Source organism: uncultured Psychrobacter sp. (genome assembly GCF_947500265.1).
Lineage (GTDB): Bacteria > Pseudomonadota > Gammaproteobacteria > Pseudomonadales > Moraxellaceae > Psychrobacter.
Genome location: NZ_CANMRN010000005.1, coordinates 115,343 through 173,013 on the forward strand (window position 1 = coordinate 115,343; position 57,671 = coordinate 173,013).

Consider the following 57,671-nt stretch of genomic DNA (forward strand, 5'->3'; position numbering starts at 1 on the left):
ATAGTACTAACCATTTACCTTTGTAGTCAGCTAATGACTTCATACCATCAGTGGTTAACGCATTGAAGTCTGGTGAGGGTTGGTTGAGTTGAGGGAATTGAATGACGTTAGTTGGTTCCATGTCATCTTGGCATGAACAGTTTTCGCGTGAATGTTGACGGTTTCTCATTTGTTTATCCTTAGTTAGATAGTTATTAAATCATTGCAACGATGCAATAGATTAAATATAGCATAGTAATATACTAAAAAATATTATATAGTTTAATATAACTATTAGTTTTTCTAAATGTACCTTGTAACTTATTATCTAATAGCATGTCTTAAACTTATATGATTAAAATTACTATCCAGCGGCTGTTCGCCATATAAACAAATATAGCAGCCGATAACTTCGTGAGAAACTGAGAGATATTATGAAACGAATCTTTATTCCTATCCTTACTGCAGTTGCCACTTTTTTAGCAGTTAGTTCTGCTTCTGCTGAAGAAACTCGTCATATCAAGATAGCAAAACCATCGTTATTGGTTATTGTCACATCGGACGATGCTCAGGTACAGCTAATGTCCATGGTGCTCACCATGCAATCAGCGAAGCAAGGAGCAGAAACCAACGTATTGCTCTGCGGTGCAGCTGGTGACATGGCAATACGTGATGCGCCTAGCAGTGTAACTACAGGGCAACCTCCAATGAATATGAGTGCACAAGGGTTAATGAAGACAGTGATGGAAAAAACCGAGACTACAGTCGAAGTTTGCGCCATTTATCTTCCGGGTAAAGGGCTTGATAAGTCTGCGCTAATTGATGGTGTTACCGTAGCAGACCCTGCCGCCATTGCTAAATTGATGGTTGATAAAGATACAAAAATAGCCAGTTTTTAATGCTGCTTTTAATGAAAAATCAGTAGCTTAACAGCTGATTAACTTAAGAGTTTCATAGAAAGGACAAAAAACTCACTCTTATGTCCTTGGTTTATATCAATAACTTTAATTAACTATTCTTAATGGTATAGAAGGACATAGGAGATCATTATGAAACGACATTCAAGTAATCAAACCCGTATATCGAATCAAGACGCTTTGGCAGCGTATCCCAATCGCGCTGACGATAACAAACAACCAATAGTTTCAAGATTATTCAATCGTCGTCAATTTATTGGTGCAGGCATTGCAACTGGAGCGGTTATAGGTAGCATGTCACTAAATGGCTGTGTGTCATCACCCACGGCTCAAGAAAAAGTTAATATCGTTATTGTCGGGGCTGGTATTGCAGGGTTAGCGGTTGCCAACAGGTTGAGTCGTCAACTTCCCAATGCCACCTTGACTATACTAGATAGTCGGCAATCTCACTATTATCAACCTGGCTACACCTTGTTAGCCACAGGCGTTTGGAATACTACTGATAAGGTTATAGATAGTAACGCCAACCTTCTTCCTTCAGGAATAAATTGGATACAAGAAAATGCTCGTGAATTTTTACCAGATAACAATCAGGTAATCACTGAGAGCGGCAAAAAAATTGGCTATGACTATCTAGTGGTAGCCACTGGCTTAAGATTGGGTTTTGAGAAAATAGAAGGTCTTAACATTCAAGACTTAGGCACTGAGGGCATTGGTAGTGTTTATCATAGTCCAGACATTGCTATAAAAACATGGCAACAAATAGACGCCTTTCGTCAAAAAGGGGGGCGCGCCGTAATGACGCTAGCACATACGGACATGAAGTGTGCAGGTGCGCCATTGAAAATGACTTTTATGCTGCATGACAGACTCATACAAACAGGTACACGACAAAACAGTGATATTCAATTTTTTAGTCCACATCAGACGGTATTTAGCGTGCCTGTTGTAAACGAAAATATATTATCACGCTGGGCATCTTATGACCCACCAATTGGCGCAAACTTTGAGCAACGATTAACTGGCATCGATAAATCAGCAAAAGCTGCCTATTTCACGGATTCAGAGGGCAATCAAAATCGACAAGACTATGATTTCATTCATGTTGTACCACCCATGTTTGCAGTAGACAGTATACTAAACAGCCCCTTAGCCAATAAAAATGGTTGGCTTGACGTCGATAAATATACGCTACAACACAAGCGCTATGAAAATATTTTTGGGGTCGGTGATATCAATGGAACGCCAAAAGGTAAAACAGCCGCAACCGTTAAACTGTCTGCACCTATAGTGACGAATAATCTTATTGAGGTGATACAAGGCAAGACACCTAGTCAAAAATTTGATGGATACACCTCGTGTCCGTTGTTAATCAAAAAAGGTGAGGCGATGCTTGTTGAGTTCGATTATGAAAATAATTTAACCCCAAGTGTGCCTTTTGTTAACCCGTTAAAAGAAAGCTATTTTGCATGGTTTCTAGAAGAAATGATGCTAAAACCTGCTTATATGGCTGTTGCCAAAGGTCGAGTTTAACCTCGTATAGTACAGATAGTCGGTATCTTTGTGGATTTCAATGATCTGGCTACCATTTATATAAGTGGGGACTTTTACTAAGTTTCGCGAACATTTGTAAGGGAGCTGTCATGTTACTTTTAAATCAAGCATTTATGATGTTGTGGGAAGCTATATTAGAAAATGCGATGCTGGTCAGTGCATTATTTCTATTATTATTGATCACATGGAGTTATTGGGGCATTGCAGGTAGGCATCAAAAGCTAGCATATCGTTTTACCACTGTACTAGCGGCTATTACGGCAGGAATTGGCTTTTTTACTTTGCCATTATTTTTTAATTCTAGTCTAGGAAGTCTCAATTATTGGGTAGATTGGGTCTTCCATCTGGCAATGGTGGCAGCATTGTTTGTTTATGCTTATGTGGTTATATTGCCACTGATAACCGGACTGTCGGGGTTAACCAAGCATAGCGCCTCATATCCATAAGAAAAAATGCTAAATAATCTAAATTGGATCGTTTAACAATACAAATTACTGAAATACCTGTAGCACAGGCTCAAGTTGCTTGTCATAAAGCAGTGGACGCGCGGCGCTAGCAGCTCAGTCACTAGCAGAACTTGGCTATACGCAAGTGGCCTCAATTGCTGGAGTTTATGAGACATGTCTTGAAGCGGACATACCAATAACTATGGCAAATGAAGGTATTGATTTCTATTAATTCATTTGGACAGATACCGCATGGCTGACTATAGGTTAAGAAGTTTTTAACTAATTGACTTATCCCTAAAATTAGACACAATACTATCAGTATGTTCGGCAATTTAACATATAGATATAAAATCGGATATTATATTTTATAATAAGGATATTCCAGTGAAGAAATTATTTAAAATTAATCATACTTCTTATTTGATGGCTACCGCTTTAACTATTAGTGCAGTAAGCATAACAGCATGTAGTGAAACAGAGGTTAAAGCGGTTGACAGAGTGGAAGAAGCTGAAGCTTTAGCACGAGTTAAATCACTTGAGTCACAAGCTGCAGCAATTAAGGAAGATATGGCCTCAAATCCAAGCGCTAAATTGACTGTTAGTATGCCTGACGAGTCTACTATTCCAGATGACGAGTTTGGCGCAGCTGTGCGTCGCGGCTTGCAAATTGCTAATCATACTTATAAAGAGTTGCCCGACAATGTTGGCAACCAATTAAATTGTACTAGCTGTCATTTAGGTAATGGCTCAGAAGCTTACGCTGCTCCTTGGAATGGTATGCCAGGTATCTATCCTATTTACCGTAGTCGTGGTGGTCGTGTCAACTCAATTCAAGAGCGTATTAACGGATGTTTTGAACGCTCAATGAACGGCAAAGCGCTTGATCTAGGTTCAGATGATATGAATGCAATGGTGTCTTATATGAGCTGGCTATCACAAGACTTGCCATACGGTGTCTCACCCGAAGGTCGCGGCTTTGTAAAAATAGATAAAAATTTGGAGCCTGACACAGATAATGGCAAAAAATTATTCGCTGAAAAATGTAGTGTTTGTCATGGTGAGAATGGTGAAGGTCAATATAATGACGATGGTTCTTACGTTTATCCAGCGGTAGCTGGAGAAAAGTCTTTTAACGATGGCGCAGGTATGGCACGAACATACACAGCAGCTGCTTTTATCAAAGGTAAGATGCCTTTTGGACAAGGTAACTCTCTTAGCGATCAAGAAGCAGTCGATATTGCTAGTTACTTTACTCACTTACCACGCCCTGTAAAAGCTAATAAAGATAAAGACTGGCCCAATGGAGATGCGCCTAAAGACGTACGTCGATAATAAGGTTTGAGCTATGCTGAAGAAACCGTAGAGATAAACTTGAGAGACTTCAATTACATATTTCAATGATCAAGGCCAAGCCATCTCTATTACAGTCTTTTCAATATAGCTCATTTTTTACACGTCTATAATTTCACAGTAATCATTAGGCTATCTAAGAATCCTACGCTTACATACTATAAAGATGCTGGGCTCTACTATAGCTTTGCATTAATACTCTCTCTGTCATAGCAAGTCAGGTAAATCTCCCATTAGCATCATCGAATCAATAGATCTCACGAGTAGTCGTTGGCATACTGGCCTTATCTAACCATAAGTGCCGCACAACTGAGGAACGAACCTGCTCATCATTTAGAGTCTCACCTTCTATCTCAGATAGTTTTAATAATCTCTAAAGTCACCGCATCTAATTGTGCCTCAACATTCAGATCGAATCCTAGTGTTAGCAGCTTTCCTAGTAAACGACCTTGTAATATCCGTACTCGACTGAAGATTGGCAATAGCTTTTTGTCCGACCATTGCCATTCAGTCCAATTTGAATGCTCATGAATATAGGCAATATGCTTTATATTTTCCTCAAAGATATGCAGAGATAAAGCTATTAACCTCCTTATATTATGCAGAGAATAAGCAATAGAAACAGCACCCGCGAACTTTAAAACTAGAGAAGTGATATTAATAATAGACGCAATAAAGAGAAATTTTCAATAAGAATACGCGGCTTTTTATTATAAGCAATGATTGAGTAGAGGTAAAAATACTATAAAAGTATAGTGCCTAAATACGAGTTAAATTTTATTGTATAATAATTTACATCTTAATTATTTATCTCTATAGTATCTTAAAGTCAATGAAATCAGTGTATACAAGATAATGTAATTTCTTACAGGTTCGTTGACCTACCTTGACATGGTAGAGGTTATACCACCAATGCTATTGAATCATTGAACAGTGTGATTCGGACAGCGGTGAATAAGAGTAAGGTGTTCCCCTCTGATCAAGCCGCCTTCAAGGTAGTCTATCTAGCCACCCAGCAAGCATCCAAAAAATGGTCGATGCCCATTCGTAACTGGACGTCTGCTTTAAATCGCTTTATGATTATGTTTGATGATCGTATCAGCAAGCATTTAATCTAAATGGCAGTTACACAGAATCTGGGATGGGCTCAACTACTTATAACAAACTGCTGAACTAGCTTATCTGTTGCGTTACGCATCATGGAACTATGTGATCTTTATTACAAAGCTAACTAATAGCTTGTACTACATTCCTAAAATAATTATGGGATTTTTTATAAGTAATTGAATCTATTGAAATTAATATATGTAACATGTAAGAATAGCGGACTCATTCGATTTAATATGTAATGTATATGGATGCTTTACATATTGTAGAATCCAAGACTTGAAAAGTATAGGAGCCCTACAATCAATCATGTATAGAGTCTAAACCTTCTCATTAGTGGTTCAGTTCATCCTATATTTGGCTCAATATAGCTTGAATACAAGAAAACTGAATGAAGTCCCTATGAATATTAGGGTAAAAAAGTTTTAGTCCAGACCTTATTTACAGAATATCGACTATATCAAAGGTGCTGACTATCGTTCATATCTCTAATATGTAAAAATATCGGACTAATTATGAATATGCGCCATAGCACTGACTCGTCTCATCATGAGCTACTCTAATCATTAATCAAATCTAATTACGATGGGACTACTGCTCACTAATGTGACGATTTGTCCAGTCGTAGTAGCTTGATGATTTTACTTTTAATACTAAAACCTATAGGTGTCTCAGTTAAGAATCCCAACAGTTTAAATGAAGGTTGTTGCACTTAGGATATGTTACACATTAAGGTTCATGAACCATTTGTTTTTCTCTGAACTACAGGGTATTGTTTTTACTACACAATTACCTATTCTAACTCGTGAACCTAACTTTAGGTACGCATAAGTTAAATGAAGGCTATTAGGTTGTAGGTTTAAGCCTTACTAACTATAGAATTATGACGATCATGGATTTCTGATACTGCTAGGTATAAACATTCTATTAAACTGTTTAGCTCTCACCGACTAACTCTGTCCTGTTAATTAAACCGAATCTTTTGGGTGATATTTTACGCTTGATCAGTTTTACTTCTAAGCATCTCTCACAGGCATATTATTACATCGGTCACCTAACGATTTATTAGCCATTAATGTTCTATGCTTCGCTAAAATACTAATGGCTATGTCCAAATGCGTCATTAGTTTTTTATTCGATATGATCATGGCTATTCGTCTGCGATAGCTTATCTATTATCTATGCCCGCTGGTTAAATCCTTAATATAGATATGCTAATCGCCTATTTCTGATAACCATCATTTGTATGGTTAGATACCCTCTAATATCACCAACCCAGATTTAATTGCAAAAACTCAGCCAAACGGTATAACTCCTTCGAATATTTCTAATCTTATCTAGCCTTCAAACGCTATACCCAAGTCATCACGTATAACCTTTTAAATTTAGATTGATAGTAAAATTGTCTATGTATTAAAGCTGACGCTATTTTCTTTTGCGCCGCGATAAATTTTATCTACCCACAAACAGCAGTCCTCTGTTTATTGTTACCAAGCCATTTTTAAGATGAATAAGCTATCTATTGATATTTTTTAATATATTCAGCCTTTCGTTATATATTTTCTATATCTCCCTCAAAATTAGTGCATTCTAAATTTGCACAGAACAGTACTATGACCCTGATTTTTATATTCTGTGCGAGTACAGGAGCATGTATTTGGTGGAAAACATGCTTAACTCCTTGCCGAATCACTCATGGACACCATAATCGCATTTAATTATGTATCGAAATAACTGGTAAAAATGCCGTGTAACCCTCTCTGCGTATGGCCTACTCAATATTTGGTCACTATGCTATAATTATCCCCAAGTGAACCTTGGGGATAATTAAGTGTTAAAACTATTACTCTATAAGGTTTTACTAAAAACACTAATGAATACCAGTGTCCATGACAGTGTCCAATACTTCTATGTTTTTCTACAGAATAGACTTTTTATAAGTCATCAATCATAAACCTATCATTAACCTTAATTATCATATGACGGATATACATTATGGCTATCGACACTGCAAACGATATCAATAAGCTCGAATGCCGAGACAAAGATTATTTTGTCAGTATCTCAGGTGTGGCTGGCCTAAGTCTGCGTATTTATCCAAATGGCAAAAAGGAATACTACTTACGTTATTCCCATCCGCATATCGAGGGCAAACGCCCTAGGATGATGTTGGGTAAGATTGAGGATATCAGTCTCCATGAGGTTAAGTATAAAGCAGACACCATTCTTGATATGGTTGCCAAAGGCTCTGACCCAAAAGCTATCCAGCAAAAAGAACAAACCAATAAATATACTCATCTAAAAAATGCACCATTTTCTGAGATTGCTCAAGCATGGCGAGAACACAAAACAGCAGGTCGCAATCAAAGTAAATCTAAAAAACCGTCATACAGTGAGTCAACCCTCAAGTTTTGGGATTTATGTCTAGGATATATGTGCCAAGAAATTGGTGATTTAAGAATGGACGATATCACCAGCGAGATGATACTGAGTGTGTGTGAGTCGATTCAGAATAATGATAATCAAGCGACTTTCGTTGGTGCGAGCACTCGTTTATATACTGAAAAAGTGTTTTCATTCGCTGTTGCTCGAGGGTTGTGCGATAGAAATGTGGCAATTGATACCCGTGGTGAGCTTGCACCTGCCAATTCAGGCAATCACTTGCCAGCCATCACCAAACCAGATCAATTTGCGACCCTCTTAAAGGATATGTCTGATTTTAGAGGTGCAAGTAAGATCACATTAGAGGCAATGAACTTATTACCTTACGTGTTTGTACGTAGCATCGATCTGCGCTCAATGCGTTGGAATGACATCGATTGGGACAATAATACATGGGCATTCTCCCCGACCAAAGGCGAAGGTCGTGACGATATGGTCTCGCACTTAGTTGTTCCTTTAGCCACGCAAGTAATTTCGCGATTACGAAACATCCAGTCAATTACTGGGCATAAGGAATATGTATTTGCCTCGATACGCGGTTCAAGCAATGCTTATATTAGTAAAGCGACGTTGGTACAGATATTCCACCGGCTTGGATACAAAGATGTGCAGTGTGCGCATGGATTTCGAGCATCCGCTAAAACTTTGCTCATGGAGCAGCCTGAGCTACGCTATTCTGACATCGTCACAGAGTTACAGCTAGGTCATCGAATCAAAGACACACATGGCGGGGCTTACAACAGACTCGATGAAATCGATACTAGGGTACAGATGATGCAAGATTGGGCAGATCATATAGATAATCTTCGGAGTCGTTAGAGAAATAATCTATATAAGTTTTGTCTAATAACTGCTGAAAAACAGAATAAGCCAAACATAAGCAATAGCGTCATAAAGGTTAATTAGCAAAAAAAGTTGCTATCAACATCAAGCAGGCCTCACCTATTTATGTTAAATTGCAAAAAACCATAAGGATATTACGTATAAGATAACCATAGTATTGTATCCACTCATTTGATAGGAAGGTTGAAGATGACACTAGATAACAACGTACTACGTAAACGCACCAGCTTGTTGGGTTCATTATTAGGTGATGCTATTTCTCGCCAATCTGGTGAGCAGACGCTAGATACGATTGAGAAGCTGCGTAAAGGCTTTATTCAACAGCGCCGTGAGCCGAATGAGGTACATAAACAGCAGCTTATCGATTTTATTGCTTCTTTGGATAATCAAACCTTAAAAAACGTCATACGCGGCTTTTCTATCTATTTTTTCCTAGCCAATCTAAGCGAAGAGAATTACTTGCGTGAGCAGCGTCATGAGCTGCGTATGCAGTCTGAGCAAAGCTGGGAAGGATCATTTCGTCGTACCTTACTTGAATGCCGCGAGCGCAATATTGAACCTGCCCAAATGCAAGAGCTGATTGATCAGCTAAAGTTTACACCTGTATTTACGGCGCATCCTACCGAAGCGCGTCGCCGTACTACGATGAATATCTTACAAAGTCTATTCACACATAGTGATGCTTTAAATAACGTGTCTGAAAACAGCTTCGCCTACGAGCAAGCTAAAGAACAAACTGCGCAAACGATTGATCTATTATGGTCGTCTGACGAAGTGCGCACCCGTAAGCCGTTGGTATATGATGAGATTAACAATGGCTTGCATTACTTTAATGCCAGTTTGTTCAATGCCATTCCTAAAGTGTATCGTAATATCAAAAAAGCCATTGTCGACATCTATCCAGAGCTCACAGACTATCCACTGCCTGCGTTTATGAGCTTTGGGTCATGGATTGGTGGTGATAGAGATGGCAATCCTTTTGTGACTTTTGAGACCACAGAACTTGCCGTATTGATGCATGCTGATACCGTGCTGCGTCACTATCAAGTGCTACTCAAAAAACTGCGCCGCCAGCTGATTCATAGTGACACTATTGTCACCGTTTCACCTGACGTATATGCCAAAATCAAAAGTTATGATGAGCTCGATCAGCGTGTGTTTGACTATAACCTCGATGACTATGGCAATGAGCCATATCGTCGCCTGCTCTCTATCATCCTGACTAAAGTCAAAGCCACCAATCGCCGCATCCAAAGTAAAGGTACGGATATCGAAGCTGAAAAAGATGCCTATGCCAATCCAGAAGAATTACTAGAAGACCTGCGCATTATCCGTCAAAGTGTCAATACACACGATACGGCACACAGCGATGGGTTACTACTCGATGTGATTCGTTTGGTCAAAACTTGCGGCTTTCATTTGGCAGCGCTCGATATCCGTCAAGAGTCGTCATACCATGGCGAAGTGATTGCCGATATCTTTGCTAGTGCCTCCAACCTGCCTGATTATCAGACGCTAAGCGAAACCGAACGTCAAGAGTGGTTGACGCGCTTGCTAGAAAAACCAGGCACGCCGCTTATCTATACTGATAACCTGACAGACAAAACGCGTGAGCAATTGTCACTGATGAATTCGGTCGCTACTCTACGCAAACTGGTGGGTCAGGCTACTTTTGGTAGCTATGTGATCTCGATGACCAATAATGCTAGCCAGCTACTAGAAGTATTGCTGCTTATGCGGTTTGCAGGCTTATGCAGAATTGATGACGAAGGTCAGTTGTCTGCTGACTTACCTGTCGCACCGTTATTTGAGACCATCGAAGATCTCAAAAATATCGATAAAATCTTGCCTGCTGTATTGGACAATCCGCTGTATCGTGGACTGCTACAGAATACTGATAATACGCAAGAGATCATGCTGGGTTATTCGGACTCATCGAAAGATGGCGGTATCATCACCTCGGCGTGGCAGCTTTATAGTGCACAGCAAACCATCAACCATATCGCTGAGCAATATGGCATTAAGACACGACTGTTCCATGGTCGCGGTGGATCTGTGAGCCGTGGTGGTGGATCAACGCACAAAGCCATTGCGGCACAGCCAGCAGGCACGCTGCATGGGCAGATTAAGGTAACTGAGCAAGGAGAAGTGCTCTATGCCAAGTATGCCAATACAGATACCGCTGTGTTTGAGCTGACCATGGCGATCACGGGTACGCTAAAAGCCTGCTCTACAAGGTTTGTGGTACAACCGACTGAGTTGCCAGAGTATGAAGCGCTGTTTGCACGCTTAGCAGACGCGGGTGAACAACGTTATCGCGAGCTGACCGATCATACCGAAGGGTTTTATAAATTCTACTCCGAGGTCACCCCAGTACAAGAAATATCTCTGTTAAACATTGGCTCACGTCCAGCCCATCGCAAAAAAGGCCTACCAAGTAAGACCACCTTGCGAGCGATTCCTTGGGTATTTGGCTGGTCACTGGCACGCTTTACCTTACCTGCTTGGTATGGCGTCGGTAGTGCGCTAGATAGCGTCAAAAAAAACGAAGCATTAATGAAAGAGATGAATAAGCACTGGCCTTTCTTTAGCGTATTTATCAGTAATATCGAGATGGCTTTTACCAAAGCCAATATGAATATTGCCGAGGCCTATAGCCAACTATGTGACGATGAGGCTCTGCGTGAGCAGATCATGACAGCGGTCACCGATGAATACACGCTGACCAATTCGGGTCTCAACTCTCTGCTTGAGCAAGACTCTTTATTATCCAATCAGCAAAACCTTGCCTCATCCCTGCAGTGGCGAGACGCTTATCTAGATCCTATTAACTATATCCAGATTGAACTGTTAAAGCGTGCCAGACAACAGGACACCCCGAACGATTCGGCACATGGCGACCTTAATGTAGAAGATCCATTGATCCGTAGTATCAATGCGCTGGCTGCAGGGTTACGAAATACTGGTTAGGGTAGATTTTCGATAATTAGCTTTCGGATAAATAAAAAGCTTATACCAATTGTCGCAAATATTAGGGCTTCGTTCGCGAAGCCTTAATATTATTCAAAACCCTTAAAAAAATATCTCGCCAGATATCAATCGCAGTTTAGTACTGCGTTGATTGATATTGCCTATTAGGTGATTCGTAATTCATTGTTTGAATAACCGATCCGAACAAGATACCGTAAAATATATTTTTACTTCATGTATATGTAGGGTCTGCTCCAATGGAAACGCCTCAATCAACACCATCTCTAGACATCGCAGTAGCAACTGACTATCAAATAGAATCCGTTGCGCTCATTGATCGCGCCATTCAAATATGCTGGAATGATGGTATCGACAGTACGTATCACTATATCTGGCTGCGTGATAACTGCCCATCGGCTTTTCATCCGCACACTGGCGAGCGTAGCTTTGATTTGCTGAGTGTCTCAAAAGATATCCATCCACTCTCTGTCTCTTTTGATGAGACAACGCTAACGATTGAATGGTCAGAACAGGCGCATATCAGCCACTTTGATCAGAGTTGGTTACGTGAGTTTGGGTATTCTAGTGCATTGGCCAAGGATCATAGCAGTCCTTATGAAAGCTGGGATAGCACGTTTATTGTCCACATTCCCATGTATGACCAGCAGAGCATCATGACCAGTGACAGCGCTTTATATGAGTGGATGAGTGCGCTAGATAAATATGGGCTTACCATCATTGATAATATGCCAGACGACTCTGATGCTGGCATACAGACCGCCATGCGAGTTGATTATCTGCGGCAGACTAATTTCGGTATGACCTTTGATGTGATATCAGAGAAGTCGCCGATCAATTTAGCTTATACCTCGCTCTCATTACCGTTGCATACCGACTTGCCCAATCAGGAACTGCCTCCAGGCTATCAATTTTTGCATTTTTTGAGTAATGAAAGCATAGGTGGCGAATCTACTTTCGTGGATGGATTAAAGGTGTTAGAAGGTTTACGAGAAGAGCAGCCGGAGTATTTTCGCTTGCTGGCCGAATATGCCATCCCCTTTCGTTTTCATGACAGCGCCCATGATATCCGTGAGCACCACCCTGTCATCAATCTAGACAACTTTGGCAATATTGTGGAAATCAAATACAACGCGCATCTTGCAGATGTTTTTGATTTGCCAAGTGACGTTATGTACGACTACTACCTTGCTTATCGAGAGCTGATGGCTCGACTAAAAGACGCTCGCTATAAGATTGAGTTAAAACTAGCAGCGGGTCAAATGGTCGTTTTTGATAACCGCCGAGTCCTGCATGGGCGTAACGCATTTGATGAAAACGTCGGTGAGCGTCGTCTCAAAGGCTGTTATGTTGACCGCTCAGAGTTCAAAAGCCGTTTGCAAACGCTCAAAAAGCAACTGGCTTAACACGACCCACAGTACTTGGCCTCGGTGTCTGTTGATGACTCTAAGCTGCTTCCCTTCATGTTCCCTTATGAAAAATACAAGCGCTCTATCAAGCAGCTTTACGACCTTTCACAAATAACACCAAGCTGATGATGACGCTGAACACGCTACACATAATAAACACGTTGTGCGCGCCGCCTGGCATGTACTCCATAAATGATGTGAAGAACTGACCCGAAAACACTGCCATCGTAAAGTAGGATAAGTTACGGCCACGTACGTTAGCAGCACTTAGCTCGACGGTCATATGGTTCAACAGCGGAATACTAAAACCAAAGCCAATGCCGATCAATAGCGCGCCTAATGCTAATAGCAAGGCACTGGTTTGCGTAAAGCAAATATACGACAACGCAAACGCTAAAAATGCCAGTGCTAATACTTTGGGTTCATTTAACCATTTGATGATTTTTGGCATAAAGCCTGCGGTAACGACCGCCACCAAAGAGATAAAGGCCAGCAGTTGACCAATTTGCGATTCGTTATAGCTCAACTCATGCATAGTAATAGGCAATAATACAGTTGAGGTGAAAAATATGGTCATCGCTAAAGTTGAGATAAGATACACATTTTTTAGAGATAGACCACTAATAATAGTTTTACTATCGTCCTCATTAATCTGCTCATGGCTTACAGCAGTTGCATGATGCCGTGGTACAAACAGTAGTAGCATGGCTAAGAATACCCACGCAATCAAATAAATCGATAGCGGTAATGCCCAAAACTGTGAGGCCAGCAAGCCACCTAAAAATAAGAATATAACCCCGCCCAGCTCAATGGACATGCCTTGCTTGGCAATCATCTTCAAGCGAGCCTCCCCTTGATACCATGTAGAGATTAGTACCGTACAGCTCGCCATGACGACTGCCGTTATACCGCCCAATAGAAACCGATTGCTAAACACCTGTGCGGGCCCATGTAAAAGATAAGCACTGGCACCTGCAAGTCCGTATAAAAACAAACCAATCATCAAGAGTTTATACGCACCATATTTATCAATTAACTTGCCAGCCAGTGGCGCAAATACCACCGCGCCTAGTGACGGCAAAGTGATTAATAACACGCTGTTGTCGGTAATGCCCAAGCCTGCTGAAATACTGACCAAACCGGGTGCCAGTAACGTGCCGACCATAATGGTCAAACTGGCAATACACAGTAAGGTAAAACTACCTGCGGTTTTTAATTGGTTCATATGTGTCCCTAGTCGATTCGATATCTATTACGGATATAACTGTTCGGCTTAGTAAATCATGCCGCAAGTATAGAATCTATTAAACCATAACAAAAATGATAGTATATGATTGAATCCATACAAATAACGTATAGATTAAAAATCAAGACTGAGCAAGATTTTGATGAAAGACATTAATAAAAGGAATTAATGATATGGATATAAAAACACTCAAAAGCTTTATGGCAGTGGCCAAGCACCAGAGCTTTTCGGAAGCGGCGCGTGAACTGTATACCGTACAACCTGCCATCAGTCGCCATATCTCATCGTTAGAGACAGAGTTAGGCGTTGTGCTGTTTAACCGTACTTCTCGTGAGGTGACTATTACACCCGCTGGCGAGCAACTATTGAAAGACGCTGCTGTTATTTTGAGCTTAGCAGAACAAGCAAAAACACAAGTTAAACGGGCACATGACGGACAAGTAGGCACGCTCAATATTGCGCATCTAAGCTCAGCTTGTTTGACCTTTATGGCCACGTTGGTACGCAGTTATAAAGCCCAATTTCCGCACGTACATGTGTCATTGTTTGAGATGACGGTGACCGAACAGATAGAAGCGTTTAACAATGATCGCATCGATATTGCTTTCTCAAGACCGTTGCCGAGCGCTATTGCTAATGACTTTGTTAGCCACAGTATTTATATCGACAAATTGGTGGCGATTGTGAACCAGAGCCATGCATTAGCCAATCAGACAACCATTGATTTGGCGCAGATGAAAGATGATAAGTTTATTATTTTTAACCGTGATGAAGCGGTTGGTCTATTTGATGAAACCATCATGCTATGCAGACAAGCTGGGTTTTCGCCCAATATCATCAGTCAACCCAAGCACATGCAGACCTTGGTGACCGAAGTGGCAACAGGATTGGGCGTGGCGATTGCGCCTTACTGCGTACGCAAGCTATATAGCGAGGGCTGTCACTTTATGATGCTAAACAACGTTAGCACACACATACCCGTGCATATTCAATACAAGCAAACCAATCACAGTGCAACGGTTGCCGCTTTCGTGGATGTAGCGTTAAGCGCAACAGATGACATACAACAAAGCATGGAGCACTGAGCCCACAAAAAAAGCCCTATTTCTCCTCTCTAAACATGAGAGAAGAGAAATGGGGCTTAATATTATTCACTTACTGACTTATAGTTATCATAATCTTATAGTACTAATAGCAGCCCTAATAACTGGATTCACGATATAAGGTTTTATGTGCTTCTATTCTAAAGTCTTCAGCGCTGACAGCAGGCGTTATACCATGTGCACTGTACTTGGCTTGTATGATCTTTTCTTCCTCACGAAATAGCACATTTTGCGCTTCTTGCTTGAAGTCATGATAGCTAATGGCGGTGTCATCTTCATGACCGTCAATAACTATAGGTTCGCTAGGTTGATTTTGGCTATTCGAATGCTGTTGTACAGTCTGATTAGCATTAGCCTCTTTAGTCATGTTGCTGACTTTTAAACCGTTATTAGTCGTCGACGCTTGAGAGAGCGTGGAAGAAATACGGTTAGACATATAGAAGGCAGATAGTAGAACAATACAAATGACACTGATAATAGCAAAAACAAGACTACGGGGTCTGATGCTTTTTGGCTCGATATCATTATTCACGTTTTCTGATTCATTCATAGTTACGTACCATCTAATTTATATCATCAACGGCAAACAACCATGCCTTTTACATAATGATACGAATTTTATATTGTGTTGCAATAATTTCTAGTACGAACGTCTCGAATAAATTGATAGACGGTTATCTAACTGTTAAAAATGGTATAAAACGTAGCCCCTTTAGTCATTGGTTTCGCGGTACAAGGTAGTCTGTGACTCTTGTCTAAAGTCCTCATAAGTTATAGCAGCTTTCTCAGTAGCTATAACAGTGGCATCATTTTCTGGTGTAGGAGCTTCAGAAGTTGACTCTGATTCACTAACAGCTGGCAGGTCTTGTTTATTGTTGTCCAAAGTATCTTGCTGAGTAGTGGCTGGTTGTGTACTTACAGGGTCAACGCCATCTGTAGTTGTTTGATTATCAGTAGACAGTACTGGATCAGCACTAACAGCTGGTGTACTTTCTGTCTCTACATGACTATCAGTACTATTGTCTATACTATCAACCGCAGAAGTAGATAAGACTCCTGAAAACACGAGCATTAATATAATAGCAATCAATACTACTGAACCAATCGCCATAGCCATCATGATTGGTTTCTTGCTTTTGATCCCTTTATTGTCTATGACTGGCCCTTCGATAGCTGATTCAGACACATTCTCAATTTTTAAAGGGATGTTTAAAGAATCATCATCCGATATATCATTTATGTTAGATTCACTATGGTCAATCGTAGAGGGTGACTCTGTTTGATTGCTACTATCTATATTGTTGCGTTCTATATACTCTGAGGCTTCTGTATTTGAACTGACATCATTGACATCAATACTAATACTGTTGCTATCATTAGTGATATTCAGCACATGATTTTCAGATATATTTTCAAATACTACATTTGTATTTGATACTTTAGAAGTGGTGTTTTCTGCTGTAGCATCTTCTGTTTCTAGCAATAACTCTTGCTCACTGCTTTGATCTTCAAACAGTTGCAACTCTTCTGTGCTCAAGGGTTCGAAAGCGGCAAGGTTTTTTGCACTTTCTAGTGTTTCAAATTCAGCCTGATCGTTCTCTTCTGAGCCATGGACTCGATTAATAAAGCGTTCATAGATATCATTGTTATTACGCTTACGCGACTTTTGGTCAATAATTCTAGCCAATTTTTCTTCAAAATCGGTGCCAGCGTCTTCTTTTTCGTCGCTCATAGAACAATACCAAACCAGTTTTTCTACTGGTGTTAAATGATTGCTAGAATGAATTTTCTTACTATAGTGTAACAGTGTTATTAGCCAACAATATAGTTGCTCGACCTATTATCTTCAAGCACAATTTATGGGATAACGCTAATATTGATAAGAACTATTCTAAATAATATGATAAACCAACCCTAAGAACTGATCTATGTAGAGATAGCATAGACTATGACAGGCTCGATAGTATGGATTTAAAACAGCTTAATGCGTTTATCGCGGTTGCCGACTTGCGCAGCTTTAGCGCGGCCGCCACCAAAACAGGACTGTCACAGCCAAGCCTGAGTCGATTGCTAAAACAGTTAGAGACTGACATGGGCGTGGTGCTTATTGATCGCTACCACAGGCCACTACATCTGACTGAAGCTGGCAGTTTTTTCTACGATAAAATAAGCACTATCCTGACCGAGATTGATACGGTGACCAGTATGACTCAGCGTCTATCAGCACCAAGCAGCGTTTTAAATATAGGTTTTGTGCCCTCAGTGCTATATGGCCTACTGCCTGAAATCATTGCCACGCTTAAACAGTTCAGCCCTGATATCGATGTTAATTTAAAAGACATTAGCTCATATCAACAAATGGATGCCCTCAAGTCCGGTGAGATTGATATTGGTTTTGGCCGATTTGCCCATCAAGACCCATGGATTCAGCAGATTCTGCTACGTCATGAACGCTACGTGGTGGCATTGCCAAAATCACACCCGCTTGCCAATGTACGTAAGCAGCGCTTGATAGACCTAGCGAACAATCGCTTAATTTTATACCATCAAACACATTTGCCAGTCTCGTCCACGGTGACGACAGAGGCAGTGACCCAAGCGAACGACAAGCTGTCTACAAGTAGAGTCAACCGTGCTGCTACTCATGAAGCAGCATCTAGCGAGCCTATTACTGAGCCTTTACTACATCTTTTTGCCCAGTATGGTATCTCGCCTTTTATGACCACGACAGTCAGCGATTTGCAGGTCGCATTGGGACTGGTCGCGGCAGGCGAAGGCATTACATTGGTGCCTGCCAGCTTGCAAACTGTACGTACGGAACAGATCAGCTACCAACGTTTGGTTCATGAAAATGTCACCTCCCCTATTTATTTACACACCCTCAAAGACTTTGTACATCCCAAAATACCTGACTTGCTCACAGCCATTTATCACGTCTACGAGCAGCGCGGCATCACTTATCGGCAGCAAAATTTTGTGTCACAGGCCTAAATGGGCAGATATCCGTTGAATATTGTGTTATAAAGAACCGCCAAAAATAATTCATTTTAAATATTGATATTATTTTATAAGTATGCTAACTAACAAGAATAGCAATGCAAACAAATAGTAATAATAACTAGAATAATCATTCTCCTAGACAGTGTTGGTGTGATAAAGTCGATACGATGTAAATCGTTTTATATTTAGACGATTTATAGGACGTTCTTTTCTGATCATTGGCAAGCTGACACAGGTAAGTGATAATTTGCTGTTTTAACCATTTCGAGGTATTCATGTCCACACAACAACTCAACAACCCAAGTGCCCCTAACGATAGCGTTGCCTCGCAACAAGAGGGCTTTAGCTGGCGCATCTTTGGCCCAGGAATTTTGATGGCGACTGCTGCCATTGGTGGTTCGCATTTGATTTCGTCAACACAGGCGGGTGCTATCTATGGCTGGCAATTGGCTATTATGATTGTATTGGCCAACGTGTTTAAGTACCCGTTTTTTCGCTTTGCAACTGACTACGTCTACGATACTGGCGAGAGTTTGATTGCAGGCTATGCCAAACGCTCAAAGGTATATCTTTGGGTATATTTTATTCTTTCTATCTTGTCAGCGGTTATTAGTACGGGTGCGGTTTCACTCATCGCCGCCGTGATCTTGGGCTTTATGTTGCCAGCCTCACTTGGTCTGTCGACAATGGCGTTATCTCTCATTATCGTCGCGGTCTCTTGGTTCTTTTTGATTGCAGGGCATTATAAATTGCTCGATGGTGTGACTAAGTGGATTATGATTGCGCTTACCACGGCCACCGTCGCTGCAGTTATCATTGCAGCTGGCAAGCCAACCGTTATGGCAGTAGATTTTGTGGCGGCCTCTCCTTGGAACCTGGCCACGTTGGGCTTCATCGTAGCACTCATGGGCTGGATGCCAGCACCGCTTGAGTTTGCTGCGATTACCTCTATGTGGACCTCTGCCAAAGTCAAAGCAGATCACACCACGCATAGTCAAGGCTTGTTAGATTTTAATGTTGGCTATGCAGTTTCAGCGATATTAGCATTGTTCTTCTTATCGTTAGGTGTGTTTGTCCAGTACGGATCAGGACAAGAGATTGAATTGGTTGGCGGTGCTTATATCAACCAGTTGATCAATATGTATACCGCAACCATTGGTGAATGGTCGAGATTGCTGGTCGCTTTCGTCGCCTTTATGTGTATGTTCGGCACGACCATCACCTGTGCTGATGGCTACGGACGTGCTAATGCTGAATGCTGGCGCCTGCTAAAAGGTGAAAACGAAATCAATAAAAAGCAGATCGCTTTTTGGACGACCTATGCCATCGGTGGTGGGCTAGTAATTATCACTTTCTTCACAGGACAATTAGGCGCTATGCTTAAGTTTGCCATGATATCGGCGTTCGTCTCTGCACCTATTTTTGGTTGGTTAAACTACTCATTGGTTAAAAAGCATAAGAAACTGTCAGCAGGTATGAATGCTCTGTCTATCGCAGGCTTGATATTCTTGGCAGGCTTCGCGTTATTGTTCTTGGCCAATATGGCAGGTTTATTTGCTTAAGCTTTTTGCTTAATTTAAGACTCAGCACTTAACAATCTTATTCAAGCGAAACATAAGCCCTAATAGCCTAGCTGTTGGGGCTTTTTAATGAGTGTAATTATACTAATAAGACAATACACTTTTAGTAATTGTAACTAAATGTAAAAAATAGAAGATTCTAAAAGCTGTGATTTTAAGCAATATGAATACTTATTGTGAGAAATTACCAATAATTGCATAATGCTATTTGAATTATGAATACTGTTAAAAATACTACATTTAGTTATTATTATTTTTAACTACTGATTAAGAACCCAAACTTTTCAGGCATGAATAATTGAGTATAATCAGCTACAACAATTAGAATATTTTCCCTCCATGTAAGGACAATCATATGACTTCATCTTCAGCAGGCGCGCGCTTTCGCAGTGCCCTCACTCAAAAAAATGATAACAACCAACCATTACAGATTGCAGGCGCTATCAATGCCTACACAGCGATGATGGCGACCCAAGTTGGTCATCAAGCGTTGTATCTCTCTGGTGCTGGCGTGGCCAATGCGTCATTTGGCTTGCCTGATCTCGGTATGACCAGCCTTGATAACGTACTAGAAGATGCTCGCCGTATCACCGATGCCGTTGATACCCCGCTGCTTGTCGATATCGATACGGGCTTTGGTGGCGCGTTTAACATCGCCCAAACCATCAGAAAAATGGAAAAAGCAGGCGTCGCGGCAGTACATATTGAAGATCAAGTGGCACAAAAACGTTGTGGTCATCGCCCTAACAAAGAAATTGTTAGTATATCAGAGATGGTAGATCGTCTAAAAGCGGCATTGGACGCAAAAACTGACCCTGACTTTGTAGTGATGGCTCGTACAGATGCCCTATCAGTAGAAGGTTTGGACGCTGCTGTTGAACGTGCCGTCGCATTCCAAGAAGCTGGCGCAGATATGATCTTTGCAGAAGCGCTAACCGATATCGAGATGTATCGTAAGTTCACTGATGTACTCGATATTCCAGTACTGGCAAACATGACAGAGTTTGGTCAGACAGATCTATATACCACTGACCAGTTGTATAGTGTGGGTGTCGAGATGGTGCTATATCCACTATCTGCTTTCCGCGCTATGAACAAAGCGGCATTGAACGTTTATCAGCATTTATTAGATGATGGCACTCAAGACAAAGTCGTCGATACTATGCAGACCCGTATGGAGCTCTACGATTTCTTGAATTATCATGAGTTTGAGCAGACACTAGACAAGCTATTTGCTGATAATAAGTAGTTAACAACTAATAATTGCCAATTAGCAACGCCGAAACGATAAACCACCTCTGTGGACTTTATCGTTTCAAAACCCGTCTTTATTTACCTTTAGGTTATTTATGCCATTTTTTACTGCTCATACGGTTGTCAAATCCTCACTACTTAGTAGCACGCTTGCGGCGCTGTTATTCATGACGGGCTGTGATAAAACACCAGAAACCGTTGACGATACTGCCAGTGATACGAGCGAAACTGTGGTTAGCGAAAGCGAAGCTGCACCATCAGAGACTGATGCTCAAAACGACTTGATCATGACGACGATTACGTTAGATACCGTCAACAGCTTATTGTTTGCACCAATTATCAATAGCGGTGCGCTCAGCGAAGAGCAAGTCAGCTGCCTTGAGTCACGCGACAAAGACTTGGGCAAAGCGGAAGTCGATCGTTTCTATAAAAGTCAGTTTACTGATGCAGAGTTAAAAGAATTAGATGACTTTTATACGTCAGATGTGGGTAAAAAATTACTTGCTTTTGGCAATGAGCAATTGCGCGTTATGAATGGTGAAGAAATTGCAACGCCAATGGCTGACCCTACCCCAGAAGAAATGACTGAAATTCAGACATTTATGGAGTCACCACTGGGTGCCAAATATATGAAGATCAACAATGCAGAAGGCGAAGGCAGCGCGATGGAAGTCTTAAATGGCCCTATCGAAGCTGAATTTGAGCGCTGTAAGGTCGATTTAGATGGCCCACAGCCTGAACAGCCTGCATAACGCTAAACTGGCGCTATAGTCAGTCATCAACCAATAAATTTATTATCAGAAACACCGTTTTCACTCAAAAAAGCTACCAACAAAAGGAATGTAAACATGGCAGCACAAAAAGAACTTTCAGGCGCAGGTCTACGTGGACAAGTCGCTGGTAAAACCTCTCTATCTACCGTTGGCAAATCAGGCTCTGGTCTGACCTATCGCGGTTATGATGTATCAGAGCTGGCAGATAAATGTATTTTTGAAGAAGTGGCGTATTTGCTGTTATACGGCAATTTGCCTACTCAAAGCGAGCTTGATGCCTATCAAGCCAAGCTCAAAAGCTTACGTGGCCTACCACAAGCGTTAAAAGACGTGCTTGAACGTATCCCAGCTGATGCGCATCCAATGGATGTGCTACGTACTGGCTGCTCTATGCTTGGTAACCTTGAGACCGAAACTGATTTTGCTCAGCAAAACGATCAAACTGACCGTATGCTGGCGGCCTTCCCATCGATTATCAACTATTGGTATCGCTTTACCCACGACAATGTACGTATCGAGACCGATACAGATGATGCCACTATCGGCGGTCATTTCTTACACTTGCTCAAAGGCGAAAAACCAAACGAGCTACATGAAAAAGTGATGAACGTCTCGCTTATCCTTTATGCAGAGCATGAGTTTAACGCGTCGACCTTTACCGCTCGTGTGTGTGCATCTACCTTATCTGACATTCATTCTTGTATCACTGGTGCAATCGGTTCACTACGCGGTCCATTGCATGGCGGAGCGAATGAAGCAGCGATGGATATGATTGAAGGCTTTAGCTCACCTGATGAAGCTGAAGAAGAGATGATGGGTATGTTGGCTCGCAAAGACAAAATCATGGGCTTTGGTCATGCGATCTATAGCGAGTCAGATCCACGTAACGTCGTGATTAAAGGCTGGGCTGAGAAGCTAGCTGCGGACGTTGGTGATGAAGTGCTATATCCAGTATCAGTACGCTGTGAAGAAGTGATGTGGCGCGAGAAGAAACTGTTCTGTAATGCTGACTTTTTCCATGCTTCTGCCTATCACTTCATGGGTATCCCAACCAAACTATTCACTCCTATCTTTGTCTGTTCACGTTTGACTGGCTGGGCCGCTCACGTATTTGAGCAACGTGCCAATAACCGTATCATTCGTCCAAGTGCGGAATACACTGGTGAAGATCTACGCCCTGTACCAGATATGAGTGCGCGTTAAGTTGATTCCTTTTAAATAGCTATTGTTACGTACTTACTATCAGCTAGCGGCAGTGCTAGCTGATACAGGTATGATGATTGAGCCTTGCTATGAGTTTTTCAGGTTTAATCGTCATACACTATCTTTTTTATAGACCACGCCCTTTAAACTTCCAATATCGCTTCTTTAGCAAAGCCTATGAGAACGAACGATGATTTTGCTAAAGGAATGAATTTTTACCCAGTATCAACGCTTAACTACTTATTATAATTAGCCAACAGCCAAAGGTGACTTATGGACAACGCCCTAGTACAACCAATGAACGATGAATTTAAAAAGCCACTTCCCGGTACTGACCTTTATTACTTTGACACCCGCGAGGCTGTCGAGAGTATCGAAGCTGGCGCTTATGACAAACTACCATTTTGCTCAAAAGTATTGTGTGAAAACCTAGTACGCCGTTGCCCACCAGAAGAGTTAACCGATGCGCTGAAGCAGCATATCGAAGGCAAGCAAGATCTAGACTTTCCTTGGTACCCTGCCCGCGTCGTTTGTCATGATATCTTGGGTCAGACAGCCTTTGTTGATTTGGCAGGTTTGCGTGATGCTATCGCTGAGCAAGGCGGTGATCCGTCTAAGGTAAACCCTATCGTGCCAACTCAGCTCATCGTAGATCATTCATTGGCCGTTGAGCACGCAGGCTTTGAAGATGACGCGTTTGAGAAGAACCGCGCGATTGAAGAGCGTCGCAACGATGACCGTTTTCACTTCATCAACTGGTGCCAGTATGCCTTTGACAATGTGAATGTCGTACCGCCTGGTAACGGCATCATGCATCAGATTAACCTAGAGAAAATGTCACCTGTCGTACAGGTCGTGCACAATAAAGCGGGTGAAGAAGTCGCGTTTGCCGATACGCTAGTTGGTACTGATAGCCACACGCCGATGGTCGATGCACTAGGTGTAATCTCGATCGGTGTGGGCGGATTAGAAGCTGAAAGCGTCATGCTGGGCAATCCATCCTATATGCGTCTGCCAGATTACGTCGGTGTCAAGCTCACTGGCAAATTGCAAAAAGGCATCACTGGTACGGATCTCGTACTGGCGATGACTGAGTTCTTACGTGACGCAGGTGTGGTCTCTACCTATATCGAATTCTTTGGTGACGGTGCACGCCAGCTAAGTGTCGGTGACCGCGCTTCTATCTCCAATATGACGCCTGAATATGGTGCCACTGCCGCGATGTTCTATATCGATGAGCAAACGACTGACTATCTACGTTTGACTGGTCGCTCCGAGGAACAGATTAAACTGGTTGAGCAATACGCTAAGCAAACGGGCCTATGGGCTGACGGCATGGAAAAAGCCGAATACGCACGCGTCCTTGAGTTTGATTTGTCATCAGTTGGTCGTAATATGGCAGGCCCATCGCGTCCACATGCCCGTGTATCGACTACTGACTTGGTTGCCAAAGGTATCGCTCATGGCGCTGACGAAAAATTGCCTGAACCAAAAGACGGTCTCATGCCAGATGGCGCGGTTATTATCGCTGCTATCACCAGCTGTACCAATACTTCAAACCCACGCAACATGGTAGCCGCAGGCCTTGTTGCTCGTAATGCGAATGCCAAAGGCCTATTACGTAAACCTTGGGTGAAGTCATCCTTAGCACCTGGCTCAAAAACGGTCAAGATGTACCTAGAAGAAGCAGGGCTGATGCCAGAGTTGCAAGAAATTGGCTTTGATGTAGTCGGCTTCGCTTGTACGACGTGTAACGGTATGAGCGGTGCGCTAGACCCTGATATCGAAAAAGAAATCATCGATAATGATTTATTTACCACGGCAGTGCTGTCTGGTAACCGTAACTTCGACGGTCGTATCCATCCGTATGCCAAGCAAGCATTTTTGGCATCACCGCCATTGGTTATTGCTTATGCCATCGCTGGTAACATCCGTTTTGATATCGAAAAAGACTCATTGGGTAAAGACCAAGGCGGTAATGACGTCTATCTAAAAGACATCTGGTTTGATGATGAAGAAGTAGATGCCATTGTTGCTGCGGCTGTTAAGCCTGAGCAATTCAATGCCGTATATATCCCAATGTTTGATGAAGCCAAAAAAGACACAGGTAAGGCATTAAGCCCATTATATGACTGGCGTGAAATGACTACTTATATCCGCCGTCCGCCGTATTGGGAAGGTAAAATGGCCAAGAAAAATAAACTGACAGGCCTACGCCCGCTCGCAGTCCTTGGTGATAACATCACAACCGACCATATGTCACCATCAAACGCTATTCTTGGCTCATCAGCAGCTGGCGAGTATCTTGATACTATGGGCTTGCCTGCTGAGGACTATAACTCATACGCAACCCATCGCGGCGACCATTTAACCGCGCAACGTGCCACCTTTGCCAACCCTAAGCTATTGAACGAAATGGTACGCGATGAAGATGGCGAAGTTGTCCAAGGCTCACTGGCGCGCGTCGAACCAGAAGGTCAAGTCATGCGCATGTGGGAAGCGATTGAAACCTACATGAACCGTGAGCAGCCGCTCATCATCATCGCAGGTGATGGCTATGGTCAAGGCTCAAGCCGTGACTGGGCTGCCAAAGGCGTGCGTCTCGCTGGCGTAGAAGCAGTCGTCGCTGAAGACTTTGAGCGTATTCATCGTCAAAACTTAGTTGGCATGGGCGCTCTACCTCTACAGTTTGAGGAAGGCACGACTCGCCATACGCTAAATATCGATGGTACAGAAACCTTTGATGTCACAGGTGAAGTCTCTGCTGGCGGGTTGATGACTTTAGTGATCCATCGTGCCGATGGTAGTACCACTGAGACGCCGATTATCTGCCGCTTAGATACGGCTGATGAAGTCAAAATGTACAACGCAGGTGGTATGCTACAGCGTTTTGCTAAAGAGTTTATCGAAGGTACGCTTGATATTGTCTAAAGGCTATCCTGTAGTTTTTAGCCCGATAAGCAATAAAGTATAAAATTTGCCGATGTTGTATAACTTCATATGACATCGGCTTTTATTTGCTTTTGCGTTCTATACACTGAGTTTTGTCACTTACTCCTAAGTACTAGATATTAGCTAAATATTGAGTTTACTTAACCAATGGCGTAATATGTACTATATATTGTACAAGTCATGCAGAATATCATGAAGGGAGTAATCCATGAGAGTCGTTAGTTTTTCAGAAGCCAGAAAGCACCTAAAGTCCGTTCTAGACATGGTAAACGATGATGCCAGCGCCACTATCGTGACCCGCCGTGACGCTGATGATGCTGTTGTGATGTCACTTGATTATTACAATAGCCTGATGGAAACCGTTTATCTATTAAAATCTCCTGCCAATGCGGCGCACTTAGCGGACTCTATTGCCCAATATAAAGCTGGCAAGACTGTTACACGTGAGCTAATTGATACGGCAGAAGATAGTGATAAAGGTGATGGTAGCAGCGATAATAATGAGTATACGGATAGCGATATTGAAAGTGCTTGAACTCAAAGACTGTAATCCATCCAAAGGAAAAGGGTCTAACAATGAGTGAGCAACTAGCATGGACAGATGCTGCGTGGAAAGACTATCTGTACTGGCAAACGCAAGACAAAAAAACACTCAAGCGTATTAACAAACTCATCACCGAATGTAAGCGTAATCCGTTTGAAGGCATTGGCAAACCTGAACCCCTAAAAGAAAACCTATCTGGATTTTGGTCAAGACGCATCGATGATGCCAATCGATTGGTATATGCCGTCGATGATAATTATCTGACTATTATCTCTTGTCGCTATCATTATTAACGAGCGTTTTTAATCGTACATGTTTACTTGCTGATGGCACCATACCCAATCTTATAACAATATAAAAAGGACTTAATATAGTGGCCCAAACTAATTCTAAATCAAAACCCTCTTTTGCCCCGCAAATATCCGTTCCTGCTACCTACATGCGCGGTGGTACCTCAAAAGGCACTTTCTTTAAATTATCTGATTTACCTGAGCGTTGCCAAGTCGCTGGCGAGTCACGTGATAACTTCCTATTACGGGTCATCGGTAGTCCAGATCCTTACGGCAAGCAGATTGATGGTTTGGGCAATGGTAGCTCTAGCACGTCAAAAACGGTTATTTTATCGGCCTCTGACAGACCAGACCATGATGTGAATTATCTGTTCGGACAAGTTAATATTGCCAAGCCTATGATTGATTGGGCGGGTAACTGTGGCAACTTAACCGCGGCCGTCGGTGCCTGTTCCATTAATATGGGTTTGGTCGATGCTAACAAGATTGCTCATAGCATCGATGACAATGCTGAAAGCGGTATTTGTGAAGTACGCATTTGGCAAGAAAATATCGGTAAAACGATTATTGCCCATGTCCCAGTCTATAAAGATGCAAATGACAAAGTACAGGTTCAAGAGACGGGCGATTTTGAATTAGATGGTGTGACCTTCCCAGCAGCTGAAGTCAAAATTGAGTTTATCGACCCTGTAGATGCTACCAGCGACATGTTCCCTACTGGCAAATTGGTCGATGACTTCGATGTAACGGACTGCGGTTTAAATGCCGATAGCGTCAAAGCGACCTTTATTAGCGCAGGTATCCCAACCATCTTTATGAAAGCTGAAGATTTAGGTTTTACTGGTACTGAATTACAAGGCGACATCAATAGCGACAGCGAGTTACTTGCCAAGCTTGAGAAAATTCGTGCTACAGGCGGTGTTGCGATGGGACTATTTAAAGACGTGAGCGAGGCACAGACCAGCCAACACATTCCTAAGGTCGCTTGGGTAGGTGCAGCACAGAGCTATGCGGCCTCTAGTGGTAAGTTGGTCGATACAGACGAGATTGATTTGGTTGTACGTGCCATGAGTATGGGTCAACTGCATCACGCTATGATGGGTACAGCAGCAGTTGCCATTGCAGCCGCGGCAACCACACAAGGCACGCTTGTTAACGAAGCTGCTGGCGCCGGCGAGCTGACAGAGGTGCGTTTTGGCCATCCATCAGGTACATTGCTCGTTGGCGGAAAAACTGAACTGGTCGATGGGCGCTGGCAAGCCAAAAAAGTGTCGATGAGCCGCTCAGCAAGGCGTATCATGGTTGGTGAAGTTTTTGTGCCAGCGGATGCGTTTTAAACGTAGTCATGGCTTATTTTAATTTGCGATAGAGTTTTATGCCAACATCTCCCCAACCCCGCCGTGTACAGTTAGACAAAAAGCCTCCAGTCGAAAAGAAAGAAAGGCGGGCACTGCTGTGGGATATTCTAAAAAAACTGGCGGTATTTGCTAAACCTTATCGTCTGCTTATCATCGCTACCTTAGCGCTGACCGTCTTAGGCTCCTTTACCGCTCAGGTTAATGCATTTGTACTACGTTATACCGTCGATACCTTGACCGAAATTGCCACGCTTGCGGATCCATGGCAGGCAGGTCTGCGAATGCTAGGGATTATTAGTGCTGTATTGCTGACCAAAGAGATCCTGTCGATATTCATCTCTTTTGGTCAGCGTTTTTTTGGTGAAAAGATTCGTATCAACTTGTCTCGCGACCTGTCTCAAAAAATCATTGAGCGCATCCTCACCTATCGCATGGCGTTTTATACCAGCAGTGAAAACGACAGTGGCAAACTGCAAACCCGTATCGATTACGGTGTCAGCAGTTTAACCAGCCTTGTGCAAAACTTCTTTATCGACATGCTACCGCTATTTACCAATGCGATTGTGGCACTTATCATCATGTTTTCGACCAATTTTTGGGTGGGTATGGTCGGTCTCATTATCATACCCATTTACTTCTTTATCAGCCAAAAACAAGCACGTCGTCTGCAAGGTTTTCGTCGGCAGATGCGCGGGTTTCGAGAAGCCAAAAGCGGTTTGGTGATCTCTTTGATTAATTCGATCAGCGTGGTGAAATCCTTTGTCCGTGAATCTATCGAGGCTGAAAAGCACTTAGCCATTCAAAAGGAAATGACCGACAATCAACTGCGTATTCGTAGTATTGGCTTTATTTATGATGCCATCAAAACCTTTATCGAGCAGATTGGTGTGGTGGTTATCATCCTTCTCACCGCTTATTTTGTCCTACAAGGTGAGATGACCATTGGCATGATTTTATTTCATGTCATGCTGTTTCAGAACGTCGCCGCCCCTATCCGTCAATTACACCGCATCTACGACCAGATCAATAATGCATTGACCTATGCCGAAGGGTTTTTTGATATTTTAGAAGATGATAAACAAGTCGAAAACATCGATGGTATCAGTAGCGAAAACCTAAAGGGTCATATCGAGCTTAAAAATGTCGATTTTACCTATCCTAATGGTACGCAAGCGTTAAAAAACGTCAGCTTTACCATCAAGCCCAACCGTATCACTGCACTGGTCGGCCTCTCTGGCGCAGGCAAGAGCACGATTATCAATCTATTAGTCAAGTTTTACGCGCCAGACGCTGGTACGATTTGTCTAGATGGGCATGATTTGGCTGACTGTGATACCCACGAATTGCGTCAGCGCATCGGCCTAGTACTACAGAGTAATCATATTTTTTCGGGTACGATCAGTGAAAACATCCGTTATGGCGATATGAATGCTAGCGAAGATGACATCATCGTGGCTGCAAAAAAAGCCTCTATCCACGAGCAGATTATAGGGTTAGCTGATGGCTATGAGAGCACTGCTAAGTCCTTATCAGGCGGTCAACAGCAGCGTATTGCGCTGGCAAGGATGTTTTTAAAAGACCCACCTATTGTATTTTTGGACGAGCCGACAGCCAGCCTCGATGCTATCGCAAGTCAACAGGTCAAAAAAAGCCTAGATCTGATCAAAAAAGACCGTACCGTCATTATGGTCTCGCACAATATCGCCCAAATTATCGATGCCGACGATCTCGTGGTGATAGAAAATGGCGAAGTGGTTGAGACAGGTACACATGAGGTACTTTATGCCCAACGCGGCAAATACTTTGAAATCTTTAGCGCTATGTCTGATAGCCTAAACTTAGATAAAATCAGCCAGACCCTAAACGGTTAGGAATGGTTAATGCCAGCCTAAATCGTTATAATGCCAATCTTTTACTGCCTATTGCCAGAAGCTAGCCCACTATGACTTGTGAATTTTCTTTAAAAACCTTTGACGAGCTGACCTCAGTTGACCTTTATCATATTTTAAAGGCGCGCTCGCAAGTGTTTGTCGTCGAACAAAACTGTGCCTATCAAGATATGGATGAAGTGGATTTCGATTGCTTGCACCTAATCGCTCATCAAAATGCAGCATTGGTGGGCTATTGCCGTATCATTCCACCTGAGTTTAATAAGCTAAAATCCAACCTATCGGTTGCTGATCCTAGGATTAAGACCAACCACACCGCGATGCCAGCCATCGGTAGAGTGCTTGTACTATCAGAGCATAGAGGTGATGGTCTAGCACGGCAGATGATGAATCAGGCTATTGCACAGTGCCGAAAAAAGTACGGTAAAAAGCGTCCGATTATCATCTCGGCACAGGTTTACTTACTTAGTTTTTATGAGTCATTAGGTTTTGTGCCTGAAGGCGAGCACTACCTCGAGGACAATATCGAGCATGTGAAAATGGTGCTATACGTTGCTAAGAAAAACAAGATCAAAAAAGAGAGTACGGATACTGCGTCAACCACGACTAAAGTTTTAAGTTTCCTGCTGTTTATCATGGCCGCTTTGTTTGTTTTAGGCCTGTTGTACTTAATGATTTAGATCACTGCTAACGTCTTAATTCTTAACATAATTCAAATTGGTTGTTCCATATTGAGTGTGCTACTTTTAAATGATGATTCCTTTAAAAGGACGGCTGAGATAATCAGTCAAGGAAGTAGCACACTCAATATGGAACAACCATGTCAAATAATCACTTAGATAACCATTCAAATAAAGCCAATTCAAATACAAACGATGCGACGGTAGAGAGTAATGTCCGTCCAGAATATGACAATGAAATTCAAAAAATCGCCGATTACGTTCTTAATTATTCAATAGACGGGCAGTCACCAAACCCTACTGATGCGTGGAATACCGCGCGCCACTGTCTAATGGACACGCTTGGCTGTGGCTTACTTGCGCTGCGCTTCCCTGAATGCACCAAGCACTTAGGGCCTGATTGCCCCGATCAAATAACGCCGCATGGCGCTCGCGTCCCTGGCACCTCCTATAGGCTAGACCCCATCAAGGCTGCTTTTGACATTGGCTGTATGGTGCGCTGGCTTGACTATAACGATACGTGGCTTGCTGCTGAATGGGGCCATCCTTCTGATAACTTGGGTGGTATCTTGGCGGTCGCGGACTATATCAGTCAGAAAAATATCAGCCAAGGACAAGCACCACTGACCATGAGAGCAGTGCTTGAAGCCATGATCATGGCGCATGAAATTCAAGGCGTACTGGCACTCGAAAACTCATTCAACCGTGTGGGGCTCGATCATGTGTTTTTGGTCAAGTTAGCATCAACAGCCGTCGTCGCCAAACTTTATCAGCTACCACGTGAGCGCATCATGGCAGCGATCTCACAAGCCATCGTTGATGGTCAGGCACTGCGCACCTATCGTCATGCACCCAATGCTGGCAGCCGAAAATCATGGGCAGCAGGCGATGCAACCAGTCGTGCAGTACGTCTGGTCGATATAACGGTACGTGGTGAAATGGGTATCCCTGGCGCATTAACTGCACCGCAGTGGGGATTCTATGATGTGCTATTTAGCCATACCAATAAGGATCTAGCGACAAAGCCTGAAGGCGAACGTTGCTTTAAATTCCAGCGGGATTTTGGTAGTTACGTGATGGAAAATATCTTATTTAAAATAAGCTTTCCAGCTGAATTTCATGCGCAGACTGCTTGTGAAGCCGCTGTGATTCTGCACCCGCACATCGAAGACAGAATCGACGATATCGAGAGAATTGTCCTGACCACCCATGACTCAGCGATTCGAATCATTTCAAAAGAAGGCGCGCTTGCCAATCCAGCAGATAGAGATCACTGTTTGCAGTATATGGTGGCTGTGCCGCTGCTGACAGGCGATCTGATGGCAGAGAACTACGAGGATGACTATCACGAACAGCATTTGTCAATCGATGAACTGCGCAGCAAGATGGTCGTAGAAGAAAACGCGCAGTATTCAAAAGATTACCATGACCCAAGCAAGCGCTCTATTGCCAACGCCATTCAAGTATTTTTTAACGATGGCAGCAGTACAGAAAAAGTGGCTGTTGAATACCCTATCGGGCATAAACGCCGCCGCGCTGAGGGCATCCCTGTGCTGGAAGCCAAGTTCCGCGCCAGTCTGGTCACTCGTTTTATCGAAAGTCGTTGTCAGCAGATCGTTGAGCTGTGCGACGATCAAGAAAGACTAGAACAAACACCCGTTAATGAGTTTATGTCACTGTTTGAAGCGTATTAAATTTATGCTTTACTAGTACGATAGCGTCAGTTTCTTAATGCATTTATCTAGCCACTTATCGCCGTACTATATGTTATTGATTTGAAGACTACCAAGGTATCGACTCTCCTGCCCAATCGACAAAACTGCCTGACTGAGTAGCAGTCATACCTGAAAGCACTTCCAATAAGCACTCCGCGCTATACGCTGGCGAGAATAGATGTCCTTCAGCGACATTGCCTTGGAACGGTGCAGACAGCTGAGTATTCACGGTGCCTGGTTGCATGACCACCACGCACACATCTTTAAGTGATCTGCCCCATTCAATACTCAGGTTTTTCATCCCCATATTGAGCGCCGCCTTACTCATTCTATAGCTATACCAACCGCCTAGCTGGTTATCAGTGATACTACCGACGCGGGCTGATACGGTCGCAAAAACAGCAGGATGATTGGCGCTGCGATTAGCCTTGGCGAGCAACGGCTTGATGTGTTTGGCTATCAGCAAACTGGCTAGGGCATTGATTTTCATATTTTGCAAAAAGAACTCCGTTTCCATCTGTCGCAAGGCCTTTTCTGGCTGCGCTGTCTCTGTATGTAATAATCCCACGCAGTTGATTACCCAATCCACATGACTGACTGTCTGTTTGATGGTATCGGCAGCTTTCTTAATACTTTCCTCATCACTGACGTCCATTGGCAGCCAGTGCAGGTTTTCTGCTTCAATGTTTGGCTCATTTCTATGATAAGTAGCAAATACTTGTGTGCGATGGCTTTGATTAGATTGACTGTCCGTTGTCTGTTGTACCAGCTGCTGTACCATGGCTTGACCAATGCCGCCTGTTCCACCGATGATAAGATAGGTTTTATTATTCATTTCGTTATTCATATGGCACCTTCCTTTTTTTGATATGTCTCTTTGATACGCTTTTTGACAAGATTGGGTTTCATTTATTCATTTTGGCTGACTTTATAAGCGTTTACTATGATAAAAATAATACAAGTCATCCTCATTCTATATACGCTACAATAATCTATAACGATTAGAACGCCTGTTTTCGGATTGCTATTTATTATATTGACGCCTTCATACGGATATTATCGCATTATGCTATCACCCCAAGATCAACTGACCGAGCTGGTACGTGCTTTAGAGACCGATCAGCACGTCTTTGCCACTGACCCGTTATTAATCACGGAAAAGCTACAGGGCGAGGACGGTACGCCTATTCAAAAGTTGCATCGACGGGCATCACGTATAGATAGTAACGGGGCGCTTGCGCGTGTGCTAGGCAAGATTGACGGCCGTATAAAAGGCATTATGATCGTTATGAGCGTGGTGTGGTGTATCTCAGGGTTTTTGGGGTTATTTACGCTATTGCAGTCTAATGTTGTGAACTTCTTTTATGTGTTGGTCTGCCTACTTGGTTTTCATACCATTATGCTTGGTGGGTGGCTCGTCATAACCCTTATCAATCGAGATCAGCAATCGCCCAGTTGGTTTGCGAGCTTTGTCAGTCCAAGTTATCTCATACGTGGTAAGGATGATGTGACCAAGGCGGCCGTCGATCTGTATGAGCACCAGTTGCAGCATAGCGGTATGCGTTGGTATTTGGGGCGGTTTAGCCATCAGTTGTGGCTCGCGACATTGACCGGTATGCTGCTTGCGATTATATTCTTGTTGGTTGTACGTCAGTATAGCTTTAGCTGGGAGTCAACCTTACTCTCTGATCAGGCGCTGGTGAGCTTGACTCAAGTATTAGGTTGGCTACCTAGTATGGTGGGATTTGGTGTGCCAGACAGCACAGCGATCGCACAGAGCAGGCTTGTCACCGAAGCGATGCCGCTGTCTGTTGCACGGCAGTGGGCAGGGTTACTGGTTGGTAGCTTGCTGATGTACGGTATTGTACCGCGAGCGATAGCATGGGCATTCTGTGCATTGATGTTCCGCCGCAAAAAAATGCGTTTGGATATCAAACAACCGTATTATCAAAAAATCCTAAACTTTTGGCAGCGGCACGTGGTGGATGCTGATGACTTTACAGAGGCACCAGCCCCTATCGCTCCAAAAGCGACGGTCAGTGCGGGCAAGAAGTTAGTTGCGCTACTTGAATACCCTGCAGATCAGAACAAATGGTGGCAGTCAGGGCTTGATGACAGCCATCATGGTTTTGGACAATCAAGCGAAGTTGAGGATTTTGGTATCGTTGATGACCGTGATGATATGACACGGCTAAAAAACTACTTAGATGCGCATCCTGTGCAAGTCTTGCTTGGCATTCATAGCAACGCACTGCCCGACCGCGGTACGCTACGCAAACTCGATCAAATTGCTGCTCACGCCAAAGATGGACTTATCGTACAACTGCTTAGCGATACCAACTCTGCTGCTGACTTAACTGACGCACGTACCGATGATGAGCCACTAGACAAACAAACGGTTCGCTATCAACAGTGGCAAACGGCTCTTTCTGCACGAAAGATTGGCTTGGTTGATATTGATGCTTAATAAATTTTAAGGTGTAATCCTATAATATTTCATAAACTTATCATTATGACTAGCATGATATACAATAAATAAATATTATAGGTCTTTAACCTCAGACAGGCCTAAAGACTTATTGATATAACAGTTAAGATATATTTTGATAGCTGTGACGTCATATCAAGATGACAAGGATGTTTTATAGTGGCTAGGAGCCCAAGATGGCAGCATATATCTCTTTAGACAGCCCCCTTATGACTCTAGGTCAGTATGGTCAACTATTGGATGGTTACCGAGAGGCATTAAACCAAAGTATCTTAACGGCTGCGCCAGAGTCATGGCAGCCAATGCTAGAGAGCATTCTACCCGCGTATTGGCAAGAGTGGCTACTACCGCTGGCTGGTGGTCCATTTTTCTTGTTATTTTTGGCAGAATGGTTCTATCAGTCCAAGCGTGGCAATAGTAAAAGCTTTAGCTTGCGCCGTGCGATGACCAATTTTAGCTTGGGCGGCTCTTATTTAGGGTTTGAATTGATTGTCCAAGCGCTTATCGTCATACCTATCTGCTTATGGTTATATCAATATCGCTTATTTACTATTGAGGTGACATGGCTTACCGCCATCCCTATATTCGTTGCGGTTGAGTTTAGCTATTACTGGTTCCATCGCGCGTCACACCGTATGAATTGGTTTTGGTCAGCGCATGTCGTGCACCATTCAGATGACCATATGAATCTGTCCACTGCCATGCGTCAAAGCCTGCTGTACTCAGTGACGGGATGGTGGCTATTCTTTGTCCCGCTGATGATGTTGGGCGTACATCCTGTCTGGGTATTCTTCTTTTATGCGTTAGATTTGATTTATCAATTCTTTATCCATACCGAAACAGTAGGAAAATTTCCAAAATGGATTGAGTATGTTTTTGATACCCCATCCAATCACCGCGCCCACCATGGCACCAATAATGAATATATTGACCAAAATTACGGCGGCGTGCTCATTATTTTTGATCGCTGGTTTGGCACTTATGTAGAAGAAGATACCGCCAATAACCCCGTCCAATATGGTGCCGTTGGTGAAGCCAGTCATGACAATATCGTCAGCCTGATATTTGGGGTTTTTTACCGTATGTGGCAGCGGTTTTTTCGTGCCAAAGGGCTTAAGAAAAAGCTAAAGGTACTGCTGCGTCCACCAAGTGCTGTCTAATATAGTCAATTCTCTATACATTGGATACGATGTCAGTCTCGCTTAGCCTACTATTTGTAGTGCTTTCACTCGTCTTCCTTGTATCTAATGTATATTGAACCGACTAGAGCATGATTACAAATGCGTGGACTACGATTTATGATATGACAATACGCATTCATAACCGATACCCAGTCAGATTTGTTTTACAATAAATGGCTACTATGTGTTTTTGCCATCAATAAATATAAGACGTTACTATGAATAATGACAATAAAAATAATCATGAGAGTAATAAGCCTGCAGGTCTCTTTGCAGACAAGGCTTATGAGCCAACTCCTGATGTCTCAAGCATTCCTTCAGAAAACACCTCAAAATCCACAGTAGCTCAGTCAATAGCTACTCAGGATAATCAACCTGTATCAACCGATACATCAGCAACGACAGCACCAGCGTCAAGGGTAACAAAGAAAACGATTGCCAGTGGTGAACCGCTTAAATTAGCCGTTGTTGGTCATACCAATACGGGTAAAACCTCTATACTGCGCACGTTATTGCGAGACGTATATTTCGGTGAAGTCAAAAACGAAGCGGCGACCACGCGTCACGTCGAGCAAGCACAGCTGACAGACAGTCGCACTGGTGAGGTGCTAGTGGCATTATACGACACACCTGGTCTGGAAGATGCTTCAGGGCTTATGGACTGGCTAGAGGATAATACTGCCAGTCGCCGTGATGGTATTGAACGTCTGCAACAGTTTTTGGCGGCGGATGTCGCTCAAGGTGCAGACAGTTATGACTTGCCCTATGATTATAGCCAAGAAGCCAAAGTGATTCGTCAGCTGCTGACAAGTGATATGGCCATTTACGTGGTAGATGCTCGTGAGCCTGTATTGGGTAAATATAAAGATGAGCTAGCGATTTTGTCTTGGGCTGCGATTCCTGTGATGCCTGTTTTTAATTTTACCGACAGTCAGAATGCCAATATCGACGACTGGCAAACGATGCTGGCAAGACGCAATCTGCATATTTCAACGCGTTTCGATTCGGTCGCGTTTGAGTTTGAAGATGAGATGCGTCTATGGAAAAACCTAGCCACCATGCTTACTCACTCTGAAATGCTTGAGCAGTTGATGCAACGTCGAACGGAAGACTGGGCGCAGCTGTATGATGAGGCCAATATCATCATCGCTGATTTTTTATTGAATGTTGCTGCCTTTGTGCGCGAGATCAATGAAGATGACGACCCATTGCCTGTGTTACAGCAAATGCAAGAAGCCGTTAGGCAAAGTGAACGTGCGATGCAGCACAACCTACTTAACCTTTATAAGTTTTATGACAACGCGGTCGCAGCAACGCCGCTTGAATTACAAGCCTATCAACAAGACCCTTTTAACCCTGAACTTCTCAAGAGCTACGGTATTCGTACCACTTCTGGTGCAGCAGCTGGCGCGCTTCTAGGACTAGGTATCGATGCCGCAGCCCTAGGTACCACACTGGGATTGGGTGCTGCAATAGGCGGTATCGCAGGCGGGTTGCTATCGAATACCAGCAGTATTGCCGATAGGATTACTGGGGTAAAACGCTTATATATCGATCCTGCTACGTTGACGCTATTAGCAACGCGAGCATTAGACTTACTTACTGCATTACGTCATCGTGGTCATGCTGCTACAGATGCCACTCAGTTATTATATAAAGGCGAAAACAGCAGTCTTGGAACGTCGCTAACTGACGACAGTGACCATGCAGATGAAGACAATAATCCAATTACTGTATGGCCGGCTCATAAATTACCAAGTGAGCTTAAAAAAGCCCGAGGTAAACCGCAATGGTCGTCGCTTAGCAGCGGCAAGTCCGAACAAGCTCAGTTATTACGCACAGACATGGCATGGTCGCTGTCAGGTAAACTACAGTCGTATAAACGTGAGTCATAAATTACTAGCGAACTATCAGCGAACTATCTATGCACCCTATGCACTTAACAACACACTCAATGCATCTGTGCCGCGTACATCTGTCTGTTGCAGATAGATCGGATACAGCGGGTACTTGGTAAAGTTTTGTTCGATATCCTGCAGCAAATGCTGCTGACGCTCAGCACGGCGTCGCCAAAAATCATCCAACTGCGTGGTTGATATCAGCTGATTAATGACGATTGCTGCTGGCATGAGCTTACTATCTTCCAATTGCTCGATTGCGCGCTTGGTCTCAGCCAATGGTAAAACATCAGCGGTCATCACCAATACAATCGCTGTTTGTGTACGGTCATGTAGTAGCAACCCTGCTTGGCGGAACAATTGCTTACGTCTTTCTAATACGGATACAGCTTGTTCCCAGCGATCTGATTTTTTGGCTGCAAACGGATTGGCCACATCGTTTTTATCATTTTTTTGATTGTGACTGTCCAAGTGTGTCGCCACCGAACGTAATTTGGCCTGTCGTCGCTGCTGTGCAAGCAGCCCATCCGTCCATGCTCCCATCATTTCTGGTAATACCAATAATCGCAAAGTATGACCTGTCGGTGCGGTATCAAAGATGATGTGCTCATACCCAGCATCTGCCGCTTCGACTAAATGGTGACACATAGATTCGAGCATCGCGGCTTCTTGGGCGCCAGGTGCCGACTTAGATAGCTTCAGATGCTCACGAATTTTTGGCATCATATCTGGGTTGGCATAAGCTTTAATTGTACGTTCAACTTGAGCAAAATGTTCATCGACAATCACGTCAGGATTTAACTCAATCGCATCTAGATAAGGTGATATCACCGTTTTCTCATTATTGAGTCGTACATTCAATACATCGCCCAAACTATGTGCCGGATCGGTTGAGACAATTAAGGTTTTTTGCTGCTGGCTTGCATAGTAGCTGGCTAGGGCTGCAGCAGTTGTGGTCTTCCCTACACCGCCTTTGCCGCCGATAAATATAATCGGCTGTGTCTCCAACTGCTCTACCAATCCATGTAAAGGGTGTAATGCCATATTGTTATCTCGTATTTTGTCTCATTATCTAATAAATGCTTAGCTACTTTTTTATATAGTCAATCCACTACGGTTAGCAGCACCCAACGTGGTCAAATGGACATCTATCCATTCCCATACGTGTATGCCACTCATGAAAGTTTTCTAAAAATAATGGCTGTAGCTCTAATGTATAAAAGCTGGCGGGATTATCAATCCCCAAACTCTCAGCAAACATGAGCAACATAAAAAAATCTTCTTCATCACGTGCGGCGCGTGCCATCGTCTGACGATAAGGCGCATGATAAAACTCATTTAATCCACTCTTAAACCGTTGCCACCATGGTTGAGTGTTCTCTAGTGGTTGAACATTTTCTATATCATTCGATGTGTTTTTATTTTCCATAATGTGCTCGTATTTTACTTAATTCTTATGACCTATCATGCCTATATGATACAAAAAACGCCAACAATTGCTGCTAGCGTTTTTTATTAAACAGACACTCAATATGGTTTAACGTTTAAACCTCGCCGTTTTTACCTTTATGTAGTGACCACTCTTTGCGTAGTACAGACAAACTCTCAAACGTCACCAAAATGGTCGCGATTAAGATAATAATATCCATAATAATAAGTAGCCAATTACCATCAGTAAAGAAGGTTTTGAGCTGAATCAATAGTGCAAAGACAGTCATAACCAACAAGAACGACAATGGTGCTAAGGTGTACCAAACTGGCTTGCCCTTACGTAACAAGATAATGGTAACGATCATCAAGGTTAAGGCAGCCATTAACTGGTTGGTTGTACCAAATAGCGGCCAAATAATCATACCACCCGCGCCATCGATACCACCAGCACCGAACGCTAATAACAAACAGCTTCCGACAGCAAGTAACGTTGCAACGACACTCTTATTGAGTACGGGCAAATTATAAAATTCACCAAATTCTTGGAAGATATAACGTTGTAAACGTACGCCAGTATCCATCGTCGTACCAGCAAACAATGCGGCCATTACCGTAAGCATCGTCTGTGATAGCACCATATCGATACCAACGCCGGCATTCAAGATGGTCGCACCGCCATCGATGAACGCACCGATAGAACCATCACCAAACTTTTGATAGACCGCTTGCCAATCACCAAGAGTCGCAAAACCTGCGGTTGCTGCAAGGATTGCCCCAAGTGCTAGCATACCCTCGCCCAATGCACCAAAGTAACCAACGAAACGAACGTCTTCTTCTTTATCAATCTGCTTAGAAGTGGTACCTGTTGCGACCAAACCATGAAATCCTGATATGGCACCACAAGCAATCGTCACAAACAACAATGGTAGAAGTGACGGTGTATCCGCTGGTAATGCAGTGTTAACCGCTGGCGCGACAATATTAGGCGTGCCAATAAAAATAGCAGCATATAATAAAATCAAACCGACAAATAACTGTAAGCCATTAATATAATCACGAGGTTGAAGCAGCATCCATACAGGCAACAACGACGCAATCGCCGCATAGGCGAACAAAATCAAGATCCATACTGCGTTATCAGGCAAACCCATAACGGTCTCAGGTAACACAATCGGGAACATAGGGCCAAGATAGATAAGCCCGTACAGGGCCGTTACCCCGATAATGGACACCCAGACCAGATTCATATTGTAGCGATAGATACACTGTCCGATGATAAAGGCAACCACTAAGGCACCCCACACTGGCAATACCGCAGATGGCGTCTTAATCATCATATTGGCAATAGCTACACCAAATACAGCATTAACCATCAGTAGTAATAAGAAGATGACAACCATCATCAAGCTGCGGACACGTGTGCCCATGACAGTACCAGCGATAGAGCCAATCGACTGACCTCTATTGCGCATACTTGCCCAAATAGCAGACATATCATGTACACCAGCCATAAAGATAGTACCTACCACTACCCAAATAATGGCAGGCACCCAGCCCCAAATAACTGCAATTGCAGGACCGATAATTGGTGCAGCCCCTGCCACTGACGTGAAGTGATGCCCCCACAATACATACTTATTGGTGGGAACATAATCGATCCCATCTTTCATCGTATGTGCGGGTGTAGGACGGCTGTTGTCCAATGCTAAAATTTTGGTGGCGATAAATTTTGAATAAAACACGTAGCCGCAGAGCATAGCGGCAACGGCGAATAGTAGTACGATAGCACTATTCATCTCATCTCTCCCTAGACAAGTAGTCAATAGCCTTATAAGTTCAAGCTTTTTGAATTAAAATATGAAAAATATGCTAAATTAGTGTGCGATGAGTGACTCAGCTCATCTATCGTTTAGGTAAATTCTAGCAATTTGCAAAATTATTACCAATCAACAAAGTCATTTATCTTATAACTAGGGCATGTCACTAATCAGCATTTGGTTTGATGAGCCTGAGACTAAAACTTTGTTTGAATAATAACTGATTTGGTGATAAATGTAACGCAAGTAAGACATAAAAAACAACAAATAAAGGAAGTGCAATGGCACATTATTTTGGATTCGTACCCTCAGATAAACTAAAAGCTTTAATCAGTGAGGCCGAACAAGTCGTTGCTTCAAATGAGAATGTAGAGTACTACCCTTATCGCGATGCCCTTACGCATCAGACAGCGCGCGATCTTACTGATAATTTATTGGTTGGTTTGGTAGAGATTATTCCTAACCCTGAGCGCCAAGCCTCTATGCGTAAAATTGTTGGAACGATTGAACGCGCGACAGACACTCTGCTCAATATCTTACTAGGTAAAGAAAACAACAAAGACGTGTTACCAAGTTTTCATTTTCTAAGGGATCACGCAACCTTTATTGATAACGAAGGCGTTAAACGTGTCGGCTTTAAACTGTCAGAAAAAGATGCCAATACCATCACTGAAGGGTTTGCTGCTATCACGCCTGAACATGTAGATAGAGCCAAATTCAAAACAGCACTCGAAACCATGAACGAAGAAACATTGACTCACTTTATCAGTCGCTATGCCGAGACATTAAAGCTAGGCATGATCAAACGTAAGTCAGTTCCAGTTGCCAAATCGGCAATTGATAAAGGCATGAGTATGGCACTTAATAAGCTATTACCTGACCTACCAAATGACTCATTGAATAGATTGGCCAATTATTACCGTCCATTTATTATAGAAAAGCCAGAATAATCCCAAAATTTGGATTAATTTTGTCCCAAAAGTCATATGACGTTGGGCAAATTCACTAAAATTTGCTAAAATAAGCGGCACTTTTTACCAAAGGCGCACCCGATGACCCAAATCAGTAACCAAGAAATTGAAAAAACCTTACGCAACTCAGAGTGCCTTATTAGCAGTATCGAAGTAGCTGCTGCTTATGAGCGTTTGGCCGCTCAGCTCAATCTACATTATGCTGGTCTAAACCCAATTGTTATGGTCGTGATGAACGGCGGCCTGATCCCAGCTGGTCAACTATTGACACACCTTACGTTCTACCATCGTATGCATTATATCCATGCGACTCGTTATCGTGATAACGAAGGTACTAATGAGCTTGATTGGAAATTCAAGCCTGATGTTAGTATCGAAGGTGAGCACGTATTGTTAATCGACGACATCTTTGACGAAGGTATTACTCTAAAAGCAGTTGTTGAAGAATTAAGTAAAGAAAAGCCTCTATCACTTGAGTCTTGTGTCTTGCTTAACAAGCAACATGATCGCAAAGTTGCAGATTTTGACGTAGATTTTGTGGGTATTGATGTTGCAGATCGTTATGTTTACGGTTGTGGTATGGATTTCCATGGTTACTTGCGTCACCTGCCAGGTATCTATGCAATCAAAGAAGACAAAGTTTAATTCTTAGACTTGATTGATTAAAATAGTTAAGTCCTAAAAAAGCATCCAATTTGGATGCTTTTTTATTGCGCTGATTTATTGTGCCGACAACAACTTGAATGAATCGTTAAAACTGTAATGCCAAACCAGTATGGCGTTCAGTCGGTGTTTGAACTGCTTTTTCTAAAGCGTGCTTGGTACTATATATCGTTACCTGCTTCTTAGCACGAGTCACTGCCGTATAGATAAGCTCTTTGCTCAGCAATCTTGCATGACTATTATCGAAAGTAATGGCAACATGATCAAATTCGGATCCTTGTGACTTATGAATGGTCATTGCATATGCCGTGGCTATCACCTCTTCATTTAGCAAATTAACAGCTATCCCTTGTGTCTTATTTTCAAAGAATACCTCTAATTGGCTCCTTTCATCTGATGTTTGTAAGCAGAAACCAATATCCCCATTAAATAGCCCAAGCTCATAGTTATTTTGTAGCATCATAACAGGACGTCCATGGAACCATGTGTTTTGACCCAATGGTAACTTTAACTCAGCTAGATGCCATTGAGTGAGGTATTTATTGATATAGTGGTTGCCCCACTCACCATTGTGACCAGCAGTTAGGATTCTAAATTGATTAAATACTTCCATTAACGAAGTGGTAGTATTTTTAACTGATTCTGGCACGGATTTCTCCATTGGATTCTCTAGTAAATTGCTAACTTTATCTATGTATGATTGGTAATTACTGGAAACTTCTGAAATGATTTTTTCTTTGCTTAGGCTATTTTCTATCTTGTTATTTAACACCGACTCTGCTTGTAACGTATTAACATATTGAAAACTCAAAGCAGCGTCTTGCCTTAATAATTGCCAAATAGCTTGAAGATTTGTCTCTGCTTTATTAATTTGAGTGGCCAGTTTACCGATACCTGACTCGGCGCTAAATCGGCGGCTCTCGGTTAGTTCTGCATGTACGGGTTGCAGTAGCGGAATGCGACATAGATCGGCCAGCACAGCTCCTGCATCGACGGCTGCCAACTGGTTAGCATCTCCTAATAGTATTAGCCTTGCACCTGGCTTTACCGCGCTCACAAGATAGTTAGCCAACTCAACTCCGAGCATAGATGCCTCATCAACGATGATAATATCCTCACCCAGTGGGTTGTTAGCATCGTAACGCGGTCTACCCGTTCGACCGATACCTAGTAGACGATGGATTGTTTTTGCCTCTTGCAACTGCAGCTCTACATTTGCGTCGTCTAAAGCCGCCTGTAGAGACTCTTGCATACGCTGGGCTGCCTTACCCGTTGGCGCCGCTAATGCTAGGCTAGCACTGTCTGTACTAAATCTAATATGTTCAGACTCATCTCCCCTACTCTCTGTCGCCTGTTGTAACGCGATAACCAATTGAGCAACGGTGTAGGTTTTACCTGTCCCTGGGCCACCAGTAATGATACTAAATGCATTATTGTTCGCCACATTGATAGCGGCTATCTGTTGGTCATTTAAGTTCTCAGGCATAGCAATGTCTAAAGGCACTATCCGCTGATTCAAAATATGACTGATATGCTGTGCTAAATTAAACTCTGCCTGCCATGTGCGGTGTAACCAAAATGTGATTTTCGAACTTTTGGTTACTTCATTTTTAGTTATACTATAAATAATTGGTTGATTATTTTTGCTTAGGCTATTTTGATTGTTGTTAAAATCAGTATCAGTATCACTATTCGCCTCAACATTAGCAAATAAAGCATGCTCATGGATTGAATGAACGAAAGTACTTAAGTCGCTATTTTTCAAGCGATGGTATAACGTAGTTATCGCATCAAAACGTTTGATCAACGTCCCTTTTTCATGATTACTCAGTGCTAGCTGCGCCCACAAATAATCTCGCTGACCAAACAAAGTATCTAGTAATACAAATAGCGATGTCTCCGTTGTAGTGTCATCGTCTAGTTGCGTGTTTGGTTGCGTGTTTATCTGAGTATCAATCAGCGCAAAAATTGGTGTCGCCAGTATCTCTAGTAAGTTCTGCTGCCATGCATATAACGTGACTATTTCCCCATTAATTTGCCCTTGCATGGGAGCTTCATGATCGGCTGTATCGACAATTAATACAGTATGGCCCTCTTCCAAATGAGCCGCTAAAATAACGAATAGAGCCGTAAATAAATCGCTATCTTCTGACTTACCGTTTCTTCTATTTTCATCGTTTGTCTTTGCATCTGTCGCGTCATACGCTACATGCGTTTGTCGACGACGCAACAAGATATAATCGCTGATGTTACCGGCCCAGCTCTCTTGCAAGCTAATAGCTGACTTACTTTTATTATTATTACTCATCGTATATTTATCTCTTATTAATCTGATTAACTGCTATAACAATTTTTGTCTACCTAGTTGCTATATAAGGTTTATTAATCCGGTAGGCCAAACAATGCATCTAGACCTTTAATAAAGGCGATAGGAATATCCCAAGTGACCAATCCATAGCAACTGTTACTGCTCAAGCTATCGTGGTTAGACTGAGCCCTATCTTTTGATGTAGGCATAGTAGCTGCTTGAGCATTCGGGTCATACACACCGCGTAAAAACACGTACTCTACAGCGCCTAAGTACTTATCTTCGTTACCCGTATAATCACTGATTCTCATAGCAAGGAACCGATGTAATGCTACTTGATAGATTGCTGCTTGTAGCCAGTAGCCTGCTTTGGACATTGCTTTCTTGAGCGTATCTTCATTGTAGTCGCTTAGGCTATTTCCTAGAAAGTTACTCTTATAATCGACCACATAATACTTGCCAGCATGCTCATACACTAAGTCAATCTCACCACGCAAATAACGATATAGATGTGCTTTATTTTGTGGCACTAGAGTAACGTGTTTATCTGTTTCGTCAGGTAAATACTGTTGGAAAAGCTTACTAATATCCTGTGCTTTAAAATTCTCTGACAACCCCATGTTGAACTCTAACTCGGCAAATCGCTTACCTTTATCAAGAGCAATCAAGGGTTGATTGGAAGCTAATAGCGGCGCATGCAGCACCTCTTCAATCCAATTAACTAATGCCTCATGCTTGGTTGTGTCTATTGACTCAAGATCAAACCCATCACTATCTCTTTGTTTTTTGCCTTGGGATCTGCGGCTCTGCTGTTCAGCACTGCTATATATCAGCGGCAACTGATAGCTATTAATCGCTCTATCAATAACCTGATGCCACTGGGCTTTATTAGTGAAATCGATTTGTTCAAATATCTCATGCAAAAACGTACCGGCATTGGCACCTTTTACAAAGGTAAAGCGGATATCATCTTCTACCTTGAAGCTTATTTCACTGTCTTGTTCGAGAGACTCTTTGCTATTCAGTGAAGAAAGGTCTGAAACAGAAGACTCTGTCATATCAATATCTATCGCATCATCAATACGCTCATCCACTATCGCCATTGCTTGTGTAGATTCATCTAGCTGACGCGCTAAGGCGGTAAAACTGGTCTTGGCCCAGCCATAAAAATAATTGGTTTTCATAACCTCAGCAAAGGGCGCGTACTCAATAGCCTCTGTCGTAGGCTTATGAGCATTTGACTTGGTAGCAGCCATCTGAACATTGTCATTTATACCTGCTGAGTTAGCATTATTGCTTGCGTAATTATTGTCATAGAACTCATTAACCTTATGACCTCTAAGCATACCTACAATGCCTTTGAGCCTATCAGGTAGCTCGAACTTTGCTTCTGGCGATTCAAACCAATAGAACACTGGTTTTAGCTCAAACCCTGTTTTGTTACTCGGATCTCGTAACACAACATAAAGCTGCTCACTGGCTCGAGTAAATGCCACATAGCCAAGCCGTCTTATCTCATCAAAACCTTCTTGTGTCTCGATATCCGTATAGTAACCCTCATCCGTGGCAGAGCCTTGCAATGGTGAGAAGCGGCGCTGATTACCCGATTGATTATTTGTCGACTGCTGAACTTCTATCGACTGCCGCACTAGCGCTGAAGGCGCTTGTTGCGCATTATATAGATACAGCCCATAGTCTTCCTTATTACCAGACTTCCTACTGGCATCACCCATTCCCAATACATAGACAATAGGGAATTCAAGCCCTTTTGACTTATGAATGGTCATCAGTTGCACGCCAGATTCTGTCGGTAGCGGATATTGCTTAGCCCAATCACTGTTGGGTGCTGTATCTATCTGCTGTCTGAACCACGCCAACAACTCATACTCACCCATTCCTAAACCATACTGCGCCAAGATATCCATCACATGACGCAAGTCCATGATATGGCGATCGCCTTCTGGATGAGCAGCTAAGGCCTGCCAAACACCTTGCGGCTGCACAGGGCTTTTATCTAATAAATAATGTAGCGCCGATAAGATGCCAAAGTGCTGCCAACGCTGTGCCCCTTCTTTTAGATAGGTAATAAAGTCTTGATAGCTCTTTTTAATATCAGTAGCTTCATTGGCTGGGTGGTCTTTCGAATTAGACTTATTTGAATGGGCGCTTGGTGTACTGCTACCCTCGGTAATGCCTGACTCATGATCCGTCATCATGGCTTTGATGTTTTTGATACTCAGTCCATATAGGTGGCTGGTCAACACCCGATTAATCATGTCATGACGATACGGATATAGCATGGCACTCAGTAATGCTGCCACATCTTCTGCCATGATAGTCTCAAAGATACTGACGTCACTGGTGGTCAAGGTCGGCACATTAAGTTTTACTAGCTCGTCTTCGACCCTTTTCAGATCTTTTTTGGCACGTGCTAGCACCCCAATATCACTCGGCTGAATCGGCTTACCTTTAAGTGTCTGACCACTATTAAGCAAAGTGGCTATATGGCGAGCTGTGATTTCATGTTCATCATAATCAAACTCTTTGTCCTTGTCATAAGGCAGGTGCAATAAGCTCACTGGCTGAGCAGAAAGCACCTCTGTCACTAGCACATCATCCAGACTATCTGACTCATTAAACCAAGACAGCTCATATTCCGGTTTTGCCGCTTTGATATGTTGGTAGTAAATACCAGTACCCAACTGCGACAGCCTATTCTCAGCAGTTGTTGCATCAGCCATACCAAACCAGCAGTTCAATGCGTTAATCACACCCGCATTAGAACGGCGATTGATATCAAGTGTCCAAAGCGTACTCTTGTCAAACTGGGCTTTCATATAATTATAGTTGGCCACATCGCCACCACGAAACCCATAAATAGCCTGTTTGGGATCGCCAACCAATAGCAGAAACTCATGATTGGTTTTGTTAGTGGTTGATTGCTTGTCACTGTCCGACTGTTTACGCTTATTCTTTGGCAAATAAATGCTTTCAATCATAATGGCTTGCTCGCCATTGATATCTTGCGACTCATCAATCAACGCCACAGGATAGTGATGACGAATATAACGCGCCAGCTTATCTCCTTGACGACCAGTTAATGCTTGGTTTAAGCGTACCATTTGTAAACTAAAAGTCGTCTCGCCACGCTCTTCCAAAATGACTGGCAGCCTATTGCGCACAGCAAGCACAATATGGCGGTTAAGATTGGCTAATACCAACAAAATATGCTGATTTAAACTATCAAGCATGTCTAAGATAGCCATTAACTTACTAATGGTCTCTAGCTCAAAAAGTGTCTGATGCTCTTTTTCTTTATTCTTATTAAAGTTCTTAATTTTGCCATCTTCATCGGGATATCTAGAATCCTGCAATGATGTCAAAATCTTATTCTCGCTCTCATTTAAATAGCTATTAAATGCTAGCTGATACTCTGATATCTTTTGATGCACCTCAATAATGGCATCAAACTGTTTGGTTAAATTAGAACCACCACGGAATCCTTGAGACTTTCTATAATCAGGATTTAAATAAGGCTGAATATCTGCTAAATCTAACTGAGAAAACTCATTGATTAGCTTTTCGTATGCATCAAAATCAAAGCTTTTCTCATGCCTTATCTCATCAATCGGCGCAGAGATAAAATTAAGCGAGCGAGTTACGTATTTCTTATGATCGCCAACTGCAGTCAGCTTACCTTGCTGATCCATTAGCGCGTAAAGTTTAGGCTGCTCATAATACAAACGGCTTTGAAACTGACGCAGCTCATCATGAATAATGCTGTCAGTCACCTGGTCAATACTGCTGTCTTCAATAATCCCCATGCCCTGCTGGTGACCCGTTTCGCTACTGTACTCCGTCAGCCATTTTTGCGCCAAGCTATCGAGCGTGCCTACGAATAGCTTATCTAGGGTGGTTAGTACTAATGCGGTACGCCTGATAGCTTCCGCCATTGGGTAACTGTACACGTGATCTAGCAAATAACCGACAAGATGCAAATTAATAGGATCTTGCATGATGCCGTCTAAGCGCACATATTTGGCCTGATTAACCAGCCAATCTTCACGGTCTTTCTTTGCCTGTTTACATTGCTCAGCCGCCGCTTGCTTATCAGCAGCAAGGTCTTGATTCAAATCGTTAATATCTATTTCAACATTTGCATCAGTACTTGAGTCATTATCTGCTTGTGCGTCTTTATCCTTATCCTTATCATTCTCAGGCATGACTTGCAGTATGTTGGGATAGAGACTCTCTTTATTGCTAATATCAGCACTTAGGCTATTGACCCATTGTAATAGCTGATAGAAATCTACCAAACGATCATGAATACGTTGACGCATTTCGGCAGCGGCAGCTCGAGTAAAAGTCGTGGCGATGATTTGCTCTGGTGCACGTCGCGCTTCGATCAGTAGGCGTAGTACAATACCGGTCAGCGTCCAAGTTTTGCCCGTGCCCGCTGAGGCTTCAATCAGGTGTTTACCCGTCAGATCAACATCAACTGCCGGTATGACATCATTTTTACGTTCAGGCACAGCAGATAAAGGCAGCTCATCTGAATATTCATCAAATAAATTCGGTTGTGTAGACAAGTCAATTGTATTGGTTGGATCGCTAAGGTCTGTCATATGGGCGCATACTTTTAATTATTATTTATTAGGGCGTGTCTTTAATTTACTCGATAGTTATCTAAATGGGCTAAAAACAGCTAAATTTTGCCAAACATCGTTAAATAGCTGGTTAATATCCCGATATTATCTGCACTATTTTCCTCGTTTGGCGGCAATTTATCTCATTTTTATCACCATTTTTGAAATGAAGACACGCCCTAGAACAAGATAGCAAAAACTAATTAGAGGCTGTTCTAGATAATGGGCTAACCATCTAAGTTAGTTAACGCATTAAACATCGGCGCGTATAATGGCTGGGCTAATGTAGTCAGAGCTGCCGATAGCGCTTTGAATGCATCTTGGTCACGTAGCACGTACTGCCAAATAGTATGCTGCGAGCAAGTATCGTATACCGTGTCTGAGTTATAGTTAGGTCTTAACCAGTCGGAGAAGTCGGCCCGTTTTGGCCAGTAGCGGTTGCTGTCACCTTCTTCAGCTGTTAGATACTTATCAAGGTAATTAAGTGCATATTCTGGTAATAACGTAATAGGCACTTGACCCGTTAACTTACCAAAAACAGCCCATTTTATCAGCTCAATCACAGCATCTTCATACATAATCGGACTTAGTTTAAATGCGATTACTTTCTCATATTTTTTGACTTGTGCACTAGGCTTATTAAAGCGCCAAATACTCACGCCATCATTTAATACCACTTGCTCGGCAGTGGTACGTCTGGCCACTTGCCAATACAAATGTGACAACCAAAACTTGAGTAAATGCCTAGGACTGGCAGAATTGGGTAATATGTTTAACCACTGCTTAGGTGATTGCTGAGCATAAGGCACGCCCGCCTGAATAATTGATATGGGTGCTAATATTGGTACTGAGCCTTTAATCTTAATGATTTTTGGCAGCAGCTTAAGCAGTGTTTCTATACCCTCTATATCTGTCTGGTCTTTTGAATCATTATCAGTGTTATTCAGTATATTTTTTAGCTCTATCTGAACAGGATATTCGGCGGTTGGGGTCAGTAGCTGTAATACACTGCTGATATCTGCCGTACTCTCGTTGAGAACACTGCTTTCGTCAAAGCCATTAGCCATTAACTGCTCTTTGAACTCTAGACATTGCTGTTGCAGTTTCTTTTGTTGATTGGGTAGCGTGGTTTGGCGAGCGACACCAGCGGGCATGATTTTTTGATACATCAGGATTGGAATGATGGTTTCAGCCGCTGCATTACTATCATTCTTTTTAGCCTCATCAGTAACCAACTGTTTAATCAAATGATCTTTGATTTGATAGGTAATTAAATTGTTTAGAAATAGCGGCTCTTGCTGCGACAGTGCTTCTTCACCTTGTACCACATGCACTTTTTGAGACCGTAAGAACGCTTTGGCAGGATGTCGCACTTGGTAAGCCAACACCCCTTCAATATCTATCTCTCCGATGTTAAATATACTATCGGATAACACTTGGATGAGCGCTTCTGTCATGCTATTGACATTGCTAGTATCGACAACCGTATCTAGCGCCAATAGTTCGACCAATGCAGACAAGGTTTGATTGTCTACTTGACCTAGCTGACCCAAGCCTTGGCCAAGCACCTGAGCGATTGACTCATACTCCGCCTTCGTGGGTAAGCCCACCAACTCTTTATGCTCACTAGATACTCGACCTTTTAATGTGTCGAACACCGCTTGCCAAAGCGGTGCAGGCGGAAACTGCTTTTTCTGAGCCAGTTTGGTTTTGCGCATGGCTGTATTTAATAAAGTATCCAACTCATCAATCATATCGACAGGGCTAGAATCCTGAGCGTTAGCATTAGCATTAACGTTGGCATTAGCATTGTCATCAATATCAGGAGACACTTGCTCAAAAACATCAGTGCCTTCGATTGCTGTCTCAAACAGACTCTCATGAAAAGGTAGTGCAGGATGCTCAGTCACCAACCACTGCTTAATCAATTTAGGCAAATAGCGCTTAAGGCTTTCCGTGGTAGGATCAATATTCTCGGGTAATGTCTCAAGCGAGTTCACCTGCCATTGCACCTCGCCTTGCAAAAACTGCAATAGCTCACTCACTGGATTGGCTGGCAAATGCTCATGGGTGTCCGTCAAGCTTTGGCCATTGTAGAACATCCAACATGCACTGCGCGCGCACAGTAGCGCATCTAAAAATGCGCCGTTGTCATCATCTTCACTAACTCTGTCACCACGGCGTGCATTGGTCGCTTTCATCAAATCATAGCGGTTATCTCGGTCACGCCCCGGAAACTCAGAGAGATCCATATTGAGCATCACCACCAGCTCAAATGGCACGTTTCTTAGTGCACCGAATCGACCAAAGGTAATCACCCCCGTCGGCTCCGCACTGACTTGCTGACTTTCAAGCTCGTTTTCGATACTGTCTAGCATAAAGCTCAGCTTGAGTGGCAATTGCTCCACACCTGCCAGCCTCTGCTCTACTTCTCTGTTATCGATATCACCACTAGCGTACTGCCTATAGTGACGATTGGCTCGCAGACTTGATTTAAAACCATTCATCGCGTTGTAAATGGCGCGCATGGTACGCGTTTGATCCACATCGCCAAAGTAGCGATGGATAACTTGTGTCTCAATCTGGTCGAGCCAATCTTCCGCTTTCATTTTTTGTGTATGGTCATCACGACGTGCAACCAAACCAGTATAAATGCGGCAAAGCGCTTCAACAATCAACGCATCATTTAGGCTCACTTGTGGTAAAGGCAAGGTCATTTCTGGTAACGCAGTGCTTGGCCATTCATCCTCATCTAAAGGATACAAGCAGTCGCTCAACTCAGCCTCTGGCATGACTAGACCTAGGGTCAATCTGTCTAACGCTTGCGCAAAGCTAAAGCGATAGTCATAGTCATTACTATCCAAAGTTTGCTTAAGATGCAACTCATCAAAACCGCGAATAAAGCCCGCCTCTACCAACAAATCACAGCCACGGCTCATCTGCTCGTGAGTCAGTCCAAAGCTTTCAAACAAGGGCGGTAACATGAGCCAGTCTAAGACTTCAGCTGCTTCAAAACGGGCACTATGGCTACCCAATAGTTTGTAAAAACCGATAATCGCTTCCCATAATTGGCGAATATCGGCGTCAACAACACCAGTCACTTTAGCAGGCAAAGTCAAGCCGTCTTGACCCTTACCATTGATGAAGATAGACCCAATCAATGCATGATGACGTTCAACATCAGGTAGCAGCACAACGATGTCGGAGATATGGCGTTTTTTCTCACCGGGCTTGATAGGTTCATTTAGCCAACGACCAATCATAATGCGCAGCACTTCAAGCTGACGCTGCAAACTATGACACGAATGAATGCTTAGGCTATTATCTTGCGAAGAAATTGCCCAAAAACGGTCTTTCTCAAAACGCTTATTCTCTAACGCTTCATCTTCATACCAAGCCGTTGCTGGCTTCTCTTCATCAAAGCTTGACTCTATATGCTTACTTACTGCTTGTGAGACTGTAGCAGCCGTTGCTTGCTGGGTCGATTGCTCATCAAGCATCAATACATCATTTTGCAAACGTTTTAATAAGCTCAGGTTACCTTGCGTATCTTGAGTACTGACAGCGTCATCAGCAGCATCTATGCTTTCATACTCGTAATGACCGAGCGCATTATCTACACTATTATCAAAGTTATCTTGCCATTCGACTAGCGCATCGTCGTATTGCTCATTACCTGATAAGTTGGCAAGCATGGCAAACGCATCGCGCGACTGCTTGCCCAAACGCGATAGCAAGCTATGACCATAATCACGTAAAAACACACTCTCAGGGTTGATAATCTGCTGACGCTGTAACCAAGCTTTATCAACGATATCTGCCCAGAACAGCTTTGATGGATTGTAATGTAATAGCGTGATATTCATGTATTGTGACAAGCGCTGTAGAAAATCAAGCTCGGTCTGTGGCAGTTGCTGAATGGTAAATATACGCAGTACTTTGGGCAACTGATCGCGCTCATTTGCCTTGTTACCTTTTAAAGCTGACCAGAACGCACGCTCCAGTGCCACACGGTGTAGATGAACATCAGCAAACAAATGCGACCATAAAAAACGTTGGGCAATTTCCAACTCAACATAATGCTCGACCAACCACTCAGGCGTACCGCGCGCATACTTATCAAAGCGCAGGGATAAGGCGTCTTTATCCGCTATCAACTCACTTACGTTCAACTGCTTATTTTGCGACCATAATGCCAACCAATCCTCACGGTGAGTCAAATAGCGGTTAAACACCCTAGCCAAATCGCTTGCCAGTTGCCAAATACGAGCATCTTGTTGCGCCTTATCCTGTTGTAAGCTGTCTTGTTGAGCAATTGCCTGTGGGTCATCAATCAAAGACGCTAGCAACGGATGAACTGGATGCTTTTCATCTGCAACAATCGACTCCTGATAATAAGTTAAATAACCAAACAATCGCCACTGCATTACTGTCGGTGATAACACCGCCACTTCGGGTACATTTAGAGTTGTCGCTTCAGGGTTTTGCGCCAGTAAGTATGCATTATGGCGAGTCAGGACATCTTGCATCAGCGTCCATTGATACTGGCCCCAAAACTTAGTACGCACCAAGGTACTAATACCAGCACGGCTAGCAATAGTTTTGTCTAACCAATCACCCAATACCATTGACGGTACAATGACAATAAAGGGTTCAAAAACCGGCTGATCCTTGGACTGGTATTGTACAAGCAATTGATCAACGAGGTTTTCGGTGCGGTGCGACTGAATAATAGTGAACATAGACAATAATCTGATTGCAATAAAGGTGAGATATTAGGATTAATAAAAAAGGCTTCACTTATAAATGAGATGTCTGTATCCAATGTCAAAAACGCTATAAAACGTCCAGAAAAAACAAAAATCGATACTCATTAATCCATGTTTGATGGTCGTTACTATGATGCATTTCTGCTAGCATGAGGGCTATAAACAAAAACAATCATAGTAGCAAATTCTACATATCCATTGATAAAGTTGACTTGCCAAATTTGCTATCAGTGTGCCATTGATGGTTATCGTTTACTAGTGTAGATGCCGATATTATAATAATCTTGCGACATTTAGTGTCGTTTTATACTATCATTCATATTTACAATGAAATAATCTCATTGCGGTTTTTAAATTGGCCTTTACAACCTGTATCTAAATAATACTTTCTATTGACGGGATTACTTAATATTATGCCATTGCGTCCCATTGATGCCATTTTTGTCCATCCAAAACAACGCTTATACGTCGTGTATTATCGCGGTGAGTTGTGGCAACTGCCGCGTATGAAAATCGATGACAGATCATGGCAAAACAGACGACCCTATACGGATGATAGTAGCTCACTTTATTTGAGCATCCATCAAGCTATCAGCGACCCTATCCTTGCGCAGAAACTGAGAACGCTAGATCTACCTGTAGCAGTACGTGGTAGCACGTTGCCACGTTTCGAAGCATGGTGGGAGGCACATGGGTTTAGATGGTTAAAAGACAGATTGTTAACCGGTGAATCGCCGTTAGCAGCGCATCAAACTACTACGCCTGCCAAAGTATTAAATGACCGATCTGATTCTCTAATAAATCGCCACACCAATGACCATACTGATGAAAGTGGTGAAGTTAATGAAGAACAAGTATCTACCCCTTCTGCAGATACGGATATCTTTGCAGACATGTTGGCTGAATTAACCGATGAAGTACTAGAACAAAAGCTTTAAAAACTAGATACCACCCTGTGTATAAACTTTGCTATAAATCAACTAATAATAAAAGAGCAGTAATATATGAAAGACTACAAACTACTGCTGGCTGGGCTAATCTTGCTACTGCTCACAATCTTTATCGCGGTCTTCATTTGGTTGTGGACCAGCAATCGAAAAAACACAGACCCATTGCCAATCATGGCAAGTGAAAGTGAAGCAGACCCTAGTACGAAAGGTGATGAATCAAGAGAGATTGCTGACAGTGTTTTATACATTCGAGCAGAGGAGAAGTTACAGATACCTTTGGACGATATCATTGTGAGCTTTGAATCTCGTTATCCGCACGTGCAAGTGTTAGCGAGCTATGTACCCTCTAACGACCTTCTTACAGTACCAAGTGGTGGTTCTACCAAAGACAACCTCTCTGACTTCGTTTTTGATACAGATATGATTATTACCAATGACGATAGCCTATCTACAGAGCGGGTATCACTCCTACAGTCAGAATTGCAACAGGCGCAAGATAGAAATGGTCAAAGTCAAAAAAGCATTGATAGTGCTAGCATAAATGACGCTTCTGATAAAAATAGTAATAATAGTACTACGCATAATAAAGATAAAGAGATACACACTCTAAATCCCTTCAACTATGCTCTAAAAGATGAACAAGCGCTTGAGGGTGTCATCCTGACAGACGATACAACTGCTATTAGCTTCCGTAATTTTTTACTATCGAGCACAGGTCAAGATATACTAAAAAAATATGATTATGAGAACATTAGTGGTTACAAAAATAGTGTAAATGACTTATTTAAACCAACCTCACAGGCAAAAAATGCATCAGGTGATCATGCTGTAGATGTCACTGACGCGCTTAGCAATGGTGAGTAAGGATAAATTGTCTTTATTTATCTTTTGTTGATTGCTTTTATGACTGCTTTTTTCTACAATGTCACTCCATAATGCGCCTATAGCTCAACAGGATAGAGCAGTTGCCTCCTAAGCGATCGATCCGAGTTCGAGTCTTGGTGGGCGCACCAATTATTGTATTCAGACATAACCTCGCATTACCCCAATCCGCTACAGCCCCCGAATTGACTTACATTACGTCTTCCTGCATCACTTGTCATTACCTAGCAGCACCACTACACTGTTGTTAAATATGTTGTTAAATATTCAACAAGAGCGTTATTTGTTGTTAAATTCTCTTAGGTTTTGTTGTTAAAACCTCTCCACGCCTTTAAGGCCAAGTCATGACAAAGAGAAAAGACTACCAATTGACGGATGCTGCCGTAAAATCTATTGCCAAACAATCATCACCTAATAAGATTACACGCCACGGTGATGGCAATAAACTATATCTAATACAACATCCAAATAGCTCCCTATTTTGGCAAATGGCTTATGGATTAAGCATGACTCTTGGATTACCAGAAATTCATGTTGATTTAGCACAAAAAAGTATCTATGTTCCTACAGATCTAGACAATCAAGAGGAAAAGCAGTTTTTAACTGTAGGTACAACAACCGACGAAGCTGTTGCGACATATAGATATATCAAAAGTTACTTTACTAACCTTTGTGATTTTGCTGGACGAGAAATGATTAATATAGGATATGAAGAACTAAAATATATAGATACTGGGGTAAAATTTAGAACAGTAAAAAAAGAAAAAACGATTGAAAGACTGCATCATGAAATTAAAAACAACATTACATTAAATGAATTGTAAATATTCTATAATACTCTCTTATCTATTTTAAAACTTTCAAAATATGTAAAAAAGCCCCGCTAATGCGAGGCTTTTTATTGAATAGCTAATATCAATGTGCAAAAAAATTCTTTTCTGCCAATAATGCAATAAAATTACTTCTACTCTTATAACGTTCTTTATTGCTTGCAACTTTCTCATCAATCATATGAATCAGACGACTTGGTAAAGTTACATTG

General features: G+C 42.6%; 41 protein-coding genes, 1 tRNA gene and 2 pseudogenes (2 of these 44 running past the window's edge). 30 read left to right on the top strand and 14 right to left on the bottom strand.

Annotated elements, in window-relative coordinates:
- A protein-coding gene (locus Q0788_RS08920; RefSeq protein ID WP_201548941.1) for a peroxiredoxin crosses the window boundary here: on the bottom strand, positions 1-169 show its beginning. It extends 524 nt beyond the left edge of the window; only the first 169 of its 693 coding nucleotides appear in the window; it begins with the start codon at positions 167-169; its stop codon lies beyond the left edge, outside the window.
- Positions 170-413: 244 nt separating this feature from the next.
- On the opposite strand from Q0788_RS08920, the gene Q0788_RS08925 reads away from it, so the two are divergent.
- The 4 genes from Q0788_RS08925 to Q0788_RS08940 all read left to right on the top strand — a co-directional run bounded on the left by Q0788_RS08925 (position 414) and on the right by Q0788_RS08940 (position 4,231).
- Positions 414-878, top strand: a complete 465-nt coding sequence (locus Q0788_RS08925) for a hypothetical protein (RefSeq protein WP_298809789.1) — start codon at positions 414-416, stop codon at positions 876-878.
- Between the two features lie 150 nt (positions 879-1,028).
- The gene (locus tag Q0788_RS08930; protein ID WP_298809792.1) at positions 1,029-2,429 is read left to right on the top strand and encodes an FAD/NAD(P)-binding oxidoreductase; all 1,401 of its coding nucleotides are present in this window, start codon (positions 1,029-1,031) and stop codon (positions 2,427-2,429) included.
- Between the two features lie 110 nt (positions 2,430-2,539).
- Complete coding sequence (locus Q0788_RS08935) at positions 2,540-2,896, top strand: hypothetical protein (protein WP_298809794.1); 357 nt, start codon at positions 2,540-2,542, stop codon at positions 2,894-2,896.
- A 387-nt stretch (positions 2,897-3,283) separates the two neighbouring features.
- Entirely contained in the window at positions 3,284-4,231 is a 948-nt protein-coding gene (locus tag Q0788_RS08940) for a c-type cytochrome (protein WP_227679371.1), read from the top strand.
- A gap of 265 nt (positions 4,232-4,496) precedes the next feature.
- Here Q0788_RS08940 and Q0788_RS08945 read toward each other — a convergent pair whose 3' ends face one another.
- A complete protein-coding gene (locus tag Q0788_RS08945) occupies positions 4,497-4,601 on the bottom strand; it encodes a DUF4172 domain-containing protein (RefSeq protein ID WP_265089195.1) in 105 nt (34 codons plus the stop codon).
- Between the two features lies 1 nt (position 4,602).
- Entirely contained in the window at positions 4,603-4,731 is a 129-nt protein-coding gene (locus Q0788_RS08950) for a DUF4172 domain-containing protein (protein WP_298809800.1), read from the bottom strand.
- A gap of 420 nt (positions 4,732-5,151) precedes the next feature.
- Between Q0788_RS08950 and Q0788_RS08955 the strand changes: the two are divergent.
- The 4 genes and pseudogenes from Q0788_RS08955 to Q0788_RS08970 form a co-directional block, all read left to right on the top strand.
- Positions 5,152-5,367 (top strand): annotated as a pseudogene (locus Q0788_RS08955) (transposase); the annotation flags it as partial.
- Positions 5,368-7,351: 1,984 nt separating this feature from the next.
- A complete protein-coding gene (locus tag Q0788_RS08960) occupies positions 7,352-8,617 on the top strand; it encodes an integrase arm-type DNA-binding domain-containing protein (RefSeq protein ID WP_298809803.1) in 1,266 nt (421 codons plus the stop codon).
- Positions 8,618-8,830: 213 nt separating this feature from the next.
- The gene (ppc, locus tag Q0788_RS08965; RefSeq protein WP_298809806.1) at positions 8,831-11,611 is read left to right on the top strand and encodes a phosphoenolpyruvate carboxylase; all 2,781 of its coding nucleotides are present in this window, start codon (positions 8,831-8,833) and stop codon (positions 11,609-11,611) included.
- 257 nt (positions 11,612-11,868) lie between these two features.
- Positions 11,869-13,035, top strand: a complete 1,167-nt coding sequence (locus Q0788_RS08970) for a TauD/TfdA family dioxygenase (protein ID WP_298809809.1) — start codon at positions 11,869-11,871, stop codon at positions 13,033-13,035.
- Between the two features lie 88 nt (positions 13,036-13,123).
- Here Q0788_RS08970 and Q0788_RS08975 read toward each other — a convergent pair whose 3' ends face one another.
- Positions 13,124-14,263: an MFS transporter gene (locus Q0788_RS08975; protein WP_298809812.1), complete on the bottom strand. Its 1,140-nt coding sequence runs from the start codon at positions 14,261-14,263 to the stop codon at positions 13,124-13,126.
- A 194-nt stretch (positions 14,264-14,457) separates the two neighbouring features.
- Between Q0788_RS08975 and Q0788_RS08980 the strand changes: the two genes are divergently transcribed.
- Positions 14,458-15,369, top strand: a complete 912-nt coding sequence (locus Q0788_RS08980) for a LysR family transcriptional regulator (RefSeq protein ID WP_298809815.1) — start codon at positions 14,458-14,460, stop codon at positions 15,367-15,369.
- Between the two features lie 115 nt (positions 15,370-15,484).
- Here Q0788_RS08980 and Q0788_RS08985 read toward each other — a convergent pair whose 3' ends face one another.
- Together Q0788_RS08985 and Q0788_RS08990 are read right to left on the bottom strand one after the other, a co-directional pair.
- On the bottom strand, positions 15,485-15,937 hold the full coding sequence (locus tag Q0788_RS08985) for a hypothetical protein (RefSeq protein ID WP_298809816.1): 453 nt from the start codon (positions 15,935-15,937) through the stop codon (positions 15,485-15,487).
- A gap of 162 nt (positions 15,938-16,099) precedes the next feature.
- Complete coding sequence (locus Q0788_RS08990) at positions 16,100-17,119, bottom strand: hypothetical protein (protein ID WP_298809817.1); 1,020 nt, start codon at positions 17,117-17,119, stop codon at positions 16,100-16,102.
- 233 nt (positions 17,120-17,352) lie between these two features.
- Between Q0788_RS08990 and Q0788_RS08995 the strand changes: the two genes are divergently transcribed.
- The 12 genes and pseudogenes from Q0788_RS08995 to Q0788_RS09050 all read left to right on the top strand — a co-directional run bounded on the left by Q0788_RS08995 (position 17,353) and on the right by Q0788_RS09050 (position 32,604).
- Positions 17,353-18,378: a LysR family transcriptional regulator gene (locus Q0788_RS08995; RefSeq protein ID WP_298809819.1), complete on the top strand. Its 1,026-nt coding sequence runs from the start codon at positions 17,353-17,355 to the stop codon at positions 18,376-18,378.
- A gap of 383 nt (positions 18,379-18,761) precedes the next feature.
- Positions 18,762-19,949, top strand: coding sequence for a divalent metal cation transporter (locus Q0788_RS09000; protein ID WP_298810078.1), 1,188 nt, complete (start codon positions 18,762-18,764; stop codon positions 19,947-19,949).
- A gap of 373 nt (positions 19,950-20,322) precedes the next feature.
- Positions 20,323-21,216, top strand: coding sequence for a methylisocitrate lyase (gene prpB, locus Q0788_RS09005; protein WP_114700000.1), 894 nt, complete (start codon positions 20,323-20,325; stop codon positions 21,214-21,216).
- Positions 21,217-21,316: 100 nt separating this feature from the next.
- Complete coding sequence (locus Q0788_RS09010; RefSeq protein WP_298809822.1) at positions 21,317-21,973, top strand: DUF2059 domain-containing protein; 657 nt, start codon at positions 21,317-21,319, stop codon at positions 21,971-21,973.
- A 96-nt stretch (positions 21,974-22,069) separates the two neighbouring features.
- Positions 22,070-23,197, top strand: coding sequence for a 2-methylcitrate synthase (gene prpC / locus Q0788_RS09015; protein WP_298809825.1), 1,128 nt, complete (start codon positions 22,070-22,072; stop codon positions 23,195-23,197).
- 297 nt (positions 23,198-23,494) lie between these two features.
- Complete coding sequence (gene acnD / locus Q0788_RS09020; protein WP_298810080.1) at positions 23,495-26,128, top strand: Fe/S-dependent 2-methylisocitrate dehydratase AcnD; 2,634 nt, start codon at positions 23,495-23,497, stop codon at positions 26,126-26,128.
- Between the two features lie 229 nt (positions 26,129-26,357).
- Positions 26,358-26,606, top strand: a pseudogene (locus Q0788_RS09025) (type II toxin-antitoxin system Phd/YefM family antitoxin); the annotation flags it as partial.
- Between the two features lie 119 nt (positions 26,607-26,725).
- On the top strand, positions 26,726-26,986 hold the full coding sequence (locus tag Q0788_RS09030; protein ID WP_037025847.1) for a Txe/YoeB family addiction module toxin: 261 nt from the start codon (positions 26,726-26,728) through the stop codon (positions 26,984-26,986).
- Positions 26,987-27,066: 80 nt separating this feature from the next.
- The gene (prpF, locus tag Q0788_RS09035; protein WP_298809827.1) at positions 27,067-28,320 is read left to right on the top strand and encodes a 2-methylaconitate cis-trans isomerase PrpF; all 1,254 of its coding nucleotides are present in this window, start codon (positions 27,067-27,069) and stop codon (positions 28,318-28,320) included.
- A 38-nt stretch (positions 28,321-28,358) separates the two neighbouring features.
- Positions 28,359-30,212 carry an ABC transporter ATP-binding protein gene (locus tag Q0788_RS09040; protein WP_298809829.1) on the top strand — a complete coding sequence of 618 codons (1,854 nt, stop codon included), beginning with the start codon at positions 28,359-28,361 and terminating at the stop codon, positions 30,210-30,212.
- 71 nt (positions 30,213-30,283) lie between these two features.
- Positions 30,284-30,910 carry a GNAT family N-acetyltransferase gene (locus tag Q0788_RS09045; RefSeq protein WP_298809831.1) on the top strand — a complete coding sequence of 209 codons (627 nt, stop codon included), beginning with the start codon at positions 30,284-30,286 and terminating at the stop codon, positions 30,908-30,910.
- Between the two features lie 140 nt (positions 30,911-31,050).
- The gene (locus Q0788_RS09050) at positions 31,051-32,604 is read left to right on the top strand and encodes a bifunctional 2-methylcitrate dehydratase/aconitate hydratase (protein WP_298809834.1); all 1,554 of its coding nucleotides are present in this window, start codon (positions 31,051-31,053) and stop codon (positions 32,602-32,604) included.
- Between the two features lie 88 nt (positions 32,605-32,692).
- Here the strand turns inward: Q0788_RS09050 and Q0788_RS09055 are convergent, their stop codons facing one another.
- Entirely contained in the window at positions 32,693-33,472 is a 780-nt protein-coding gene (locus Q0788_RS09055; RefSeq protein ID WP_298809837.1) for an SDR family oxidoreductase, read from the bottom strand.
- A gap of 219 nt (positions 33,473-33,691) precedes the next feature.
- On the opposite strand from Q0788_RS09055, the gene Q0788_RS09060 reads away from it, so the two are divergent.
- The 3 genes from Q0788_RS09060 to Q0788_RS09070 all read left to right on the top strand — a co-directional run bounded on the left by Q0788_RS09060 (position 33,692) and on the right by Q0788_RS09070 (position 38,189).
- On the top strand, positions 33,692-35,092 hold the full coding sequence (locus tag Q0788_RS09060) for a DUF2868 domain-containing protein (protein ID WP_298809840.1): 1,401 nt from the start codon (positions 33,692-33,694) through the stop codon (positions 35,090-35,092).
- Positions 35,093-35,289: 197 nt separating this feature from the next.
- Positions 35,290-36,273 (top strand): sterol desaturase family protein, encoded by a 984-nt coding sequence (locus Q0788_RS09065; RefSeq protein ID WP_298809842.1) that lies wholly within the window; start codon positions 35,290-35,292, stop codon positions 36,271-36,273.
- A gap of 239 nt (positions 36,274-36,512) precedes the next feature.
- The gene (locus Q0788_RS09070) at positions 36,513-38,189 is read left to right on the top strand and encodes a DUF3482 domain-containing protein (RefSeq protein ID WP_298809843.1); all 1,677 of its coding nucleotides are present in this window, start codon (positions 36,513-36,515) and stop codon (positions 38,187-38,189) included.
- Positions 38,190-38,225: 36 nt separating this feature from the next.
- Here the strand turns inward: Q0788_RS09070 and Q0788_RS09075 are convergent, their stop codons facing one another.
- The 3 genes from Q0788_RS09075 to Q0788_RS09085 all read right to left on the bottom strand — a co-directional run bounded on the left by Q0788_RS09075 (position 38,226) and on the right by Q0788_RS09085 (position 41,419).
- Positions 38,226-39,236, bottom strand: coding sequence for an ArsA family ATPase (locus Q0788_RS09075; RefSeq protein WP_298809844.1), 1,011 nt, complete (start codon positions 39,234-39,236; stop codon positions 38,226-38,228).
- Positions 39,237-39,309: 73 nt separating this feature from the next.
- Positions 39,310-39,621 carry a cory-CC-star protein gene (locus Q0788_RS09080; RefSeq protein WP_201568976.1) on the bottom strand — a complete coding sequence of 104 codons (312 nt, stop codon included), beginning with the start codon at positions 39,619-39,621 and terminating at the stop codon, positions 39,310-39,312.
- Positions 39,622-39,736: 115 nt separating this feature from the next.
- Positions 39,737-41,419 carry a carbon starvation protein A gene (locus Q0788_RS09085; RefSeq protein WP_191113583.1) on the bottom strand — a complete coding sequence of 561 codons (1,683 nt, stop codon included), beginning with the start codon at positions 41,417-41,419 and terminating at the stop codon, positions 39,737-39,739.
- 302 nt (positions 41,420-41,721) lie between these two features.
- On the opposite strand from Q0788_RS09085, the gene Q0788_RS09090 reads away from it, so the two are divergent.
- Complete coding sequence (locus Q0788_RS09090) at positions 41,722-42,390, top strand: hypothetical protein (protein ID WP_201579714.1); 669 nt, start codon at positions 41,722-41,724, stop codon at positions 42,388-42,390.
- Between the two features lie 102 nt (positions 42,391-42,492).
- Positions 42,493-43,056, top strand: a complete 564-nt coding sequence (locus tag Q0788_RS09095) for a hypoxanthine-guanine phosphoribosyltransferase (RefSeq protein WP_057760160.1) — start codon at positions 42,493-42,495, stop codon at positions 43,054-43,056.
- Positions 43,057-43,162: 106 nt separating this feature from the next.
- Here the strand turns inward: Q0788_RS09095 and recD are convergent, their stop codons facing one another.
- The 3 genes from recD to Q0788_RS09110 form a co-directional block, all read right to left on the bottom strand.
- Complete coding sequence (gene recD, locus Q0788_RS09100) at positions 43,163-45,382, bottom strand: exodeoxyribonuclease V subunit alpha (RefSeq protein WP_298809850.1); 2,220 nt, start codon at positions 45,380-45,382, stop codon at positions 43,163-43,165.
- Between the two features lie 74 nt (positions 45,383-45,456).
- Positions 45,457-50,007, bottom strand: a complete 4,551-nt coding sequence (locus tag Q0788_RS09105) for an exodeoxyribonuclease V subunit beta (RefSeq protein WP_298809853.1) — start codon at positions 50,005-50,007, stop codon at positions 45,457-45,459.
- Positions 50,008-50,255: 248 nt separating this feature from the next.
- Complete coding sequence (locus Q0788_RS09110; RefSeq protein WP_298809855.1) at positions 50,256-54,770, bottom strand: exodeoxyribonuclease V subunit gamma; 4,515 nt, start codon at positions 54,768-54,770, stop codon at positions 50,256-50,258.
- Between the two features lie 440 nt (positions 54,771-55,210).
- On the opposite strand from Q0788_RS09110, the gene Q0788_RS09115 reads away from it, so the two are divergent.
- From Q0788_RS09115 to Q0788_RS09130, 4 genes are all read left to right on the top strand, one after another.
- Positions 55,211-55,735, top strand: a complete 525-nt coding sequence (locus Q0788_RS09115; RefSeq protein WP_298809858.1) for a hypothetical protein — start codon at positions 55,211-55,213, stop codon at positions 55,733-55,735.
- Positions 55,736-55,801: 66 nt separating this feature from the next.
- Entirely contained in the window at positions 55,802-56,611 is an 810-nt protein-coding gene (locus tag Q0788_RS09120; RefSeq protein ID WP_298809861.1) for a hypothetical protein, read from the top strand.
- A 73-nt stretch (positions 56,612-56,684) separates the two neighbouring features.
- Positions 56,685-56,760 (top strand) — tRNA-Arg (locus Q0788_RS09125).
- 213 nt (positions 56,761-56,973) lie between these two features.
- Positions 56,974-57,453, top strand: a complete 480-nt coding sequence (locus Q0788_RS09130) for a hypothetical protein (RefSeq protein ID WP_298809863.1) — start codon at positions 56,974-56,976, stop codon at positions 57,451-57,453.
- 91 nt (positions 57,454-57,544) lie between these two features.
- Here Q0788_RS09130 and Q0788_RS09135 read toward each other — a convergent pair whose 3' ends face one another.
- On the bottom strand, positions 57,545-57,671 hold the final stretch of the coding sequence (locus Q0788_RS09135) for a type II toxin-antitoxin system HicB family antitoxin (RefSeq protein ID WP_105245849.1). Its footprint extends 284 nt past the window's final position; only the last 127 of its 411 coding nucleotides appear in the window; its start codon lies beyond the right edge, outside the window — the gene reads right to left on this strand; it ends in the stop codon at positions 57,545-57,547.

What these genes read in the sequence shown, in the direction of transcription:
- Q0788_RS08925 (WP_298809789.1), top strand. Translation starts at nt 414, where the DNA reads ATGAAACGAATCTTTATTCCTATCCTTACTGCAGTTGCCACTTTTTTA.
- Q0788_RS08930 (WP_298809792.1), top strand. Translation starts at nt 1,029, where the DNA reads ATGAAACGACATTCAAGTAATCAAACCCGTATATCGAATCAAGACGCT.
- Q0788_RS08935 (WP_298809794.1), top strand. Translation starts at nt 2,540, where the DNA reads ATGTTACTTTTAAATCAAGCATTTATGATGTTGTGGGAAGCTATATTA.
- Q0788_RS08960 (WP_298809803.1), top strand. Translation starts at nt 7,352, where the DNA reads ATGGCTATCGACACTGCAAACGATATCAATAAGCTCGAATGCCGAGAC.
- ppc (WP_298809806.1), top strand. Translation starts at nt 8,831, where the DNA reads ATGACACTAGATAACAACGTACTACGTAAACGCACCAGCTTGTTGGGT.
- Q0788_RS08970 (WP_298809809.1), top strand. Translation starts at nt 11,869, where the DNA reads ATGGAAACGCCTCAATCAACACCATCTCTAGACATCGCAGTAGCAACT.
- Q0788_RS08975 (WP_298809812.1), bottom strand. Translation starts at nt 14,263, where the DNA reads ATGAACCAATTAAAAACCGCAGGTAGTTTTACCTTACTGTGTATTGCC.
- Q0788_RS08980 (WP_298809815.1), top strand. Translation starts at nt 14,458, where the DNA reads ATGGATATAAAAACACTCAAAAGCTTTATGGCAGTGGCCAAGCACCAG.
- Q0788_RS08985 (WP_298809816.1), bottom strand. Translation starts at nt 15,937, where the DNA reads ATGAATGAATCAGAAAACGTGAATAATGATATCGAGCCAAAAAGCATC.
- Q0788_RS08990 (WP_298809817.1), bottom strand. Translation starts at nt 17,119, where the DNA reads ATGAGCGACGAAAAAGAAGACGCTGGCACCGATTTTGAAGAAAAATTG.
- Q0788_RS08995 (WP_298809819.1), top strand. Translation starts at nt 17,353, where the DNA reads ATGGATTTAAAACAGCTTAATGCGTTTATCGCGGTTGCCGACTTGCGC.
- Q0788_RS09000 (WP_298810078.1), top strand. Translation starts at nt 18,762, where the DNA reads ATGGCGACTGCTGCCATTGGTGGTTCGCATTTGATTTCGTCAACACAG.
- prpB (WP_114700000.1), top strand. Translation starts at nt 20,323, where the DNA reads ATGACTTCATCTTCAGCAGGCGCGCGCTTTCGCAGTGCCCTCACTCAA.
- Q0788_RS09010 (WP_298809822.1), top strand. Translation starts at nt 21,317, where the DNA reads ATGCCATTTTTTACTGCTCATACGGTTGTCAAATCCTCACTACTTAGT.
- prpC (WP_298809825.1), top strand. Translation starts at nt 22,070, where the DNA reads ATGGCAGCACAAAAAGAACTTTCAGGCGCAGGTCTACGTGGACAAGTC.
- acnD (WP_298810080.1), top strand. Translation starts at nt 23,495, where the DNA reads ATGAACGATGAATTTAAAAAGCCACTTCCCGGTACTGACCTTTATTAC.
- Q0788_RS09030 (WP_037025847.1), top strand. Translation starts at nt 26,726, where the DNA reads ATGAGTGAGCAACTAGCATGGACAGATGCTGCGTGGAAAGACTATCTG.
- Q0788_RS09040 (WP_298809829.1), top strand. Translation starts at nt 28,359, where the DNA reads ATGCCAACATCTCCCCAACCCCGCCGTGTACAGTTAGACAAAAAGCCT.
- Q0788_RS09045 (WP_298809831.1), top strand. Translation starts at nt 30,284, where the DNA reads ATGACTTGTGAATTTTCTTTAAAAACCTTTGACGAGCTGACCTCAGTT.
- Q0788_RS09050 (WP_298809834.1), top strand. Translation starts at nt 31,051, where the DNA reads ATGTCAAATAATCACTTAGATAACCATTCAAATAAAGCCAATTCAAAT.
- Q0788_RS09055 (WP_298809837.1), bottom strand. Translation starts at nt 33,472, where the DNA reads ATGAATAACGAAATGAATAATAAAACCTATCTTATCATCGGTGGAACA.
- Q0788_RS09060 (WP_298809840.1), top strand. Translation starts at nt 33,692, where the DNA reads ATGCTATCACCCCAAGATCAACTGACCGAGCTGGTACGTGCTTTAGAG.
- Q0788_RS09065 (WP_298809842.1), top strand. Translation starts at nt 35,290, where the DNA reads ATGGCAGCATATATCTCTTTAGACAGCCCCCTTATGACTCTAGGTCAG.
- Q0788_RS09070 (WP_298809843.1), top strand. Translation starts at nt 36,513, where the DNA reads ATGAATAATGACAATAAAAATAATCATGAGAGTAATAAGCCTGCAGGT.
- Q0788_RS09075 (WP_298809844.1), bottom strand. Translation starts at nt 39,236, where the DNA reads ATGGCATTACACCCTTTACATGGATTGGTAGAGCAGTTGGAGACACAG.
- Q0788_RS09080 (WP_201568976.1), bottom strand. Translation starts at nt 39,621, where the DNA reads ATGGAAAATAAAAACACATCGAATGATATAGAAAATGTTCAACCACTA.
- Q0788_RS09085 (WP_191113583.1), bottom strand. Translation starts at nt 41,419, where the DNA reads ATGAATAGTGCTATCGTACTACTATTCGCCGTTGCCGCTATGCTCTGC.
- Q0788_RS09090 (WP_201579714.1), top strand. Translation starts at nt 41,722, where the DNA reads ATGGCACATTATTTTGGATTCGTACCCTCAGATAAACTAAAAGCTTTA.
- Q0788_RS09095 (WP_057760160.1), top strand. Translation starts at nt 42,493, where the DNA reads ATGACCCAAATCAGTAACCAAGAAATTGAAAAAACCTTACGCAACTCA.
- recD (WP_298809850.1), bottom strand. Translation starts at nt 45,382, where the DNA reads ATGAGTAATAATAATAAAAGTAAGTCAGCTATTAGCTTGCAAGAGAGC.
- Q0788_RS09105 (WP_298809853.1), bottom strand. Translation starts at nt 50,007, where the DNA reads ATGACAGACCTTAGCGATCCAACCAATACAATTGACTTGTCTACACAA.
- Q0788_RS09110 (WP_298809855.1), bottom strand. Translation starts at nt 54,770, where the DNA reads ATGTTCACTATTATTCAGTCGCACCGCACCGAAAACCTCGTTGATCAA.
- Q0788_RS09115 (WP_298809858.1), top strand. Translation starts at nt 55,211, where the DNA reads ATGCCATTGCGTCCCATTGATGCCATTTTTGTCCATCCAAAACAACGC.
- Q0788_RS09120 (WP_298809861.1), top strand. Translation starts at nt 55,802, where the DNA reads ATGAAAGACTACAAACTACTGCTGGCTGGGCTAATCTTGCTACTGCTC.
- Q0788_RS09130 (WP_298809863.1), top strand. Translation starts at nt 56,974, where the DNA reads ATGACAAAGAGAAAAGACTACCAATTGACGGATGCTGCCGTAAAATCT.